The 54280-nt window shown below is 63.1% G+C and carries 54 protein-coding genes, 4 tRNA genes, 2 pseudogenes and 1 riboswitch (2 of these 61 running past the window's edge); of the genes and pseudogenes, 40 read left to right on the top strand and 20 right to left on the bottom strand.

The features are described from left to right. The 3 genes from relA to ACZ5KU_RS24365 form a co-directional block, all read left to right on the top strand. Positions 1–394: the 3' end of a GTP diphosphokinase gene (gene relA, locus ACZ5KU_RS24375; RefSeq protein ID WP_054059802.1), read on the top strand. 1847 nt of this gene lie to the left of the window's left edge; 394 of the gene's 2241 nt are visible here — the last part of the coding sequence; the start codon falls outside the window, past its left edge; it ends in the stop codon at positions 392–394. A 139-nt stretch (positions 395–533) separates the two neighbouring features. Further along, complete coding sequence (mazG, locus tag ACZ5KU_RS24370; protein WP_054063104.1) at positions 534–1367, top strand: nucleoside triphosphate pyrophosphohydrolase; 834 nt, start codon at positions 534–536, stop codon at positions 1365–1367. A gap of 27 nt (positions 1368–1394) precedes the next feature. Continuing rightward, positions 1395–1940 (top strand): DUF2058 domain-containing protein, encoded by a 546-nt coding sequence (locus ACZ5KU_RS24365; protein ID WP_054059800.1) that lies wholly within the window; start codon positions 1395–1397, stop codon positions 1938–1940. Between the two features lie 87 nt (positions 1941–2027). On the opposite strand, the gene ACZ5KU_RS24360 is transcribed toward ACZ5KU_RS24365, so the two are convergent. Beyond that, positions 2028–2216: a hypothetical protein gene (locus ACZ5KU_RS24360; RefSeq protein ID WP_017902154.1), complete on the bottom strand. Its 189-nt coding sequence runs from the start codon at positions 2214–2216 to the stop codon at positions 2028–2030. 644 nt (positions 2217–2860) lie between these two features. Here ACZ5KU_RS24360 and ACZ5KU_RS24355 point away from each other — a divergent pair. After that, on the top strand, positions 2861–3307 hold the full coding sequence (locus ACZ5KU_RS24355; protein WP_054059799.1) for a hypothetical protein: 447 nt from the start codon (positions 2861–2863) through the stop codon (positions 3305–3307). Positions 3308–3437: 130 nt separating this feature from the next. Beyond that, entirely contained in the window at positions 3438–4205 is a 768-nt protein-coding gene (locus ACZ5KU_RS24350) for a hypothetical protein (protein WP_464736394.1), read from the top strand. Between the two features lie 55 nt (positions 4206–4260). Here the strand turns inward: ACZ5KU_RS24350 and ACZ5KU_RS24345 are convergent, their stop codons facing one another. Genes ACZ5KU_RS24345 through purM form a run of 3 tightly spaced genes read right to left on the bottom strand, consistent with a single transcriptional unit; the run spans position 4261 to position 6703 of the window. Beyond that, on the bottom strand, positions 4261–4974 hold the full coding sequence (locus tag ACZ5KU_RS24345; protein ID WP_054059797.1) for a DUF3108 domain-containing protein: 714 nt from the start codon (positions 4972–4974) through the stop codon (positions 4261–4263). An 8-nt stretch (positions 4975–4982) separates the two neighbouring features. Further along, entirely contained in the window at positions 4983–5645 is a 663-nt protein-coding gene (purN, locus tag ACZ5KU_RS24340) for a phosphoribosylglycinamide formyltransferase (RefSeq protein WP_054059796.1), read from the bottom strand. Next, entirely contained in the window at positions 5645–6703 is a 1059-nt protein-coding gene (gene purM / locus ACZ5KU_RS24335; RefSeq protein ID WP_054059795.1) for a phosphoribosylformylglycinamidine cyclo-ligase, read from the bottom strand. The genes purN and purM overlap by 1 nt, the downstream gene beginning before the upstream one ends. A gap of 376 nt (positions 6704–7079) precedes the next feature. On the opposite strand from purM, the gene ACZ5KU_RS24330 reads away from it, so the two are divergent. From ACZ5KU_RS24330 to ACZ5KU_RS24305, 6 genes are all read left to right on the top strand, one after another. Beyond that, the gene (locus ACZ5KU_RS24330) at positions 7080–8123 is read left to right on the top strand and encodes a DUF2066 domain-containing protein (RefSeq protein WP_054063100.1); all 1044 of its coding nucleotides are present in this window, start codon (positions 7080–7082) and stop codon (positions 8121–8123) included. Between the two features lie 36 nt (positions 8124–8159). Next, positions 8160–9233: an AI-2E family transporter gene (locus ACZ5KU_RS24325; RefSeq protein ID WP_054060432.1), complete on the top strand. Its 1074-nt coding sequence runs from the start codon at positions 8160–8162 to the stop codon at positions 9231–9233. Between the two features lie 227 nt (positions 9234–9460). Next, complete coding sequence (hda, locus tag ACZ5KU_RS24320; RefSeq protein WP_054060433.1) at positions 9461–10165, top strand: DnaA regulatory inactivator Hda; 705 nt, start codon at positions 9461–9463, stop codon at positions 10163–10165. 231 nt (positions 10166–10396) lie between these two features. Further along, on the top strand, positions 10397–11032 hold the full coding sequence (locus ACZ5KU_RS24315) for a C40 family peptidase (protein ID WP_054060434.1): 636 nt from the start codon (positions 10397–10399) through the stop codon (positions 11030–11032). A 233-nt stretch (positions 11033–11265) separates the two neighbouring features. Continuing rightward, positions 11266–11802: a C40 family peptidase gene (locus ACZ5KU_RS24310; protein WP_054060435.1), complete on the top strand. Its 537-nt coding sequence runs from the start codon at positions 11266–11268 to the stop codon at positions 11800–11802. A 27-nt stretch (positions 11803–11829) separates the two neighbouring features. Then, entirely contained in the window at positions 11830–12492 is a 663-nt protein-coding gene (locus ACZ5KU_RS24305) for a class I SAM-dependent methyltransferase (protein ID WP_054060436.1), read from the top strand. Between the two features lie 9 nt (positions 12493–12501). On the opposite strand, the gene ACZ5KU_RS24300 is transcribed toward ACZ5KU_RS24305, so the two are convergent. Beyond that, on the bottom strand, positions 12502–13818 hold the full coding sequence (locus ACZ5KU_RS24300) for a PQQ-dependent sugar dehydrogenase (protein ID WP_054060437.1): 1317 nt from the start codon (positions 13816–13818) through the stop codon (positions 12502–12504). Between the two features lie 198 nt (positions 13819–14016). On the opposite strand from ACZ5KU_RS24300, the gene ACZ5KU_RS24295 reads away from it, so the two are divergent. Further along, positions 14017–15150: an acyl-CoA dehydrogenase family protein gene (locus tag ACZ5KU_RS24295; RefSeq protein WP_081006070.1), complete on the top strand. Its 1134-nt coding sequence runs from the start codon at positions 14017–14019 to the stop codon at positions 15148–15150. Here ACZ5KU_RS24295 and ACZ5KU_RS24290 read toward each other — a convergent pair. The 4 genes from ACZ5KU_RS24290 to ACZ5KU_RS24275 all read right to left on the bottom strand — a co-directional run bounded on the left by ACZ5KU_RS24290 (position 15119) and on the right by ACZ5KU_RS24275 (position 18723). After that, the gene (locus tag ACZ5KU_RS24290; protein WP_416770198.1) at positions 15119–15988 is read right to left on the bottom strand and encodes a LysR family transcriptional regulator; all 870 of its coding nucleotides are present in this window, start codon (positions 15986–15988) and stop codon (positions 15119–15121) included. The two genes, ACZ5KU_RS24295 and ACZ5KU_RS24290, sit on opposite strands and share 32 nt — an antisense overlap. Before the next feature lie 116 nt (positions 15989–16104). Continuing rightward, entirely contained in the window at positions 16105–17001 is an 897-nt protein-coding gene (locus ACZ5KU_RS24285) for a DMT family transporter (protein WP_081006071.1), read from the bottom strand. Continuing rightward, a complete protein-coding gene (locus tag ACZ5KU_RS24280; protein WP_054060441.1) occupies positions 16998–17396 on the bottom strand; it encodes a thioesterase family protein in 399 nt (132 codons plus the stop codon). Before ACZ5KU_RS24280 ends, ACZ5KU_RS24285 begins: the two co-directional genes overlap by 4 nt. Next, the gene (locus tag ACZ5KU_RS24275; protein ID WP_464736393.1) at positions 17389–18723 is read right to left on the bottom strand and encodes an aminotransferase class III-fold pyridoxal phosphate-dependent enzyme; all 1335 of its coding nucleotides are present in this window, start codon (positions 18721–18723) and stop codon (positions 17389–17391) included. Before ACZ5KU_RS24275 ends, ACZ5KU_RS24280 begins: the two co-directional genes overlap by 8 nt. Before the next feature lie 159 nt (positions 18724–18882). After that, positions 18883–19101: riboswitch (cobalamin riboswitch) on the top strand. A gap of 82 nt (positions 19102–19183) precedes the next feature. Here ACZ5KU_RS24275 and cobO point away from each other — a divergent pair. The 14 genes from cobO to ACZ5KU_RS24205 all read left to right on the top strand — a co-directional run bounded on the left by cobO (position 19184) and on the right by ACZ5KU_RS24205 (position 30536). Then, entirely contained in the window at positions 19184–19795 is a 612-nt protein-coding gene (cobO, locus tag ACZ5KU_RS24270; protein WP_017902171.1) for a cob(I)yrinic acid a,c-diamide adenosyltransferase, read from the top strand. Further along, on the top strand, positions 19792–21162 hold the full coding sequence (locus ACZ5KU_RS24265) for a cobyrinate a,c-diamide synthase (protein WP_464736392.1): 1371 nt from the start codon (positions 19792–19794) through the stop codon (positions 21160–21162). The genes cobO and ACZ5KU_RS24265 overlap by 4 nt, the downstream gene beginning before the upstream one ends. Further along, the gene (gene bluB, locus ACZ5KU_RS24260; RefSeq protein WP_464736391.1) at positions 21159–21809 is read left to right on the top strand and encodes a 5,6-dimethylbenzimidazole synthase; all 651 of its coding nucleotides are present in this window, start codon (positions 21159–21161) and stop codon (positions 21807–21809) included. The genes ACZ5KU_RS24265 and bluB overlap by 4 nt, the downstream gene beginning before the upstream one ends. Then, complete coding sequence (gene cbiB / locus ACZ5KU_RS24255) at positions 21806–22714, top strand: adenosylcobinamide-phosphate synthase CbiB (protein ID WP_054060599.1); 909 nt, start codon at positions 21806–21808, stop codon at positions 22712–22714. Before bluB ends, cbiB begins: the two co-directional genes overlap by 4 nt. Then, a complete protein-coding gene (gene cobD, locus ACZ5KU_RS24250) occupies positions 22707–23699 on the top strand; it encodes a threonine-phosphate decarboxylase CobD (protein ID WP_464736390.1) in 993 nt (330 codons plus the stop codon). Before cbiB ends, cobD begins: the two co-directional genes overlap by 8 nt. After that, positions 23696–25150, top strand: coding sequence for a cobyric acid synthase (locus tag ACZ5KU_RS24245; protein WP_464736389.1), 1455 nt, complete (start codon positions 23696–23698; stop codon positions 25148–25150). Before cobD ends, ACZ5KU_RS24245 begins: the two co-directional genes overlap by 4 nt. A 15-nt stretch (positions 25151–25165) precedes the next feature. Continuing rightward, a complete protein-coding gene (gene cobU / locus ACZ5KU_RS24240) occupies positions 25166–25687 on the top strand; it encodes a bifunctional adenosylcobinamide kinase/adenosylcobinamide-phosphate guanylyltransferase (RefSeq protein WP_464736388.1) in 522 nt (173 codons plus the stop codon). After that, positions 25684–26739 carry a nicotinate-nucleotide--dimethylbenzimidazole phosphoribosyltransferase gene (gene cobT / locus ACZ5KU_RS24235; protein WP_464736387.1) on the top strand — a complete coding sequence of 352 codons (1056 nt, stop codon included), beginning with the start codon at positions 25684–25686 and terminating at the stop codon, positions 26737–26739. The genes cobU and cobT overlap by 4 nt, the downstream gene beginning before the upstream one ends. Further along, entirely contained in the window at positions 26736–27314 is a 579-nt protein-coding gene (cobC, locus tag ACZ5KU_RS24230; protein ID WP_054058201.1) for an alpha-ribazole phosphatase family protein, read from the top strand. The genes cobT and cobC overlap by 4 nt, the downstream gene beginning before the upstream one ends. Then, on the top strand, positions 27311–28048 hold the full coding sequence (locus ACZ5KU_RS24225) for an adenosylcobinamide-GDP ribazoletransferase (RefSeq protein ID WP_464736386.1): 738 nt from the start codon (positions 27311–27313) through the stop codon (positions 28046–28048). Before cobC ends, ACZ5KU_RS24225 begins: the two co-directional genes overlap by 4 nt. 71 nt (positions 28049–28119) lie before the next feature. Next, complete coding sequence (locus ACZ5KU_RS24220; protein WP_054058199.1) at positions 28120–28533, top strand: MarR family winged helix-turn-helix transcriptional regulator; 414 nt, start codon at positions 28120–28122, stop codon at positions 28531–28533. Between the two features lie 53 nt (positions 28534–28586). Continuing rightward, the gene (locus tag ACZ5KU_RS24215) at positions 28587–29795 is read left to right on the top strand and encodes an MFS transporter (protein WP_416770188.1); all 1209 of its coding nucleotides are present in this window, start codon (positions 28587–28589) and stop codon (positions 29793–29795) included. Further along, on the top strand, positions 29792–29914 hold the full coding sequence (locus tag ACZ5KU_RS24210; protein WP_273825956.1) for a hypothetical protein: 123 nt from the start codon (positions 29792–29794) through the stop codon (positions 29912–29914). The genes ACZ5KU_RS24215 and ACZ5KU_RS24210 overlap by 4 nt, the downstream gene beginning before the upstream one ends. Positions 29915–29984: 70 nt before the next feature. Continuing rightward, on the top strand, positions 29985–30536 hold the full coding sequence (locus tag ACZ5KU_RS24205; RefSeq protein WP_416770186.1) for a glutathione peroxidase: 552 nt from the start codon (positions 29985–29987) through the stop codon (positions 30534–30536). Between the two features lie 77 nt (positions 30537–30613). On the opposite strand, the gene ACZ5KU_RS24200 is transcribed toward ACZ5KU_RS24205, so the two are convergent. From ACZ5KU_RS24200 to ACZ5KU_RS24190, 3 genes are all read right to left on the bottom strand, one after another. Then, positions 30614–31891, bottom strand: a complete 1278-nt coding sequence (locus ACZ5KU_RS24200) for an OmpP1/FadL family transporter (protein ID WP_273825958.1) — start codon at positions 31889–31891, stop codon at positions 30614–30616. A gap of 143 nt (positions 31892–32034) precedes the next feature. Then, positions 32035–32517 (bottom strand): hypothetical protein, encoded by a 483-nt coding sequence (locus ACZ5KU_RS24195; RefSeq protein WP_054058195.1) that lies wholly within the window; start codon positions 32515–32517, stop codon positions 32035–32037. Between the two features lie 280 nt (positions 32518–32797). Further along, positions 32798–33022 carry a hypothetical protein gene (locus ACZ5KU_RS24190; protein ID WP_054058194.1) on the bottom strand — a complete coding sequence of 75 codons (225 nt, stop codon included), beginning with the start codon at positions 33020–33022 and terminating at the stop codon, positions 32798–32800. A 210-nt stretch (positions 33023–33232) separates the two neighbouring features. On the opposite strand from ACZ5KU_RS24190, the gene ACZ5KU_RS24185 reads away from it, so the two are divergent. From ACZ5KU_RS24185 to ACZ5KU_RS24175, 3 genes are all read left to right on the top strand, one after another. Beyond that, positions 33233–33622, top strand: coding sequence for a hypothetical protein (locus tag ACZ5KU_RS24185; protein ID WP_464736385.1), 390 nt, complete (start codon positions 33233–33235; stop codon positions 33620–33622). A 330-nt stretch (positions 33623–33952) separates the two neighbouring features. Continuing rightward, complete coding sequence (locus tag ACZ5KU_RS24180; RefSeq protein WP_054063084.1) at positions 33953–34276, top strand: SEL1-like repeat protein; 324 nt, start codon at positions 33953–33955, stop codon at positions 34274–34276. Between the two features lie 179 nt (positions 34277–34455). Continuing rightward, positions 34456–35820 (top strand): DNA recombination protein RmuC, encoded by a 1365-nt coding sequence (locus tag ACZ5KU_RS24175; RefSeq protein WP_192842698.1) that lies wholly within the window; start codon positions 34456–34458, stop codon positions 35818–35820. Between the two features lie 171 nt (positions 35821–35991). Here ACZ5KU_RS24175 and ACZ5KU_RS24170 read toward each other — a convergent pair whose 3' ends face one another. Together ACZ5KU_RS24170 and ACZ5KU_RS24165 are read right to left on the bottom strand one after the other, a co-directional pair. After that, positions 35992–39462 (bottom strand): hybrid sensor histidine kinase/response regulator, encoded by a 3471-nt coding sequence (locus ACZ5KU_RS24170; RefSeq protein WP_054061182.1) that lies wholly within the window; start codon positions 39460–39462, stop codon positions 35992–35994. A 122-nt stretch (positions 39463–39584) separates the two neighbouring features. Next, positions 39585–40130 (bottom strand): TetR/AcrR family transcriptional regulator, encoded by a 546-nt coding sequence (locus ACZ5KU_RS24165; protein WP_054061183.1) that lies wholly within the window; start codon positions 40128–40130, stop codon positions 39585–39587. Positions 40131–40221: 91 nt separating this feature from the next. Here ACZ5KU_RS24165 and ACZ5KU_RS24160 point away from each other — a divergent pair, with 91 nt between their 5' ends. Both ACZ5KU_RS24160 and ACZ5KU_RS24155 read left to right on the top strand, forming a co-directional pair. Then, positions 40222–41418 (top strand): MFS transporter, encoded by a 1197-nt coding sequence (locus tag ACZ5KU_RS24160; RefSeq protein WP_054063082.1) that lies wholly within the window; start codon positions 40222–40224, stop codon positions 41416–41418. A 110-nt stretch (positions 41419–41528) separates the two neighbouring features. Continuing rightward, a complete protein-coding gene (locus ACZ5KU_RS24155; protein WP_054063081.1) occupies positions 41529–42284 on the top strand; it encodes a hypothetical protein in 756 nt (251 codons plus the stop codon). On the opposite strand, the gene ACZ5KU_RS24150 is transcribed toward ACZ5KU_RS24155, so the two are convergent. Continuing rightward, positions 42271–43227 carry a helix-turn-helix domain-containing protein gene (locus ACZ5KU_RS24150; RefSeq protein WP_464736384.1) on the bottom strand — a complete coding sequence of 319 codons (957 nt, stop codon included), beginning with the start codon at positions 43225–43227 and terminating at the stop codon, positions 42271–42273. The genes ACZ5KU_RS24155 and ACZ5KU_RS24150 overlap by 14 nt on opposite strands. A 122-nt stretch (positions 43228–43349) precedes the next feature. On the opposite strand from ACZ5KU_RS24150, the gene ACZ5KU_RS24145 reads away from it, so the two are divergent. The 4 genes and pseudogenes from ACZ5KU_RS24145 (at position 43350) to ACZ5KU_RS24130 (ending at position 47510) form a co-directional block, all read left to right on the top strand. Further along, positions 43350–43976 carry a cysteine hydrolase family protein gene (locus ACZ5KU_RS24145; protein ID WP_464736383.1) on the top strand — a complete coding sequence of 209 codons (627 nt, stop codon included), beginning with the start codon at positions 43350–43352 and terminating at the stop codon, positions 43974–43976. Next, on the top strand, positions 43973–44284 hold the full coding sequence (locus tag ACZ5KU_RS24140; protein ID WP_054057206.1) for a cupin domain-containing protein: 312 nt from the start codon (positions 43973–43975) through the stop codon (positions 44282–44284). Before ACZ5KU_RS24145 ends, ACZ5KU_RS24140 begins: the two co-directional genes overlap by 4 nt. A gap of 104 nt (positions 44285–44388) precedes the next feature. Further along, positions 44389–45542 (top strand): annotated as a pseudogene (locus ACZ5KU_RS24135) (TDT family transporter). A 90-nt stretch (positions 45543–45632) separates the two neighbouring features. Next, positions 45633–47510, top strand: a complete 1878-nt coding sequence (locus tag ACZ5KU_RS24130) for an MFS transporter (RefSeq protein WP_054057204.1) — start codon at positions 45633–45635, stop codon at positions 47508–47510. Positions 47511–47656: 146 nt separating this feature from the next. Here the strand turns inward: ACZ5KU_RS24130 and sugE are convergent, their stop codons facing one another. The 3 genes from sugE to rdgC form a co-directional block, all read right to left on the bottom strand. Beyond that, positions 47657–47974: a quaternary ammonium compound efflux SMR transporter SugE gene (sugE, locus tag ACZ5KU_RS24125; RefSeq protein WP_273826092.1), complete on the bottom strand. Its 318-nt coding sequence runs from the start codon at positions 47972–47974 to the stop codon at positions 47657–47659. A 116-nt stretch (positions 47975–48090) separates the two neighbouring features. Continuing rightward, positions 48091–49041 carry a bile acid:sodium symporter family protein gene (locus ACZ5KU_RS24120; protein ID WP_054063076.1) on the bottom strand — a complete coding sequence of 317 codons (951 nt, stop codon included), beginning with the start codon at positions 49039–49041 and terminating at the stop codon, positions 48091–48093. 149 nt (positions 49042–49190) lie between these two features. Continuing rightward, the gene (rdgC, locus tag ACZ5KU_RS24115) at positions 49191–50111 is read right to left on the bottom strand and encodes a recombination-associated protein RdgC (protein ID WP_054057201.1); all 921 of its coding nucleotides are present in this window, start codon (positions 50109–50111) and stop codon (positions 49191–49193) included. A 160-nt stretch (positions 50112–50271) separates the two neighbouring features. On the opposite strand from rdgC, the gene ACZ5KU_RS24110 reads away from it, so the two are divergent. From ACZ5KU_RS24110 to ACZ5KU_RS24095, 4 genes are all read left to right on the top strand, one after another. Beyond that, positions 50272–50347: transfer RNA gene (locus tag ACZ5KU_RS24110), tRNA-Val, on the top strand. A gap of 18 nt (positions 50348–50365) precedes the next feature. Next, positions 50366–50442 (top strand) — tRNA-Asp (locus ACZ5KU_RS24105). 165 nt (positions 50443–50607) lie between these two features. Beyond that, positions 50608–50683, top strand: a tRNA-Val gene (locus ACZ5KU_RS24100). Between the two features lie 19 nt (positions 50684–50702). Beyond that, positions 50703–50779, top strand: a tRNA-Asp gene (locus tag ACZ5KU_RS24095). A 178-nt stretch (positions 50780–50957) separates the two neighbouring features. On the opposite strand, the pseudogene ACZ5KU_RS24090 reads toward ACZ5KU_RS24095, so the two are convergent. Together ACZ5KU_RS24090 and ACZ5KU_RS24085 are read right to left on the bottom strand one after the other, a co-directional pair. Further along, positions 50958–52093: pseudogene (locus ACZ5KU_RS24090) on the bottom strand (catalase family protein). Positions 52094–52130: 37 nt separating this feature from the next. Then, positions 52131–53939: a di-heme-cytochrome C peroxidase gene (locus ACZ5KU_RS24085; protein WP_054057199.1), complete on the bottom strand. Its 1809-nt coding sequence runs from the start codon at positions 53937–53939 to the stop codon at positions 52131–52133. 268 nt (positions 53940–54207) lie between these two features. On the opposite strand from ACZ5KU_RS24085, the gene ACZ5KU_RS24080 reads away from it, so the two are divergent. Then, positions 54208–54280: the start of an FKBP-type peptidyl-prolyl cis-trans isomerase gene (locus tag ACZ5KU_RS24080; protein ID WP_054057198.1), read on the top strand. 689 nt of this gene lie beyond the right edge of the window; 73 of the gene's 762 nt are visible here — the first part of the coding sequence; its start codon is at positions 54208–54210; its stop codon lies off the right edge, out of view.

Here is a 54280-nt window from a genome sequence, read left to right as displayed (position 1 = left end):
GCCGCTGCCGGGCGATGCCATCGTCGGCTACATCACCCAGGGCCGCGGGGTGAGCATTCACCGCCAGGACTGCGCCTCGGTGCTGCAACTGAGCTCGCGCGAGCCGGAGCGGATCATCCAGGTCAGCTGGGGGCCGGTGCCGGTATCGACCTATCCGGTGGATATCATGATCCGCGCCTACGACCGTTCCGGTCTGCTGCGTGACGTGTCCCAGGTGTTGCTCAACGAGCGGATCAACGTGCTGGCGGTCAACACCCGCTCGAACAAGGAGGACAACACCGCGTTGATGTCCCTGACCATCGAGATCCCGGGGCTGGACGCGTTGGGGCGGTTGCTGGGGCGGATTTCCCAACTACCCAACATCATCGAAACCCGGCGCAACCGCACGACTTGAGCTGCTGCGCTCGGTCCGGCTTCGTTGGAACCTGGACGAAAATGCTTATTGACTACAGTCAACTCCGCTTTTTCGTCCAGGCTCCGCCTCGCCATACCCTCGCTCGCGACGCTCAATTCAATCGTACAGAGAACGACTGATGTACAGCCTCCAAGACCTGCTGCACCTGATGGCCCGGCTGCGCGACCCGCAATACGGTTGCCCCTGGGACATCCAGCAAAGCTATGCCACCATCGTTCCCCACACGCTTGAGGAAGCCTACGAGGTGGCCGACGCCATCGAGCGCGGGGATTTCGAGCATCTGCTGGGGGAACTGGGCGACCTGCTGTTCCAGGTGGTCTACTACAGCCAACTGGCCCGTGAAGAAGGGCGTTTCGAGTTCGACGGCGTGGTCGATGGCATCGTCCGCAAGTTGATCCGTCGCCACCCCCATGTATTCCCCACCGGCGACCTGTATGCCCCGGTGGACTTGCCGCGTCTGAGCGAAGAGCAGGTCAAGCGGCGCTGGGAAGAGATCAAGGCCGAGGAGCGCGCCGAGAACCACCGCGCTCCCGAGCAGTTGTCGCTGCTTGATGACGTGCCTGCCGCCTTGCCGGCACTGTCCCGGGCGGCAAAACTGCAGAAGCGTGCCGCCCAGGTCGGTTTCGACTGGCCGGCGGCGCTACCGGTGGTGGACAAGATCCGTGAAGAACTCGACGAAGTGCTTGAAGCGATGGCGGACAACGACTCGGCGGCCATGGCCGACGAGGTCGGCGACCTGCTGTTCAGCGTGGTCAACCTGGCCCGGCACCTCAAGGTCGACCCGGAAAACGCCCTGCGTGGTGCCAATGGCAAGTTCGACCGACGTTTCCGATTTGTCGAACAGGCATTGCGCGATACCCATCGTCCCATGGAAGATTGCACCCTCGAAGAATTGGACGCCTTGTGGGGCGAAGCCAAGCGTCAGGAAAAGAATGCACCCAGCTGCGGCTGAGTCGTTGACCCCAAGTGAGTAAGCATCATGAGCCTTTCCCTTCGCGACCAGCTGCTCAAGGCAGGCCTGGTCAATCAAAAGCAGGCCAAGCAGGTCAGCAAGGATAAACAGAAACACCAGCGGCTGGTCCACAAGGGCCAGGCCGAGGCTGACGATACCCAGGCGCGCCTGGCCCAGCAAGCGCAGGCCGAGAAGGTCAAGCGCGATCAGGAGCTGAACCGCCAGCAGCAGGAAAAGGCTGAAGCCAAGGCCCGTGCGGCCCAGGTCAAGCAGTTGATCGAAACCTCGCGCCTGCCCAAGCTGACCACCGAGGACTACTACAACTTCGTTGATGACAAGAAGGTCAAGCGCCTGTCGGTCAACAACCTGATGCGCAACAAGCTCAGCAACGGCTCGCTGGCGATCGTCCATCACGGTGGTGGTTACGAAGTGATCCCGCGCGAGGCGGCACTGAAGATCCAGGAGCGTGCTCCGGAGCGCATCGTCCAGCTCAACGCCCTGAGCGAGACCCAGGTGCCGGACGAGGATGATCCGTACGCCGCCTACCAGATCCCTGACGATCTGATGTGGTAACCCAAACAAACCCCGCTCCAAAGGCGGGGTTTGTTTTGGCCGGCGCCACCGGCTGCGTGGGCCGGCGATGCCATTGGAGCCAGGGCTTCAGGAGTTTTGTGCCTGACGCTTCAGTTCGAGGCTTTCCAGTTCGCTCTTGTATTGTTGAGCATCGGCCTCGTTGTGAAACATGCCTACCAGCAGGTCCTGTTGATGGACGTCCCAGATCCGGATACCGGCGGCCAGGCCTTCATGGGACATGTGTGCATCATCGCGTTCGGTCACTTTTACGGTCATCTGCAAGCTCCTGTTACTGTTGAGCTGCGGCAATGCGTCGCAGGACTTCGTTATATGATTCATTAGCTTCCTACGTAAATCGTTGGGAAATGAAATTCACTTTTGCAGAATCTGTATCAATCCGCTGAGGCCCGGATTTACTGGGTTTCACGGTTTCACTCGGTGCTTTGCTGACAAAAGTTTCATGTTTTCGCAGTGGAAAGTCGCGTGCCAGAGCGTTGCAATCGCTGGCGCCGGAGGGGCTGTTCCAGCCGGTGGCGATATGTTCCGGCAGTTATCAGAGCTTTCCTGCTTGGAACTTTCTGTGCTAAATACATTCGCCCCAGGAATAATGGGGCACCCTGAAGTTTCGCGGTATCTCCGGCCAGGCGGCCGGATCGAGGGAGAGAAAACGTTTGGCATGGAAGCCACAGTCAACGCCTGCATCTATCTGGCAGCCTCATGCTGCCGCCTGCATCGTCCACCCCTGGCGCTCGGCGAGACGGTCGCTTCTAACTGAAGCTTCTGTCCGGACCGTAAGCGGGGTTCTGTGTTTTCCATGATTTTCGACGTTCTGCCATCGACCTGGCTGTACCCGGGACGGATGTCTCCGGGGAGTCGGAAAGACCGTGGATAGGGAATCCAACCAACACAGGAGTAGAAGCATGAAGCTGTTCAAGTCGGTGTTTTCGGTAGCGGCCCTGGCCACCCTGGCGGCCGGATCGGCGTTCGCCGGGCCGCCGGTGTCCGTGACCTTCAAGAACCTCGGTACCGCCGATGCCACCTATAAGATCATCACCAGCAACGAAGCCACCACCAGCGTCAATGCGGTGCCCAAGCCGGTGACCACGGTCAAGGCTGGCGGGGCTGACACCTACGTCGTCCAGAGCAACATCTCTCCGCTCGCCAACTATGCCAACCTGCGCTACACCATCGGCAACAAGACCTGCACCTTCCTGGCCACCTATGTCGCAATGGCCGGCCCGCTGGGGTCGACCACGCCGAAATGGAACAACACCGCGACTCCAAGCGGTGGTGCGGTGTGCACGGCGAAAGTGACTTCGACCAACATCTCCACCTATGCCTGGTCCGTCGAATTCACCATGAAGTAAGTCGGTGGCGGAGCCTGCGGGCTCCGCTTTCCTGCCGTCCATCGTGTCCGGTCAAGTTTCCTGAAACAACGCCGATACAATCTGACAGGTCAGGGTTTGAGGAGTGGCCATCAACAGGGAGGGTCCCATCTTGGTAGGTTCAATCAATTCCAGTTCGCTGTCCGGCGCCCAGGTCACCACGGTTTCGTCCGCCCAGGGCGACTCCGCCAAGGCTGCAACGGCGGTTCCCGCAACCACCGGGCAGAAGGACACCAGTCGTCTTTCCCCGCTTTCTCGACAACTGAGCGAGAGCGCCGCCCGTGCCGCCGCCAGGGATGCAAGCCTGAGTCGAAAGGAGTTGGGGGCCAAGGCCAGCGAACTGCTGGGCCAGATCAGCGGCGATGGCTACTTCGCCAACAAGGCGGCCAACGATGCCGAGGTACCGGCGACCGATGATCCCGAGTTGCTGGCGCGGGCACGCAATGCCACCGACTTCGTCAATGGCAATGGCCGCAACCCCTTTGCCGGCATGTCGCAGGACCAGCTCTCGCTGATCATCTACGACGACAGTGGCAACTTTACCGCCAACGAGCGACGCGCGGCCTGGAGCGAGTCCTCCGATCAGGAATATGCCTGGCGGCAGAAGGCCGTGGCCAGTGCGATGGCCGAATACAATGAGACCGGCAAGCTGACCAAGTTCTTCACCTCGGCACTGGAGCATTACAAGGAGCTGCCGGCGATCGAACAGGCCCAGTATCCGAACAGTTATGAGGCCAAGCTGCAGGCCTGGATCGCCCTCGACTTCAACTACAAGACCCACACCGTCGAAGGTCAGGGCAGTCCGCAGGCAATATTGGACAAGGTGCTCGCGCTGGACAGCGAGACCTTCGACGAGAGCCGTTCAGGCCCCGCGGTCTGAAGCGCCATGAAAAAGCCCCGCATCCGGCGGGGCTTTTTCATGGCGTTGTGGTGGCTCAGTTGCCCTTGACGGGCTTGCCGTCGACGGTACCGTCCTGGAGCATGATGTTGTACTCCTTGCCGTCGGTCTCGACCTGGCGCAGGGCGACCAGGATGTAGCCCCAGTCCTTGGCGAACCACATCTGGGTGATGCGCTTGCTCTGCGTTGGATCACGTACCCGCTCGACCTTGATCGCATCGATCGTGCCGGCCTTGGTCTGGACCTTTTCCGGGCCGATCACGCGGAAGTCGTAGGTGTCGGTATCGGTGCCTTCGGCAACCCGGTAGCTCATGCTCTTCTTGCCGGCGGCCACGTCACGCTGCAGGGCCAACTGGTAGGTGGACTTGTCCAGCATGCCGCTTTCCAGGGGCAGGTTGACCGAGTCCTTGCCTTCGAAACCGGTGACCTTGTTGCTCGCCCAGTCGAAGTCCAGGTTGATCTTCTTGGCCTTGCCCAGGCCGCCGCGCTCGAAGGTGTAGGTCTGTGGCAGCAGCTTGTCCTTCTCGAGGCGCAGGGTGCTTTCCTCGGTCAGGCTGGCGATCATCATGGAAGCCTTGAAGTTCAGGGTCCAGGTGCCGTTGTCGTTTTTCTTCAGGCTGCGTTCGGCCGAACCGCTCATGGGCAGTTGTTTCCAGTCTGCGGTGTAGCTGGCGGAGAACGGCTGAAGATCCGCCGCCTGCACCACGGGCAGGGCGAGCAGGGTAAGAGCGAAGAGCAAAGCGCGACGCATAAAATCTCCTAGGTTCGAATCGAATGACCGCTGGCCGCGAGTAGCTGGCCGTCCAGCAGGGCACCCTGTTCGCCAAGGCGCAAGCGCCCTTCGGCGAACCAGCGTACCGCCAGGGGGTAAATCCTGTGTTCCTGGGTATGCACCCGTTGCGCCAGACTCTGCGCCGAATCACCAGACTCTACCGTAACCACAGCCTGTACGACCAGAGGCCCGCCATCGAGTTCCTCGGTGACGAAGTGTACGCTGCAGCCATGCTCGGCATCGCCGGCGTCCAGGGCGCGCTGGTGCGTGTGCAGGCCCTTGTACTTGGGCAACAGCGAAGGATGGATATTGAGCAGGCGCCCCTGATAGTGACGGACGAAATCGGCGCTGAGGATGCGCATGAAGCCGGCCAGGACCACCAGTTGCGGATTGAAGGCGTCGATCAGTTCGATCAGGGCGGCATCGAAGGCTTCGCGGCCTTCGAAGGCCTTGTGATCCAGGGCGCGGGTTTCGATACCCGCGTCCCTGGCGCGTTGCAGGCCGTAGGCGTCGGCACGGTTGGAGATCACCGCGGCGATATGGGCCGGGTTGCCTCCGGTCCGCACGTCGTCGATCAGGGCCTGCAAGTTGCTGCCGGAGCCCGACAGCAACACCACGACGCTGCAGGTCGGGCTTATCGGCTCGGACATCAGTGAGCCTTGAGGTTCTTCAGCTCGACCTGGGCGGCGCCTTCGGCGGCCACGGCGATCTGGCCGATGACCCAAGGCTGTTCGCCGGCTTCGCGCAGCACGTTCAGGGCGCTTTCAACGTGTTCCTGGGCCACGCAGATGACCATGCCGACGCCGCAGTTCAGCACGCGGTGCATCTCGGTTTCGTTGACGTTGCCTTTTTCCTGCAGCCAGTCGAACACCGCCGGACGCTGCCAGCTGGCCACGTCGATCACGGCCTGGGCGCCTGCCGGCAGGACGCGCGGGATGTTGTCCAGCAGGCCGCCCCCGGTGATGTGGGCCATGGCCTTGACTGCGCCGGTTTCCTTGATCAGCTTGAGCAGCGGCTTGACGTAGATGCGGGTTGGCGCCATCAGCAGGTCGGTCAGTGGCTTGCCGTCGAGCTGGGTGTTCTCGATGTCGGCGCCGGAGACTTCGATGATCTTGCGGATCAGCGAGTAGCCGTTGGAGTGCGGGCCGGAAGAAGGCAGGGCAATCAGGGCGTCGCCGGTGGCCACTTTCGAGCCATCGATGATTTCCGATTTTTCCACCACGCCGACGCAGAAGCCGGCCAGGTCGTAGTCCTCGCCTTCGTACATGCCCGGCATTTCAGCGGTTTCGCCGCCGACCAGGGAGCAGCCGGACAGCTCGCAGCCGGCGCCGATGCCGGTGACCACCTGGGCGGCGGTGTCGACGTTGAGCTTGCCGGTGGCGTAGTAGTCGAGGAAGAACAGCGGCTCGGCGCCGCAGACCACCAGGTCGTTCACGCACATGGCCACCAGGTCGATGCCGATGCTGTCGTGCTTGTTCAGGTTCAGCGCCAGGCGCAGCTTGGTGCCGACGCCGTCGGTGCCGGAGACCAGAACCGGCTGCTTGTAACCGGCCGGGATCTCGCAGAGGGCGCCGAAACCGCCCAGGCCGCCCATGACTTCCGGACGCGCAGTACGCTTGGCCACGCCTTTGATGCGTTCGACCAATGCTTCACCGGCGTCGATGTCTACACCGGCGTCCTTGTAGCTCAGGGAGGGTTGCTTGCTCATGATCCAGGCCTATAGGGGGGATTCTTGGGGTATCGACCGGGAACGACGGGACCACCGCAAGGCCGACTGCAAGTCGGCTTTTCAGTTGTCCGGCCATTGCCGGTCTGCGAAGGCGCGCGATTTTATCAGGCTTGAGCAGCAGCGGCCATCCTCGGGCCGACGGGCAGGGCGATATCGGCGAAAAAATCCGTGGCTGTCGGCGCTGGCTGCATCGGGCGCTGCTGTATAAGGTATAGCCTCATCAACCGCTGTCTTTGATGACAGCGGAAAAACTTTCGTGATGGTATGAATGATGGCACTGCGCTGTGGTCACACGCCTGTCCCTTTGTATTCATGCGGTCGTTCCAAGCCGTTTTCTGCCTGTCGGGAATTGTCCATGCGTCTGTTCAAGTTACTGAGTGCCGGTTGCCTGTCGTTGTTGAGCCTGGCGATCCATGCCGAAACCTTCAATGGGCTGTACCAGGTGCGCGAGCCGGTCAGCAGCCAGTCCCCCGATGAGCGCAACCAGGCCACCCAGCGGGCGCTGGAAACCCTGGTGCTGCGCCTCACCGGTGACCCCAAGGCGCTGCAGAGCGCGGGGTTGGCCGAGGTGCGCAAGGACCCGCAGCAGATCATCAGCCAGTATGGCTACGACGCCGGGCCACCGGAGAGCCTGCAGGTGGATTTCGACCCGGTGAGCACCGACCGCGCCTTGCGCGGCGCCGGGTTGTCGTTGTGGGGCAGCAATCGCCCCGCGATTCTCGGCTGGTGGCTGAACGATTCCACCGAGGGTTCGAGCCTGGTGGGTGATGGCCAGTCGGCGGCGGAGCCATTGCGTCGCGCGGCGCAGCATCGCGGCCTGCCACTGCGCCTGCCGCTGGCTGACCTGGAAGAGCAGATCGTCGCCACCGCGAAGAATCTCGAGGGGGCGGATGCCACGCCGTTGCAGGCGGCGTCCGAGCGATATGGCGCCGATGCCCTGCTGGCGGTACATGCCCGCCAGAACGGCGCGCAGTGGGAGGCCAAGTGGCGCCTGTGGCTGGGCGGCCAGAAGGAGCAGGGTACGGTGCAGGGCGCGGACACCGCGGCGCTGGCCGATGCCGTGCTGCTGGCGGTGAGCGAGCGCCTGGCGCCACGTTTCGCCGTCAAGCCGGGAGTGGCCACGGAGCAGTTGCTGGAGGTGCAGGGCATGACCCTGGAGCATTATGGCGCGCTGGAGCGCCTGCTCGAGCCGTTCGGTGGTCGGCCGGTGAGCGTGGACGGCGACCGCATCGTCTATCAGGTCAGTGGCAGCGCGGAGCAGTTGCGCGCGCAACTGGGGTTGGCGAAGTTGCAGGAAGTGCCTGCGGGCGAGGCGCCTGCGCCGGCCCCGGCGGCGAGCGATCCGGCGGCGGCCAATGCGGCTCCGGTTGCAACGCCGCAACTGCGCTTTCGTTGGTAATTCATTTTTCTTCTATATATAGGGCTGGAATCGTCCATGACTGACATTCGCCGATGGATCTGGCTGGGCGCGGCATTTGGGCTGTGTTTGCTGGTGTATCTGCTGCACCCGATCCTGTCGCCGTTCCTGGTGGGTATCCTGCTGGCCTACCTGTTCGACCCGGTGGTCGACCGGCTGGAGAAGTTCGGCCTGTCGCGGACCTGGGGCGTGGTCACGGTGTTTGCCCTGTTCACCCTGATCCTGATGACCTTGCTGCTGGTGCTGGTGCCGATGCTGGCCAAGCAGTTGGTGCGGCTCTATGAGCTGGCGCCGCAGGTGCTCGACTGGCTGCAGCACACCGCGATGCCCTGGGCGCAGCAAAAGTTCGGCCTGGCGGACGGCTTCTGGAAGTTCGACAAGGTCAAGGCCGCCATCAGCGAGCACATGGGGCAGACCACCGATATCGTCGGTGTGGTGCTGTCCCAGGCCACCGCGTCGGGCCTGGCACTGATGGGCTGGCTGGCCAACCTGGTGTTGATCCCGGTGGTGAGCTTCTACCTGCTGCGGGACTGGGACCTGATGATGGCGAAGATCCGCAGCCTGCTGCCGCGCCAGCAGGAAGGTCGCATCGTCGCCCTGGCCGGTGAATGCCACGACGTGCTCGGCGCCTTCGTGCGCGGGCAGTTGCTGGTGATGCTGGCGCTCGGCGGCATCTATGCCGGTGGCCTGATGCTGGTCGGCCTGGAGCTGGGGTTGTTGATCGGCCTGTTGGCGGGGCTGGCGGCCATCGTGCCCTATATGGGCTTCGTCATCGGGATTGGCGCGGCGATCACCGCCGGGTTGTTTCAGTTCGGCGGCGAGTTGTACCCGATGATCGGCATCGTCGCGGTGTTCATGGTCGGCCAGGCCCTTGAGGGTATGGTGCTGACGCCGCTGCTGGTGGGGGATCGCATCGGCCTGCATCCGGTGGCGGTGATCTTTGCGATTCTCGCCGGCGGCGAACTGTTCGGTTTCACCGGGGTGCTGCTGGCGTTGCCGGTGGCGGCGGTGATCATGGTGCTGGTGCGGCATGTCCATGATCTGTACAAGGAATCGGACATGTATGGCGGTCAGGAGGATCCTGATCTCTGATGCCGCCTTCTGTAGGAATGGTCGGCCGGCGGGCGGCGTTTTGAGTGTGCTGTCCGCAAGTCGGTTCCTGCAGGGGCTGTGCAAGTTTTGACGATGCTTTCCTTTGGTTAACGCAAACCTTTGATTTTGCTTGTGGTCTGTTGCATTGTGCGCCCGGCGTCACGGGTATAAACTTTGCAGACTTTACACAGAGGCCACTAACGGTTCCCGGGAACTGTTCAGTCAGCATGAAACCGATTCAGCTGCCCCTAGGTGTGCGTCTACGGGATGACGCTACCTTCATCAACTACTACCCAGGCGCCAATGCCGCTGCACTCGGCTATGTCGAGCGGCTATGCGAAGCCGACGCCGGGTGGACGGAAAGCCTGATCTATCTGTGGGGCAAGCACGGCGTGGGGCGTACCCACCTGTTACAGGCCGCGTGCCTGCGTTTCGAGCAGTTGGGTGAGCCGGCGGTGTACCTGCCGCTGGCCGAGTTGATGGACCGTGGGGTCGAGCTGCTGGATAACCTCGAACAGTACGAGCTGGTCTGCCTGGATGACCTGCAGGTGATCGCCGGCCGGGCCGACTGGGAAGAGGCGCTGTTTCATCTGTTCAACCGTTTGCGTGACAGTGGTCGGCGCCTGCTGATCGCTGCATCGACCTCGCCCCGTGAGCTGCCGGTGAAGCTGGCCGACCTCAAGTCGCGGCTGACCCTGGCGCTGATTTTCCAGATGCGCCCGCTTTCCGACGAAGACAAACTGCGTGCTTTGCAACTGCGTGCTTCAAGGCGTGGGCTGCACCTGACCGATGAAGTAGGACATTTCATCCTGACTCGTGGTACTCGCAGCATGAGTGCGTTGTTCGAGTTGCTCGAGCGTCTCGATCAGGCTTCCCTGCAGGCCCAGCGCAAGCTGACCATCCCGTTCCTGAAGGAAACCCTGGGCTGGTAACGCACCGGCAAAGTCCCCGGTTATCGGGGGTTTCAGGGCTTTTCGTCAAATTACAGACACGAAAAAAACCGCGCTGAAGTCAATTTTCAGGCGTTTGAAAGACGTTCGGGTATTAAGCCCTTAGATGTTTTCAAGATACAACCGAGTCACATTTTGCCTGATAAAATTTGCAAATGAGGGTGATAGAAGGCATAGTCACACCTTCTAACAAACTCAGCCACGGTCGTGCCCATGCTAAATCGCTTCGCACCCCTCGTGCCTCTCGCACTCGTTACCTTGCTTTTTGGTTGCGCGGCGCATACGCCAGTTTCGCAACAGCAGGTAGATAATTCGGCCAGGGCCGCTTCGGTTTCTGGCGTCAAATCCTCCACAGTGCTGGATGATGAACTGGCTACTGAAAAGGAACTCGCCGAGTTCTCCGACAGCAAGCCTTACCAGTTGCCTGTACTGGCCGACAGCATTCTCGAGCGCGGCATGTCGCTGATCGGTACCCGCTATCGTTTCGGCGGTACCAGCGAGACTTCCGGCTTTGATTGCAGCGGCTTCATCGGTTATCTGTTCCGTGAGGAAGCAGGCCTGGACCTGCCGCGCTCCACGCGTGAGATGATCAACGTGAAGGCGCCGCTGGTTGCCCGCAACAAGCTCAAGCCGGGTGACCTGCTGTTCTTCGCCACCAACGGTCGCCGCGGTCGTGTCAGCCACGCCGGCATTTACCTGGGCGATGACCAGTTCATCCACTCCAGCAGCCGTCGCAGTGGTGGCGTGCGGGTGGACAGCCTGGGCGACAGCTACTGGAGCAAGACCTTCATTGAAGCCAAGCGCGCCCTGGCGATGGCTCCAACCACGGTCACAGCCAGCAACAAGTAAAGCGTCGGACGTTTCAGTGCCGCCAGCCACGGCTGGCGTGCAAGCTGCTAAGCTTCACTGGCAGCTGCGCTGTACAAAAAACGTCCGAAGTTAAAGTGATACTTGAAGTTTGGCGCGTAACCGCTAGAATCCTGACTTATTGTTGAGTACCTGACCGCGCAAGCTATGCCTGCGCGGTTTTGATTTCTCTACGCCACGGCAGAGCAAGCCACATTCAGTCAGGATTTCTGCATATGTCGATCTCGGCCCGCATCGCCCTCGTTGCCCTCACCGCATTGCTCGGTGCCTGTGCCAGTCATCCGCCACCCCCTCCGGCCCCGGTGGCCCGTCCCGTGGTGTTCGCCTCGCCCCAGCCTACCTCGCCGGAAGCCGAAGACGTGCTGTTCCGGGCGCTGGGTCTGGTCGGGACGCCCTATCGCTGGGGCGGCAATACCCCGGACTCCGGTTTTGATTGCAGCGGGCTGATCAGCTATGTCTACCGCGATATGGCAGGTATCAACCTGCCGCGTTCGACCCGCGAAATGATCGTGATGCGTGCGCCGAACGTGCCACAGGATGCCTTGCAGACCGGCGACCTGATCTTTTTCGCCACCAACGGCGGCTCCCAGGTCAGCCATGCGGGGATCTACGTGGGTGAGGGGCGTTTCGTCCACGCCCCGGCCACCGGCGGAACGGTCAAGCTGGACAGCCTGTCCAAGGCCTATTGGCAGCGTGCCTACCTCAATGCCAAGCGGGTCCTGCCGGCCGAGCATCTGGCGCGGATTCCGTAACCATCCACCGGCTGGCGTGAGGTTGTCATGACCGCCCGCACCCTGCAGCTCGACGATGCGCTCTACCGCTACCTGCTGGAGGTCTCCCTGCGCGAGACGCCGCTGCTGCGCCGTCTGCGCGAGGAAACCCAGGCGCTGCCCATGGCGCGCTGGCAGGTGGCGCCCGAGCAGGGCCAGTTCCTCGCCTTGCTGGTCAGCCTGACCGGCGCCCGACGCCTGCTCGAAGTCGGTACCTTCACCGGCTACAGCGCCTTGTGTATGGCCTCGGCGTTGCCGCAAGACGGTTCGCTGCTGTGTTGCGACATTCCCGGCGACTACAACGCCACGGCACGGCGTTACTGGCGCGAGGCCGGCTTGGCCTCGCGCATCGAACTGCGTCTGGCGCCGGCCCTCGACACCCTGGCCGAACTGGAGCGCCAGGGGCAGGGCGAATCCTTCGACCTGATCTTCATCGACGCCGACAAGGCCAATTATCCGCATTACCTGGAGAGCGCCCTGCGTCTGCTGCGGGTCGGTGGTCTGGCGATTTTCGACAACACCCTGTGGAGCGGACGGGTCCTGGAGGCGCAGGCCCAGAGCGAGGACACCCGGGCCATCCAGGCCCTTAACCGGGCCTTGAAGGATGACGCGCGGGTCGACCTGTCACTGCTGCCCCTGGGCGATGGCCTGACGCTCTGTCGCAAGCGTTAGCGCGGGCTGTTACTGCCTGGCCGGTGAAACACGCCAGACCTTGTTGCCGACGTCGTCTGCCACCAGCAGGTCGCCCTGGCGATCGATCGCCACGCCCACGGGCCGGCCCATGGCGTTTTCCTCCTTGTCGAGAAAACCGCTCAGCACGTCCACCGGCTGACCATTCGGCTTGCCGTCGGCGAAGGGGACGAAGATCACCTTGTAGCCGCTGTGGGGTTTGCGGTTCCACGAACCATGCTGGCCGATGAACGCACCCTGGGTGAAAGGCGCTGGCAGCCTGCTGCCCTGGGCAAATGTCAGCCCGAGGGCGGCGGTGTGGGGGCCGACGGCATAGTCGGGGGCGATGGCCTTGGCAACCATGGCCGGATCCGAAGGCGACACCCGGACATCCACGTGCTGCCCGTAATAGCTGTAGGGCCAGCCGTAGAAGGCGCCATCCTTCACCGAAGTGATGTAGTCCGGCACCAGGTCGCTGCCAATCGCGTCCCGTTCGTTGACCGCCGTCCACAGCGCGCCACTCTGGGGTTCCCAGGCCAGGCCATTGGGGTTGCGCAGGCCGGAGGCGAAGATCCGGTGGTTGCCGTTCGCCGGGTCGACCTCCCAGATCGCCGCACGGCCCTGTTCCTTGTCCAGGCCGTTTTCGCCGACGTTGCTGTTGGAACCGACCGTGACGTAGAGCTTGCTGCCATCCCGGCTGGCGATGACGTTCTTGGTCCAGTGGTGATTGAGTGTGCCGCCGGGCAGGTCGACGACCTTCTGAGGCTTGGCCTTGAGCGTGATGTCACCTTCCTCGTAGTGGAAGCGCAACAGGGCGTCGGTGTCGGCCACGTACAGGTCCTTGCCCACCAGCGTCATGCCGAACGGCGAGTTGAGGCCTTCGATGAAGGTCGTGCGCGTTTCCGCGACCCCATCGTGATTGGCGTCGCGCAACAGCGTGATGCGATTGGCGCTGGGCACGCCGGCTCCGGCGCGGTCCATGACCTTGCCGGCCACCCAGCCGCGGATGCCCTGGTTGTCATCGGGCCTGTCGGGGGCATTGGTCTCGGCGACCAGTACATCGCCGTTGGGCAGTACATACAGCCAGCGTGGATGGTCGAGGTTTTCGGCAAATGCATTGACCTGGGTGCCCGCCGCCGTCAGGGGCCGCGCGCCTTCGGGCCAGCCGATGGCCGGAGCGATGTTGACGGTGGGAATCAGGGTCTTGTTCGGTTCCGGAAGCTTGGGCGAAGGGCCGGTGCCGTCGGCTACCGACAGGCTGGAACTTTCGCCACAAGCAGCCAATCCGCTGGCGAGCAGAATGATCAGCGCGTGTTTCTGCTGGAACATGTTGAATCTCCATTGATGCTTGTGTTTGCCCAGCAATAGAGAGGTCGGATCGATACAGGTTCAATCCTTCCTCCTGCAGCCTGCGCTGGATGGTTCGGGGCATTGACCGCCGTTATCGGGGGTATTGCTGGAACTCGTTGGGCAGGGCTGGGCATTGCGTCCATAAAAAGCACTCCAGTGCAGGCAAGGGAGTATTCCATGAAAACGACAGTCATTGACCCAACGCTATTCCGGGTGGTGGGTTGCAGGGTTGCAGAAGCAAGTTTGTGCCATGACGCTGAAGCGACGCTGGATCGGCGCAGTTGGCGGATGATGGCCGAACTGGGAATGTGGAAAGTACCGGTCGGGGTCGGACAGGGTGGGTTGGGGGGGAGCTGGATCGAATGTGCCGAGTGCCTGGACCAGGTTGCCAGGGAGTGTGAGGACCTGGGGTTCCTCATCACTGTGCTCGGGCACATGGGGTCGTTGCGCCTGCTGTGCCGCTACGGTAGCCCGCAGCAGGTGCAGCGTTGGGTCCCCAGGCTACTGAAAGGCGAGATATCGGTGACAGCGATGACTGAGTCCTCGGGTGGCTCGGACCTGTCGAAAATGCAGTTGTCGGCTGTCGAGCAGAGCGGCGGTTATCGTCTGACAGGACAGAAGAAACACATTACCAACGCACCTGTTGCCACCATGGGCATGCTGGCGGGGCGTGTGCCAGCGCTGGGTAACAGGCGCGACATCACCCTGTTCTTCATGGATCTGGATATACCCGGCATCACGCAGGGGGAGGAGGAGCGCAATCTTGGGATTCGTACCAGTCCGACCGCCGACCTGAATTTTGATGATGTGCTCCTGCAGCCTGACAACATTGTCGGTGTGCCCGGTGGTGGTTTGAGCGTGCTCTACGACATCATTGCCTTCGAGCGGGCGTTGTACGGGATCATCGCCGCCGGACTGATCGACAGTATGATCCGCCTGGCAATGAGCCGAAGCCAGCAGCGCCAGGCATTCGGCCAGATGATTGGTTCATTCCAGTACATTCAGGGGCGCCTTACGGATATGAAAATGTCGTCCATCATTTGTCGCGGGTTGGCCTACGAGGCGTTGGGGCTGTTGGAGCGTAATCATGCCGAGGCTTCCATAGCCTGTTCCACGGCGAAGTACCAGGCGGCCGAGAGTCTGATGAGAACTGCCGAAAGCCTGATGCAGATCCATGGTCACCAAGGCTACTGCGATCCCAGGATCGGCAAGTACCTGCGTGATGCTGCAGGTTTGAAGATCGCAGGTGGCACCAACGACATACAGAGGGTCAATATCTTCAATCAGATGTTGAAACTGTCGCTGCGCTGATGGTGTTGAGGACCTCCATCATCTGGATGGCCAGACTATTGACTGCCGGGCTGGCCTGGGAGGAGATCTTGGCGGACAGGTGCAATTGGGGAAGGGGTGGCAGTTCGTCGGTGTCGATGATGTGCAGGCCGACGGGAACTCCACGTGTCGGCAGTACGCCGATGGCTTTGTCGGCGGCAATCGCTGCTTCAAGGGGGATGAGGTCGCTGGCGCTACAAAGAATACTGAAACTTCTACCGTGATCTTCCAGGGCCTTCTGTGCTATCTGGCGAATGGTACTGCCCGGCGCCGGTAGTGCCAGGGCAATGGGTGTGTCCTGGTGCAGTCGGGAGCCGTGGGCTGATACCCAGCTCAAGGAAATATTGCTGAGAGTTGGTCCATCAGTTGGGGCGGCTTGCAACAGGAAGGCAATATCCAGGAGGTGGCAGTCGACCATTTTCGAAAGGTTTGCGCTGCGGTCGCTCAGGAATGAACAGTGGACATCGAAGGGTCCAGTGCTGTCGAGTATTTTCCCGATGACCTGCGGGTCGTGCAGTTCGGGCAGGCCGATCCTGATGCATGACGGCATGTGCTCGTTGACCACCGAACTGATCAGTTCGTCATTGAGCCGCAGTATCTTCAAGGCATACTCATGGACTTTCAGCCCGGCGGGTGTCAGGCGTACTTCCTTTCCTCGCTCCAGCAGTTGCCTGTCAGTAAGCTGTTCCAGTTTCTTTATCTGCAGGCTGATGGCCGATTGCGTGCGGAAAAGCTTTTCGGCTGCCCGGGTGAACCCTCTGGTGTCGTTGACATAAACAAGAGCCCTGAGTAGATCCATATCGATGTTGATGAGTTTCATCGCGACAGGCTTTCAGTTGATAAGAGACTATCCTTCTCCTCCCTTTTTCGGCTGTCAGCGGAAGTTTGCTGGCATTCGTGTAGGGAGACTCCTGTTTAGGTTTGTGTAAATACTTGCTACTGCGTTTGTCCAGGCAACAGCGAACTGGCAGTAATAGCCAGCAGTATGATTGTCATGCCTGATAGCTGGATTGCTGTCAGCACTTCGCCGAGCAACGACCAGGACAGGATTGTCGCAATGACCGGCTGCAGGAGCAGCACTAATGAGCTGAATGAGGCCGAGAGCTTTTTCAGGGCAAGGGTCACCAGCAGTTGCCCGACCACCTGGCCACATAACACCAATGCCAGGAGCAGTAACCAGGTGGAACTGTCATGGGGGATTGGGGCGCCAGACAGAATAAACGTCGGAAACAGCAATAGGCTGCAACTTGCCGTGATGAGCAGCATGAGCAGGGCAGGTGTGCAGTCATACTCCCTGAGCTTCTTGATACTCACGATATAGCCCGCATAAAAGAACGCAGCGAGTAGGGCGATACCCTCTCCTGCGTAGTCGCGGGTAACCGGCTTACCCATGATACACAGCACGTACATGCCGCCGATCGCCAGCAACAGGAAAAGAATTTCGATCTTCCTGGGCTTGTCGATGATCCCGAGCAGTCCCATCAGTACCACGAAGAAAGGTGCGCAATTGGTCAGGAGAGTGGCGACCGCGACATCGGTGCGTCTGATCGCCAGATGCATCACCGCCAGGTCGGCGGTAAAGAACAATGTTGCCAGCAATGCCAGTCCGTAGAAGTTCCAGTTCCTGGGTAGGCGCAGTAGTTGCACGGGTTGGAGTGCACAGATCAGCAGCATGAACGGGATCGCCAACAGGACCCTGTAGAAGGCCGAGACTTCGGCATCGAAAGGCAGGGCCTTGACAATGACCGGCGCAACTCCTAACAGTGCGGAGCCGGTTACCAGTAACAGAATCCGGGAGTGACTGCGCTCGGCCCGCATGACTGGTCGATTCATGGTTGCAAGCCGGGATGCTTATTGGCGACCCGTGCCTTGAAGGCCTTGCGATCGACAACCGCTCGCGTGTGGAGGCCCGATAAAATGCGTTCCGAGCCATCGCTCGCCTCGACTGCGAACTCGATGCTTTTATCGGTTGCCTGGATGACAGTGGCACGCACGCTAAGGGTAAAGCCTGCCGGTGTCGGGGCCAGGTGCTGGCTGTCATGGGCGATGCCGACGGTCATGAGGGTATCGGGTAGCAAACCCTCGATGGCCATCATTGCCGCCAGCTCTGACAGCCAAAGCAGTATCGGTGTAGCGAGGGCGGGGATGTCATTGTTCCAGTGTGTGGCCAGGTCGATCGGTTGGACGGTATGTCTCAGCAGTCCGATTCGACCGATGAGGTCAGGCATGATCAGCTTCCTTGTGCAGGTGGCCGGGAGCGCTCTGGAGGATTTGCTCAAGGAGTAAAAGCATTTCCTCAAGCATGGGCATAGGGGTGTTGAGGGGCGGGGCAAAAATCACTGCGTCACCATGCCGATGTGCAGCAAAACCGCTGGCGGGATAGAGATTCAGGCCTTTGGCCCAGGCGAGCCGTACCAGGCTTTCGGCGGCTTGGGCACCCGGTACGAAGGGTGTTTTGCGAGGTTTGTCCTGGACTATTTCCACTCCCCATAACATGCCTGCCCCGCGAATCTGGCCAATGATGGGTGAGCTGTCCGTGCACCGCTGCAGATATGATTCGATGATTGGCCCGCGGCTGGCGGATAGAGGTACCAGGCCCTCGGTTTCGAGCACGTCCAGGACGGCATGGCCAACTGCGGCCCCTATGGGATGATTGGAATGGGTGTGGCCGTAGGAAAACACCCCGCTACCCAGTTCGATTGCCTCTTTGATCGCCTCTGTCACCAGGATGCCGGACAACGGGAAATATCCCGCATTGAGACCCTTGCCCAGCACACTGATGTCGGCCTTGACTTGACCGTGGTCCATGGCCAGCCAGGTGCCGGTGCGACCGAGGCCAGTCAGTACCTCATCGGCGATCAGCAGTACATCGTTGCGTTTACAGATGTCGCTGATCGTTTCCAGGTAGCCTGCCGGTGGGAGGATGGCCGCTCCTGAAGCTCCGGTGATGGGCTCTATGAGCAGGGCCGCCACTGCGTCGGCCCCGATCTGGCCCAGCTCGATTTCCAGTGCCTGGGCACAGGCGAGTTGGCAGGTCTTGCGGCTCTTGCCGTAAGGGCAGCGGTAGCAGTAGGGGGTGGGAATTGTTGGCCGTTGGTCGGGACTGCAGACATTGCGACGCCTGGGCCAATGACCGGATAGGGACAGGCTGGCCTGGGTCGAGCCGTGATAGCTGATGGTCCTGCTCAAGATATGTCTCTTTTTTGACCGGCCGACCTCGTCCCAGTATTGAATTGCAGTGCGGCAGGCTGCCTCCACGGCTTCTGAACCGCTATTGACGAAAAATGCTCCGGCCTGCCCGAGCTTGCTGCAGAGTCTTTGTGCCAATCGCTCGGCCGGGAGGTTCAGCGATTGTGTGCGATAGGCGGCGCTGAGCCTGTGGGCTTGCATCCGCATCCGATCGATGATGTATGGGTGGCCGTGACCCAGGGAGCAGGCTATGGCGCCGGAGCAGCCATCGAGAATCGTCCTGTTGTCATCGGTCATGATCGTGCTGCCCTGGGCCGAGAAGGCCATCGGGTAGTACTGACGCAGGTTTGGCTTGATCAGGTGCACGCCGTTGCCTCACTGAGGTGTTATGTGGAGAAACGTTATTCCCACCTTTACCCTCAGGAGAAATGAGTTTTCCTCGTGAGGCTCATTTCTCCTGTTCATGCCACCGTTCGCCGGGGCTGGCGGTCGACTTCAATTGACGCTCCACCCCCAACCCTCTAACCTTCCCGGCTTGTTTCAGGTGCTCTGTGGCCCGGTGTCAACAGAGTGAAACAGGGAAGCCGGTGAGCCCTTCGAGAGGCGCGATCCCGGCGCTGCCCCCGCAACGGTAAATGAGTCAAGACTGCGCTTTTCGCCACTGTGCCGACGGCATGGGAAGGCGCGCGGTCCCGCGTTCGCGCGCTCATGAGCCCGGAGACCGGCCTGATCCATTCCACAGCATCACGGCGGGCGATGCTGGACGGCTTTGGCCGTGCCTGCGTCTGCCCGCCGTTTGCGTTATCCAGCCCAACGGAGAGCTGTCATGAACGAGTCCCCCGAGCGCGACGAACGCCACCTGGCGCGCATGCAGCGCAAGAAGGCGGTGATCGACGAGCGTATCGCCAATGCCCCCAACGAGTGTGGCCTGCTGCTGGTGCTGACCGGCAACGGCAAGGGCAAGAGCAGCTCGGCCTTCGGCATGCTCGCCCGGGCCATGGGCCACGGCATGCAGTGCGGCGTGGTGCAGTTCATCAAGGGCCGCAACAGCACCGGCGAGGAGCTGTTTTTCCGCCGCTTCCCCGAGCAGGTGCGCTTCCATGTGATGGGTGAGGGCTTTACCTGGGAAACCCAGGACCGCCAGCGTGACATCGCCGCGGCCGAGGCGGCCTGGGCGGTGTCGCGGGAAATGCTCGCCAACCCGGAGATCGGCCTGGTGGTGCTCGATGAGCTGAATATCGCCCTCAAGCATGGCTATCTGGATCTGGACCAGGTGCTGAGCGACCTGCAGGCCCGTCCACCGATGCAGCACGTGGTGGTGACCGGGCGCGGCGCCAAGCCGGAACTGATCGACCTGGCCGACACCGTCACCGAGATGGGCCTGCTCAAGCACGCGTTCCAGGCCGGGATCAAGGCGCAGAAAGGCATCGAACTATGACTCAGGCGCGTCATTGCCCGGCGGTGCTGATTGCCGCGCCGGCCTCCGGCCAGGGCAAGACCACGGTGACAGCGGCCCTGGCGCGTCTGCATCGCAACCAGGGGCGCAAGGTCCGGGTGTTCAAGTGTGGCCCGGACTTCCTCGACCCGATGATTCACGAGCGTGCCAGTGGCGCACCGGTGTACCAGCTCGACCTGTGGATGGTCGGTGCCGAGGAAAGCCGCCGGCTGCTCTGGGAGGCGGCGGGCGAGGCCGACCTGATCCTGATCGAGGGGGTCATGGGGCTGTTCGACGGCACGCCATCGAGCGCCGACCTGGCGCGGCACTTCGGTGTGCCGGTGCTGGCGGTGATCGACGGTACGGCCATGGCCCAGACCTTCGGCGCGCTGGCCCTGGGGTTGGCGCGCTACCAGCCGGACCTGCCGTTCGCCGGGGTGCTGGCCAACCGGGTCGGTACCCCGCGTCATGCGCAATTGCTCGAAGGCAGCCTGACCGAAGGCCTGCGTTGGTACGGTGCGCTCTCCCGCGAGACCGGGATCGAGCTGCCGAGCCGGCACCTCGGGCTGGTCCAGGCCAGCGAGCTGAACGACCTGGATCGTCGCCTGGAGGTCGCCGCCGAGGCCCTGGGCGCCAGTTGCGAAGTCGCCTTGCCGCCGGCGGTCGAGTTCGCCGCACCGCCAGCAGCGGCCGTCGAGCCGCTATTGGCCGGTGTTCGAATCGCGGTGGCCCACGACGAAGCGTTTGCCTTCATCTATGGCGCCAACCTGGATCTGTTGCGCGCGCTGGGGGCCGAGCTGTGCTTCTTCTCGCCCATACATGATGCCGAACTGCCGCCGGCCGACAGTCTGTACCTGCCGGGCGGCTACCCGGAATTGCACCACCGGATGCTGGCGCAGAACCATTCGATGCTGGCGGCGATCCGTGGGCACCACGCGGCGGGCAAGCCGCTGCTCGCCGAGTGCGGTGGCATGCTTTACCTGCTCGAGGCGCTGACCGATGTCGACGGCCAGCGGGCCGAACTGCTCGGCTTGCTGGCGGGAGAGGCGGTGATGCAGAAACGCCTGGCCGCTCTGGCCCTGCAGGCCGTGGAACTGCCGGAAGGCTTGCTGCGCGGGCATACGTACCACCACTCGTTGACCACCACCGAGCTGGCGCCGATTGCCCGTGGGCAGAGCCCCAATGGTGGGCGCGGCGCAGAGGCGGTCTATCGTGAGGGGCGCACGACCGCCTCCTATGTGCATTTCTATTTTCCATCCAATCCCCGGGCGGTTGCCGCGCTGTTGGCGCCGCAGCCGCAGGATTGCATTTCTGAGCATGCCAGGGCCGGCGCAGTCGATGTGGGCGCAGGCACTGCGCAGAGGCCATGACAGACAAGGTTTTTTCCATAGAGGAACGCGAGGCCATCTACCGGGCCATCGCCGAGCGGCGCGACATGCGTCACTTCAGTGGCGGCACGGTGGCGCCGCAACTGCTGGTGCGGCTGCTGGAGGCGGCGCATCAGGCGCCGAGTGTCGGCCTGATGCAGCCCTGGCGGTTCATCCGCATCAGCGATCGCGCGTTGCGCGGGCGGATCCGGCAGTTGGTGGAAGACGAACGGGTGCGTACCGCCGAGGCCCTGGGCGAGCGCTCCGACGAGTTCATGAAGTTGAAGGTCGAGGGCATCAACGACTGCGCCGAGGTGTTGGTGGCCGCGCTGATGGATGGGCGTGAGCGACACATTTTCGGTCGCCGGACGTTGCCGGAGATGGACATGGCGTCGTTGTCCTGCGCGATCCAGAACCTCTGGCTGGCCTCGCGGGCCGAGGGGCTGGGCATGGGCTGGGTGTCGTTGTTCGAACCGCAGGCGCTGGCCGACCTGCTGGGCTTGCCTGAGGGCGCCAAACCGCTGGCGGTGCTGTGCCTGGGGCCGGTCGAGGCGTTCTACCCGGCGCCGATGCTGGCACTGGAAGGCTGGGCGCAACCGCGTCCGTTGAATGAGCTGTTGTATGAAAACTACTGGGGAGTGAGTCAATGAGTGTGGCGTTGTTGAGTGTCGCCGGGGTTGCGCTGGATGCGCTGCTGGGCGAACCCAGGCGCTGGCATCCGCTGGTGGCGTTCGGTCGTCTGGCCGATCGCATCGAACAACGCTTCAACTCCGGCGGCCGTGGCTGGCGCAGCCATGGCGTGACGGCCTGGGTGCTGGCGGTGGTGCCGCTGACGCTGCTGGCCACGGCCCTGTCGTGGGCGCCCTGTATCGGCTGGCTCATCGAGATCCTGTTTCTCTACTGTGCCCTCGGCATGCGCAGCCTGGGCGAGCATGTGGCGCCGGTGGCCCAGGCGCTGCGCAGTGGCGACCTGGAACTGGCGCGCCAGCGCGTGGGTTACCTGGTCAGCCGGCAGACCTCGGAACTGGACGAGGCCGCGGTGGCCCGCGCCGCGACCGAGTCGGTGCTGGAGAACGGCAGCGATGCGATCTTCGCCGCGCTGTTCTGGTTTGCCGTCGCCGGCGTGCCCGGGGTGGTGCTGTACCGACTGAGCAATACCCTTGACGCCATGTGGGGCTATCGTAACGAGCGCTTCGAGCGTTTCGGCTGGGCGGCGGCACGGATCGACGACCTGCTCAACTATATTCCTGCCCGGCTGGTGGCCTTGACCTACGCTCTGCTGGGCAAGACCCGCCTGGCGCTGAAGTGCTGGCGCACCCAGGGACCGACCTGGGACAGTCCGAACGCCGGGCCGGTGATGGCGGCCGGTGCCGGTGCCCTGGGGGTCGAACTGGGTGGCGCGGCGATCTACCACGGCGAGTTGCACCAGCGTCCGCAATTGGGGGAGGGCCCGGCTGCCGATGCCGACGCGATCGATCGCGGCTGGCAATTGGTGCAGCGCGGGGTATGGCTATGGTTGCTGGTTCTCTGTCTGGGAGCTGAGTTTTATGCTTGAGCACGGCGGGCGGTTGCGCAAGGCGGTGGAACAATACGGGATTGCCGAGGCGGATTGGCTCGACCTGTCCAGCGGCCTGGCGCCCTGGTCCTGGCCGATTCCGGCGATTCCCGAGCGCGCCTGGGCGCGTCTGCCGGAAACCGACGATGGCCTGGAACTGGCCGCCTGCGCCTACTACGGTGCGCCGCTGGCCCTGCCGGTACCCGGCTCCCAGGCCGCGATCCAGGCGTTGCCGCAATTGCGCCGCAGCGGCAAGGTCGGCGTGCTTTCACCGTGTTATGCCGAGCATGCCGAGGCCTGGCGTCGCAACGGTTACATCGTGCGCGAAGTACTGGAGCACGAGATCGACTTCTTTCTCGACAGCCTCGATGTGCTGGTGGTGGTCAACCCGAATAACCCCACCGGCCTGAAGCTGTCGGCCGAGCAGTTGCTGGACTGGCATGGCCGCCTGGCCCAGCGCGGCGGCTGGCTTGTGGTCGACGAGGCCTTCATGGACAACACCCCGCAGCATAGCCTGGCGGCGCATACCCATAAGGTCGGGCTGATCGTGCTGCGCTCGTTCGGCAAGTTCTTTGGCCTTGCCGGCGTGCGGCTGGGCTTCGTCCTCGCCGAGTGCAAGCTGCTCAAGCTGCTGGCCGAGCAGATCGGTCCCTGGGCCGTGGCGGGGCCGACGCGGGTATTGGGACAGGTGTGCCTGGCCGATAGCGATGGCCACACCCGGCAGCGGCAGCGGACCGAACAGGCCAGCCAGCGCCTGGTGGCCTTGCTGACAGACCATGGCTTCGCCCCCCAAGGCGGCTGTGCGCTGTTCCAGTGGCTGATCACCAGTCGCGCCGAGCACCTGCACGAATTCATGGCACGACGCGCAATCCTGCTGCGTCTGTTTGTCCAGAACAGCAGCCTGCGTTTTGGCCTGCCACCCGACGAGGCCGGCTGGTCGCGTCTGGAGCAGGCGCTCAAGGCCTACAACGAGGAACATCCATGAGCACCCTGATGGTCCAGGGCACCACCTCGGATGCCGGCAAGAGCACGCTGGTGACAGCCCTGTGCCGCTGGCTGACCCGCCAGGGCGTCCGTGTGGCGCCGTTCAAGCCACAGAACATGGCGCTCAACAGTGCCGTGACCGCCGACGGCGGCGAGATCGGCCGGGCCCAGGCGGTCCAGGCCCAGGCCGCCGGTCTGCCGCCGCACACCGACATGAACCCGGTGCTGCTCAAGCCCAACAGTGACACCGGGGCCCAGGTGATCGTCCATGGTCGCGCCGTGACCACCATGAACGCGGTCGCCTATCACGACTACAAGGCCATCGCCATGCAGGCGGTGCTGGCGTCCCACCAGCGCCTGAGCCATGACTACCCGGTGGTGATGGTCGAGGGGGCCGGCTCCCCGGCGGAGATCAACCTGCGGGCCGGCGATATCGCCAACATGGGCTTTGCCGAAGCGGTGGACTGCCCGGTGCTGCTGATCGCCGACATCAACCGCGGCGGGGTGTTCGCCCACCTGGTCGGCACCCTGGAGCTGCTGTCGCCGAGCGAGCAGGCGCGGGTCAAGGGCTTCGTCATCAACCGTTTTCGCGGCGACATCGCCCTGCTGCAGCCTGGGCTGGACTGGCTGGAAGCGCGCACCGGCAAGCCGGTGATCGGCGTATTGCCCTATGTCATGGACCTGCACCTGGAGGCCGAGGATGGCCTGGATCGGCGCCAGATCGACAAGCTCGACCAGGTGTTGAAAGTGGTGGTACCGGTGCTGCCGCGCATCAGCAACCACACCGATTTCGATCCATTGCGCCTGCATCCCCAGGTCGACCTGCGGTTCGTCGGCCCCGGCGAGACGATCCCGGCAGCGGACCTGATCATCCTGCCCGGCTCGAAAAGCGTGCGCAGCGACCTGGCCTATCTGCGCCAGAACGGCTGGGACATCGCGATCAACCGGCACCTGCGCTATGGCGGCAAGCTGCTCGGCATCTGCGGCGGCCTGCAGATGCTCGGCGAACAGGTGCACGATCCGTTGGGGTTGGAGGGAGCGCCGGGCTCCAGTACGGGTCTTGGCCTGTTGGCGTTCAGCACCGAACTCGAGCGGGAGAAGCAGTTGCGCAATGTGCGCGGGCACCTGACGCTGGAGAACGCCGAAATCAGTGGCTACGAGATTCATGCCGGGGTGACCACCGGGGTGGCGTTGGAGCGGCCGGCGGTACAGCTCGATGATGGACGCTGCGACGGTGCCTGCAGCGCCGACGGACAGATTCTCGGTACCTACCTGCACGGCCTGTTCGAGTCGCCCCGCTCCTGCGCCGCGCTGTTGCGCTGGGCAGGGCTGGAAGCGGTGCAGGAGGTGGACTATCACGCCCTGCGCGAGCGGGATATCGAACGCCTGGCCGATCTGGTCGAGCGACACCTGGACACGGCTCGCCTGCGCGAGCTGTGCGGACTTGATTAAGCGGGTCGATCGAATATGCAGCAACTGATTCTGGGCGGTGCCCGTTCCGGCAAGAGTCGCCTGGCCGAGCGGCTGGCGGCGCAGAGCGGGCTATCGGTGATCTATGTCGCCACCAGCCAACCGCTGGATGGCGAATTGAACGAGCGGGTTGCCTTGCATCGCCAGCGACGGCCTGGCCATTGGGGGTTGATCGAAGAGCCGCTGCAACTGGCGCAGATCCTGCGTGATAACGCGGCGGCCGATACCTGCCTGCTGGTGGACTGCCTGACCCTGTGGCTGACCAACCTGCTGATGCTCGACGATGCCGAGCGCCTGCGCGCCGAGCGCGATGCCCTGCTGGACTGCCTGGCGTCACTGCCGGGCGAAATCATTTTTGTCAGCAACGAGACCGGTCTCGGTGTCGTCCCGCTGGGCGAATTGACTCGCCGTTATGTCGATGAAGCCGGTTGGCTGCATCAAGCCCTGGCCGAGCGCTGTCAGCGTGTGGTACTGACCGTTGCCGGCCTGCCCCTGACTCTGAAAGGAGCTGCGTTATGACTCAATCGTGGTGGCTGGACCCCTGCAAGGCAATCGACGGGCAAGCCCGGGAGGCGGCGTTCGAGCGCCAGCAGCAGTTGACCAAACCGACCGGCTCCCTGGGCCTGCTGGAGCTGGTGGCGGTACAACTGGCCGGTCTGCAGGGGCGGCTCAAGCCGCGGGTCGATCACCTGTGGATCGCGATTTTCGCCGGTGACCATGGCGTGGTCGCCGAGGGCGTGTCGGCCTATCCCCAGGAGGTCACCGGGCAGATGCTGGCCAACTTTGTCGGTGGCGGAGCGGCGATCAGCGTGCTGGCCCGGCAGTTGGGCGCGCAACTGGATGTGAATGACCTCGGCACCGTCACGCCGATGCTCAACCTGCCGGGCGTGCGTCACCTGCAGATCGGTGCCGGTACGGCGAATTTCACCCAGGGCCCGGCGATGACCGAGGCCCAGGGGCTGCAGGCGCTGGAAGCCGGGCGCGACAGTGTGCGCCGGGCGGTGGCGGCCGGCAGCGAGCTGTTCATTGGTGGCGAGATGGGCATCGGCAATACCGCCGCGGCGAGTGCCGTGGCCTGTGCCTTGCTGGGCTGCCCGGCGAGCCTGCTCGCCGGCCCGGGTACCGGCCTGGACCCGGCCGGGGTCAGCCGCAAGGCGCAGGTGATCGAACGGGCGCTGGCGTTGCACGCCGAACAGACCCGTGACCCGTTGCAGGCGCTGTTTCGCCTCGGCGGCTTTGAGATCGCGGCGTTGACCGGAGCCTACCTGGCCTGTGCCCAGGAAGGGGTAGCGGTGCTGGTCGATGGCTTCATCTGCAGCGTGGCGGCGATGGTTGCGGTGCGGCTGAACCCCGCTTGTCGCGACTGGCTGATCTTTGGCCATCGCGGCGCGGAGCTGGGTCATCGGCATGTCCTCGAAAGCCTGTTGGCCGAGCCGTTGCTGGAACTGGGCCTGCGCCTGGGTGAAGGCAGCGGTGCGGCCCTGGCGGTGCCCCTGGTGCGCCTGGCCTGTGACCTGCACGGCCAGATGGCGACCTTTGCCGAAGCGGCGGTGGCGGATCGTCCGGCATGACCACGTTGTACCTGGACCTGCTGCGCCATGGCGAGACCGAGCTGGGTGGCGGCTTGCGCGGCAGCCTGGATGACGCGCTGACCGACAAGGGCTGGGCGCAGATGCGCCAGGCGGTGCTGGAGGGGGGGCCCTGGAACCGGCTGGTGAGTTCGCCGTTGCGGCGCTGTGCGCGGTTCGCCGCGGAACTGGGCGAACGGCTGGGACTGCCCGTCGAGCTGGAAAAGGACCTGCAGGAACTGCATTTCGGCGCCTGGGAGGGGCAGAGCGCGGCGGCGTTGATGGAGACCGATGCCGAAGCGCTGGGGCGCTTCTGGGCTGACCCTTATGGCTTCACACCGCCCGACGGTGAACCGGTATCGCGATTTGCCGAGCGGGTGCTGGCGGCGGTCGAGGGCTTGCAGCGACGCTACGCCGGGGAGCGGGTGTTGCTGGTCAGCCATGGCGGGGTGATGAAGTTGCTGCTGGCACGGGCACGGGGATTGCCCCGCGAACAACTGCTGCAGGTCGAGGTGGCCCATGGTGCCCTGTTCACCTTGCAGGTGTCGGCCGATGGCCGCTTGGGAGAGGTGTCTTGAGCCCGCTGCCGTTCTGGATTGCCCTGCAGTTCCTCAGCAGCCTGCCGATCCGCCTGCCGGGCATGCCGCAGCCGCAGGAGCTGGGGCGTTCGCTGCTCTGGTACCCGCTGGTCGGGTTGCTGCTGGGGGCTGGGCTGTATGGCGTCGACTGTCTGTTGAGCGCGACGCCGGCGTTATTGCACGCCGCCTTGCTGCTGACGGCCTGGGTGCTGTTCAGTGGCGGTCTGCACCTGGACGGCCTGGCGGACAGTGCCGACGCCTGGCTGGGTGGTTTCGGCGATCGCGAGCGTACCCTGTCGATCATGAAGGACCCGCGCAGTGGGCCGGTTGCGGTGGTGACGCTGGTCCTGGTGCTGCTGTTGAAGTTCTGCGCCTTGCTGGCGCTGATCGAGCAGCGCCAGACCGTCGCGCTGGTCCTGGCACCCTTGATCGGCCGCAGTGCGTTGCTGGGCCTGTTTCTGGTGACGCCCTACGTGCGGGCGGGCGGATTGGGCCAGGCATTGGCCGACCATCTGCCACGGCGGGCCGGTTGGCAGGTGTTGCTGCTCAGCGCGGCGGCCTGCCTGGGGCTGGCGGGTTGGCACGGGGCATTGGCGCTGCTGCTGGCGGTGGTGTGTTTCGGCTGGTTGCGGCACTTGATGCTGCGGCGGCTGGGTGGGACGACCGGGGATACTGCCGGTGCCTTGCTGGAGTTGCTGGAGATGGCGGTGCTGGTGGGGCTGGCGCTGGCCTGAGGGGGCTGTTCACCAACCCCTGAACATTGATTAAACTTGTATTTGGAACGTTACGGGTATATACACGCATCATGTTATCCACCGACTGCTTGTGCATCAGCCTGCGTCGCGCCGCTCGTGGCGTCAGCAGGCATTACGACGGCGCTCTCGACGGCTTCGGGATCAACGTTGCGCAGTATTCTCTGCTGTGCAATCTGCGACGCCTGGATAAGCCGAGCATTTCCGGCCTGGCCGAGGCGATGGGCCTGGATCGCAGCACCCTGGGGCGAAATCTTCGGGTACTGGAAGGCGAGGGCCTGGTGAAGATGAGTGAGGGCGCCGATCAGCGCAATCGTCTGGTGTGTCTGACCGAAACCGGAGCCCAGCGGCTGGAGGAAGCCTTTCCGGCCTGGGAGGCGGCGCAGCAGCGCCTGGCCGAGCGTCTGGGTGAGGAAAAGCGCGCTGCCTTGCTGGCATTGCTGGATGAACTGGCGGATGGCGAGTAATCGCCTTTTTATTCGAATTAAAGCGGGTATATACCCGTTAACGGAGAACAATAATGACATCGCTCTGGCGCAGCAGCGGCTGGATTCTTCTCGGGAGTGCGCTGATCCTGGCGCTGTCGTTGGGGGTGCGGCATGGTTTCGGCCTGTTCCTGCCGCCGATGAGTGCGCAGTTCGGCTGGGGACGTGAAGTCTTCGCCTTCGCCATTGCCCTGCAGAACCTGATCTGGGGGCTGGCACAGCCCTTCACCGGGGCCCTGGCCGATCGTTTTGGCGCTGCCCGGGTGGTGCTGATCGGCGGTGTGCTGTATGCCCTTGGCCTGGTCTTCATGGGGCTCTCCGAGTCGGCCGTGAGCCTGTCGCTGAGCGCCGGTCTGCTGATCGGTATTGGCCTGTCGGGGACTTCGTTCTCGGTGATTCTCGGCGTGGTCGGGCGGGCGGTGGCACCGGAAAAACGTAGCATGGCCATGGGCATTGCCAGTGCCGCCGGTTCGTTCGGCCAGTTCGCGATGTTGCCGGGGACCCTGGGGCTGATCGGCTGGCTGGGCTGGTCGAGTGCCTTGTTGGTGCTCGGTGTGCTGGTGGCGATGATCGTGCCGCTGGTGGCGATGCTCAAGGACAGGCCACTGCCGGTACTGGCCGGCGAGCAGACCCTGGGCGAGGCGTTGCGCGAAGCCTGTGCCCACCCGGGTTTCTGGCTGCTGGCGTTCGGCTTTTTCGTCTGCGGCTTCCAAGTGGTGTTCATCGGCGTCCATCTGCCGGCCTACCTGGTGGACCAGCATCTGCCGGCCAGCGTCGGCACCACGGTGCTGGCGTTGATCGGCCTGTTCAATATCTTCGGCACCTACACCGCCGGCTGGCTCGGCGGGCGGATGTCCAAGCCGCGTCTGCTGACGGCCCTGTACCTGGCCCGGGCGGTGGTGATCGGACTGTTCCTGTGGCTGCCCGTGACTGAAATCGGTGCCTATCTGTTCGGTATGGCCATGGGCTTTCTCTGGTTGTCGACGGTACCGCTGACCAACGGTACCGTGGCGACCCTCTTTGGGGTTCGAAACCTCTCCATGCTGGGTGGGATCGTTTTCCTGTTCCATCAGTTGGGTTCCTTCCTCGGTGGCTGGCTGGGTGGTGTGGTCTATGACCGCATGGGCAGTTACGACCTGATCTGGCAGGTGGCGATCCTCCTGAGCCTGCTGGCCGCGGCCTTGAACTGGCCGGTCCGTGAGCGGCCCGTGGCGCGCCTGCAGACGCAAATGGGGGCGGCATGAGTTCCCGCTGGTCCAGGCCGCTGGCGCTGGTGATTCTGGTGTTGCTGCTGGTGTTGGCCTGGTGGGGGTGGCATCGAGGTGGCCTGGCGCTGATGCAACTGGGCATGGGCGTTTGCTAGTGGCCGCTTGCTGGGGAGTGTACAGGCGCGTAACTTCCTCCTGAGAACTCTTTACCTGAGGAGACAGGATATGGCGATGCGCTGGTTGCTGGTGCCGATGGCTTTGCTGGCTTTTTCGGGGGCTGCGGCGGCGGCCGGCTGTCCCGAGTTGCTGCAGGGGCAACTGCCCAAGTTGCGGGCCAAGGAGTCCATCGACCTGTGCCAGAAGTTTGCCGGCAAGCCACTGGTGATCGTCAATACCGCCAGCTTCTGTGGCTTCGCGCCGCAGTTCAAGGGGCTGGAGGCGCTGTACCAGCGCTACAAGGGGCAGGGGCTGGAACTGATCGGCGTGCCGTCCGACGACTTCAGGCAGGAGTCCAAGGATGGCGCCGAGACGGCCAAGGTCTGTTACGTGAACTATGGCGTCACCTTCACCATGACCGAGCCGCAAGTGGTCAGGGGTGGGAATGCCGTGCACCTGTTCAAGGTATTGGGCGAGCAGGCTGGGGCGCCGAAGTGGAATTTCTACAAGTATGTGGTGGATCGCCAGGGCAAGGTGGTCGCCCATTTTTCCAGCCTGACCAAGCCGGATAGCCCGGAGTTGATCGAGGCGGTGGAGAAGGCGATTGCATCGAAACCCTGATGATAGTGCCCATTAAAAAACCCGCCGAGGCGGGTTTTTTTCTGTTCAGCCGTTGAGCCGTTCAGGCTCGCTGCGGATCAGAACTTGTACGTTGCGCCCAGGCCATAGCCCCATGCGCTGTTTTCGTACTTGGCGCTGTAGTTGCCCAGAGCGTTGGTTCTGTTGACGGTGACATCTTCTTCCTTCAGGTAGGAAACCGCTGCATCGATGGTCAGGTTATCGTTGATGGCATAACCCAGGCCAGCACTGATGATGGTGCGGTCACCAGTAGGAATACGTGGCGAACGATCGGTATTGTTGGCAGGCGACTGGTCGAAGGTCAGGCCGGTACGCACGACCCACTGCTTGTTCAACTGGTAGGAAGTACCCACGGCGTAGGCCCAGGTATCGTGCCAGTTCTGGTCTTCCTTGATGGTGCCGACCAGTGCAGGGGAAAGGGGGCCGCCAGAGGCTGCAGTCACACCTTCGTTATTGATGGTGATGTCTTTCAGGCGACTCCAGCGGGTCCAGGTAGTGCCAGCATACAGTTTCCAGGCGTCTGTCAGGTCCTGGGTAACGGACAGGTCATAGGATTCAGGTGTTTCAATCTTCAGGGACGCGTCGTAACGGTTGCTGCGGATCAGCGGTACAGGGCTATTACCTGCGGTTACGTCAGTGTGGCCTTCCAGTTTGTAGTTGACTTTCGAGTGGTAGGTCAGACCGACACGAGTGGTATCGGTTGCCTGGACCAGGACGCCAACGTTGAAGCCCAGGGCAGTATCGTCACCCTTGATTCGCACGTTGGTGTCGCTGGTGGCGAAGGGAGCCCGCACATCGGATTGCAGCTCACCGGAAATACGGTTGATGGTCGGACCGAAACCGATCGACACCCGGTCGTTGAAGGCGTAGCTGACAGTCGGTTGCAGAGTCACGACCTTGACTTCGCTCTTGCTGCCGAATCCGCGGCCCTGGAAGCCGTTTTCATAGTTGGTAACCAGGCCGAAAGGAGCGTAGGCACCAAAACCAACGGACCACTGGTCGTTGATCTGGTTGGTGTAGAACGCCATCGGCACTGTCGTGAAGGGCACCATGTCGCCCTTGTTGGTGCCGCTCGCGCTACCGCGAGCATCCTTGATGTCGGTGGTTGCGTCGATGGACGCGGCACCCACAGTGATTTGCTGCCCTTTCAGGCGGGACATGCCGGCAGGGTTGCCATAGACAGTGCTTGCATCATCGGCAGCGGAGGATCGACCCGCAAAACCAGTACCCATCCCGCTGATACTCTGTTCGTTGAGCGCGAAGCCGCTGGCGAACAGCTGGGTGGATGCGAGGGTAACGGCGAGGCTGAGTGTGGTCTTGAGCATTACTTTTTTCATTATTAGAACTCCGTGGTGATCACCGAGGCGAAAACTACCAACATTTTTGCTTGGGCGCTATAGGCTGTATCGCAGGAGATAGAGCGGTTTTGTAGGACAATCCAACCAAATTCGTAAGATTTTTCTGAATTCGAATCCTGTGACTAACAGGCGACAAAACTGACCGATGAGTCACAATTTTTCCAGGCGCGGGTGAAGTCCCGTAAACGCCCTTGTGGCTGGAAAGTCTGTCGCCAGATCCGTGCCATTCCGAGCAGGTCGTCCAGGGCTGGCAGTCGCAGTTGCTGTTGTTCGATCAGCAGCCAGGCAATGGCTGTGGCGTAGCGCAGGTTGACGGTCAGTTCGAGGTGCGGGCTGCTCAGGAAGGCATGTTGGCTGGCCAGGCCGCGAACCAGGCTGGCCAGGTCCGGGTCCTGGGCCAGGTAGTGGTCCCACAGTTCGGCGTGGCGCCGTTCGCCGATGCGATACAGGCCGTGGCCGCCACGGTTGTGCAGGGCCGAGCCGAGGTCCGACTGGCTGGCGGCGATACCCAGCAGCAGTGCTTCCGCAGATGGGCTGTGCCGGCCCAGATACCGTAATGTCGGGCGGATCACATAAAGGCGCAGTTCCCTCGCAGCAATACCCATGACACCCTCAAGACTGCTCGTAATGTCGTAATCGGCCGGCGAGACCTGGCGCTTGGCAGCAATGGATCGAGCAGGTCTGCCGGAAGCGACCCGAGTCGCTTGAGTTGAAGTGTAGTGTCATATCTTTGCTGTAAAGGACTGTTTTTAAAATATTTAAAACATGCACTTCGCGCTTGATATATTGATTGGCAATTAGGCTGGTCGGCAAAATTGCGAAACTTCAGGCAATAAAAAGCCCCGCTTGCAGGGCGGGGCTGGTGTATTGCCGTTCGTCCGAACTTCAGGCAATCAATGCCTGGCGGGTGCGGTCGATCACCGCTTGCAAGGGTTCGGCACTGGCGTATTGCTCGGGGTACAGGCGCTCGCTGTGGCGGGCGATCCCGTGCTCGTTGACCAGTGTGAAGCTGAAGCTGCCCTTGCGCGCAGCCATGATCAGGCAGTTCATGGGAGCAAAGGCGTTGGTCAGCGTACGAATGGCTTCCTGGGTGTGGATTTGAGTCGACATATTATTGGTGTTCCTACAAATGACACGGTATCTGAACCGTGCAGCGTTAAAACGTTCCAGTAATGCCGTGCCACCATTGGCCGGAAAAAGAACCTGACTGGAACAAGGCAGCCAGTTTGCAGCGCTTGAAATATGAGTGGCGCTCGGGCTGGCAGGTAGGTACTCAGGAGGGCAGGCAATCACGACAGGGGCAAAGGTTCTGTGCCCGGGGTGAAGATCCTGATCAATTTGCAGGTTGGTTCGGTCAGAGAAAAAATCTTGGCAACACCCTTTTCAAGGGTGTCGTGGCGCAATTTTTACCTGGAAACCATCGAGGGGTCGCTCCCTGTTTTCAGTGGCCGGCTTCTTCGAAGCGTGGCTACCAAGGGATGTTTTCGACCAGAATTGACTTTCAGCTTGGTACTAACGGCGTGGATACTAGCGTATTGGAAAGCGCAAGGGAAGGGTTTTTTGCAAAAAACTCGTGATGTCGATGGCGGTGAACCGCTGGTTTTCGAGCTGCCCGATAGCGAGGCACTCGAGGGCGGCACCGGCGAGGTCAGCGGGCCTGTCGCCAGGCCTTGTCTCATCTGCTTGTGCAAAAAAGGTGCGCCGATATAACCGCGCACGTATCACTTGTGCACATTATTGGCCCGGCTTGTCACCTCTTTGTCATCTACCTCTCCGGGCCCGCGAATGCCTGTATTGGAAATACAAGTCAATGAAAAATATCGTCTTTTTTTATTGGTGAAAAAATCGACAGTTTGACTGCGAGCCCCGTTCCATGGGGCTTTGCGGGGGTTAAAGGGGGGTTGTCCACTGAGTTATCCACAGCTTCTGTGGATTGTCCCAAGCGCTTGCTCTAGCTCGGGCATGTGGCGTTTTTTCGACTTTACCTTCGTGAAAAAAAGAGTAGAGTGGCGCGCCCTGCGATTTGCCCTACTGTCTGATATGAAGTTTCGTTCGACCTCATCATCTCCATCTTCGTCCAATACGATTTCAACCGAGCCGAAGCGTTTTTCGCTGCGCGTCGCGCTCTGGTTGCTGGACAGCCCGAGCCTGGGCCACAACCCCAACGTCAAGCACTTCGCCGGCCGCCTGTTGAAGCAGCCGGCGCGCCAGGGTGTGGTGCTTGCCCAGCGTCGCCTGGGGCAGTTGATGTGCCGCGATTGCGGCAGTTCCCGTGAGCGGCGTATCGGTCACGAGTTGCTGCGCCAGGCGGCCCGCGCTGGCGACCAGGTGGCCCGGCGCGAACTGGGACTGCTCGAAGACTGAGCTGTCCCTGGCGTGGCGTGTTCGCTACCCTTGACCCTTTGAGTCCGGTGTTGCGTGGGAGTGCTTATGGCGTTGGATCTGACCAGTCTGTTGCTGGGTTTGGCGGGGCGGCGCTGCCATTGCTGGCGTTCGCCTGGCAACTGCAGCGTCGCGCCGGCGCGGCGCAGGCCGAGCTGGCCCTGCAGGATGAACGCCTGGCCAACGCGCAACTGGCCCAGGACGGGCTCAATGCCCAACTGGATGCCTGTCGAGACGAGGTCAGCGACCTCGGCCAGGCCAATGCCGCCAAGCAGGCGGAGTTGGCGGCATTGCGGCGCGAAGTCGACCTGTTGCAGATCGAGCGTGACAACGCCCGGGATGCGGCCCATGCCTGGAACCTCGAACGCAACGGCAAGGAAACCGAGTTGCGCCGCCTCGATGCGCAGGTGGCCTCGTTGAATGCGGCCCTGCGTGAACAGCAGGAGGGGCACCAGCAACGGCTCCAGGACCTGCAAGGCTCGCGGGACGAACTGCGGGCGCAGTTTGCCGAAATGGCCGGGAAGATCTTCGATGAGCGCGAAGCGCGTTTCGCGCAAAGCAGCCAGGAACGCCTCGGACAATTGCTCGACCCGTTGAAGGAGCGTATCCAGTCCTTTGAAAAACGTGTCGAGGAAAGTTACCAGGCCGAGGCCCGCGAGCGTTTTTCCCTGGGCAAGGAACTGGAGCGCCTGCAACAGCTGAACCTGCGCCTGAGCGATGAGGCGACCAACCTGACCCAGGCGCTCAAGGGCCAGAAGACCCAGGGCAACTGGGGCGAACTGATTCTTGAGCGGGTGCTCGAGCATGCCGGCCTGGAAAAGGGCCGCGAGTACCAGACCCAGGTCAGCCTCAAGGGCCCCGATGGCGAGCGTTTCCAGCCGGACGTGCTGATCCTGCTGCCGGGAGACAAGCAGGTGGTGGTGGACTCCAAGGTCAGCCTGACGGCCTATCAGCAGTATGTCGGCGCGGCTGACGAGGTGATCGGCCAGGCGGCACTCAAGCAGCATGTGCTGTCGTTGCGCAATCACGTCAAGGGCCTGTCCGGCAAGGACTACAAGCGTCTGGAAGGCTTGCACAGCCTGGATTTCGTCCTGCTGTTCGTGCCGATCGAGGCGGCGTTCTCGGCGGCCTTGCAGGCGGAACCGAACCTGTTCCAGGAGGCGTTCGACCGGCAGATCGTGATTGTCAGCCCGACCACGCTGCTGGCGACCCTGAGGGTGATCGACAGCCTCTGGAAACAGGAGCGCCAGAGCCAGAACGCTCGGGAAATCGCCGAGCGCGCCGGTTGGCTGTACGACAAGTTCGTGCTGTTCATCCAGGACCTGGACGAAGTAGGCAGCCGCCTGCAGCAGTTGGACAAGGCCTACGCGGCGGCGCGCAACAAGCTGACGGAAGGCCGGGGCAACCTCATCAGCCGCAGCGAGCAGCTCAAGCTGCTGGGGGCTCGCGCGAGCAAGAGCCTGCCTGCCGACCTGCTGGAGCGGGCGATGACCGATGCCGATGGCGTGGTCGAATTGCCGGAGTGATTCATCCGGTGGGGCTGGAGTCGTGGGTCTGGCTTGAGGGCCTGTTCGCGGGCAAGCCCGGCTCCAACCGTATTGCGGCGTTCATGCCTCTTGAACTCGACTCAAACCTGTAGGAGCCGGGCTTGCCCGCGAACAGGCCCCAAAGCCAGGCCCAGGTCATGAAAGCGCAGCTCAACGCGCCAGGTGTCGACTCAGCAGGGCCCGCAACGCTGCCGGCTTCACCGGCTTGGCCAAGTAGTCCAGCCCGCTGCCATGCACCTGCGCAACGGTTTCCTGCCTGCCATCGGCGCTGATCACCACGCCGGGCAGCGGTTCGTTCAGGCGTGTACGCAGCCAGGCCATCAGGTCGGTGCCGGTTTCGCCGTCGTCCAGGTGATAGTCCACCAGTGCCAGTTGCGGACGAATGCCCCTTGCCAGCAGTCCCTCGCATTCCTCGCGGTTGCGTGCGGTCCATACCTGGCAACCCCAGCGGCTGAGCAGGCTGTGCATGCCGATCAGGATGCTGTCCTCGTTATCGATGCATAACACTTGCGCACCGCTCATGGGCTGCCCATTGACTGCCACGCTGGCATGGGTCACGGCCTGCGACGCGCGGGCCAGGGGCACGCTGACGCTGAACACGCTGCCACGCCCCGGCCAGGAGCGGACCTGCAGTTGATGCCCCAGCACCCGGCACAGGCCGTCGGCGATCGCCAGGCCCAGCCCCAGGCCCTTTTCCGCGCGGGTCTGGTGGCTGTCCAGGCGCTTGAACTCCTCGAAGATCACCTGGCGCTTGTCCTCGGGAATTCCCGGGCCGCGATCCCACACCTCCAGCAGCAACAGCTCGCCGCGCCGACGTACGCCGAGCAGCACCGGGCCCTTGGCGTAGCGAAAGGCATTGGTCAGGAAGTTCTGCAGGATCCGCCGCAGCAGCTTGATATCGCTGTCGATGCGCAACTGGCTGCCACGTACCCGGAACTTCAGACCCTGTTCCTGGGCCAGGAGCTTGAACTCGGCGCCCAGGGTGTCGAACAGTTCGTTGACGGCGAACGGCTTCGAGTCCGGAGTGATCTTGCCGTTTTCCAGGCGCGAGATATCCAGCAGGTCGCTGATCAGGTCCTCGGCCGAACGCAACGAACTGTCCAGGTGCTGTACCAGTTGTTGCGCCTCCGCCGACAGCCCTTCCTCCTGGTGTGACAGCGCGGCGGAGAACAGTCGGGCGGCGTTCAGCGGTTGCATCAGGTCGTGGCTGACCGCGGCGAGAAAACGGGTCTTGGACTGGTTCGCCGCCTCGGCGTTACCCTTGGCCTCGGTCAGCGCCAGGTTGAGTTGCGACAGTTCGTGGGTACGCTCGGCCACCCGTTGTTCCAGGCCCTCGTTGGCTTCGGTCAGGGCCTGCTCGGCCTCGCGGAACGCGGTGATGTCGGTAAAGCTCATGACGAAGCCACCACCGGGCATCGGGTTGCCGATCAGTTCGATCACCCGACCGTTGGGAAACAGCCGTTCGGAGGTGTGCGCGCGGCCCTGGCGCATCCAGTGCAGGCGCCGGGCCACGTGGACTTCGGCCTCACCCGGGCCGCAGAGACCACGCTCGGCGTTGTAGCGGATGATGTCGGCGATCGGCCGGCCGACGCTGATCAGCCCATCCGGGTAGTTGAACAGTTCCAGGTAGCGGCGGTTCCAGGCCACCAGTTTCAGCGACTGGTCGACCACGCTGATGCCCTGGGTGATGTTCTCGATGGCGCCTTGCAGCAGGGCACGGTTGAACTGCAGCACCTCGGAGGCTTCGTCGGCGATACGCACCACGTCCTCAAGCTGCATGTCGCGACCCTCGATGGCCGCCTTGACCACCGCTCGGGTCGAGGAGGCGCCGAGTACACCGGCCAGCAGGCGTTCGGTGTGGGCGATCCAGTCGCTGTCGGCGTTCTGGTTCGGGTTGAAGCCCTTGCCCTGGCGGTAGGCGAAGCGAATGAAGCTCTGGCGCGCCCGCTCTTCACCGACGAAACGCGCGGCGAGGGTCAGCAGGTCCTCGATCTGTACCGCCAGCATCGAGCGGGCACCGGGACGGGCGCTGATTTCCTGGCCGATGAAGCGCCCGGCCTGCCAGTGTTCGGAGACGCGGCTGCGCGACAGCACCGAGACCCAGGCGAACAGCGTGAAGTTGCCGGCCAGCGACAGCACCACCCCCTGGGTCAGCGGGGAAATGGGCAGGCCCAACGGGTTGCCATGCAGCCAGGCAAGGCCGGGGAAGCTATTCAGCGACCAGCCCAGGCTGTGGGCGGCAATCGGCAGGACCAGGGTGTAGAACCAGAGGAAGGTACCGCCGGCGATCCCGGCGAACACCCCGCGACGGTTGGCCTGTTTCCAGTACAGCGCACCGAGCATCGCCGGGGCCAGTTGGGTGACGGCGGCAAAGGCGATCTGGCCGATGGTCGCCAGGCTGGCGGTGGAACCCAGCAGGCGGTAGCTGACGTAGGCCAGCAGAAGGATGGCGACGATGCTGACCCGGCGCACCGACAGCATCCAGTGACGGAACACTTCGAACGGCCGCTCGGAATTGGTCCGGCGCAGCAGCCAGGGCAGCAGCATGTCGTTGGACACCATGGTCGACAGGGCGACGCTGGCGACGATCACCATGCCGGTGGCCGCCGAGGCACCGCCGATGAAGGCCAGCAGCGCCAGGGACGGGTGGGCCTGGGCCAGTGGCAGGCTGATCACGTAGGAGTCGCGCAGGACCTCGGCCGGCAGCATCATCCGCCCGGCCAGGGCGATCGGCACCACGAACAGCGCGGCGAGAATCAGGTAGGTGGGGAATACCCACTTGGCCAGCCGCAGGTCCTGGGGCTCGATGTTCTCCACCACGGTGACATGGAACTGCCGCGGCAGACAGATGATCGCCATCATCGCCACGCCGGTCTGCACCACCATCGAGGGCCAGTTGACCGTTTCCTTCCAGTACTCGGCCAGCAGCGCCGAGTTCCTCGCCTGGTCGAACAGGTCGTCGAAACCGTCGTAGACGCCATAGGTGATGTAGGCGCCGACCGCGAGAAAGGCCAGCAGCTTGACCAGCGATTCGAAGGCGATCGCCAGCACCATGCCGCGGTGGTGTTCGGTGGCGTCGAGGTTGCGGGTACCGAACAGGATGGTGAACAGCGCCAGCACCAGCGAGACGATCAGGGCCGTGTCCTGGGCACGCACGCCCATGGCGTCGGCCCCGGCACCGATCAGCAGGTTCACCCCGAGGACGATGGCCTTGAGTTGCAGGGCGATGTAGGGCAATACCCCGACCAGACAGATCAGCGCCACCACCACCGCCAGCGACTGTGACTTGCCGTAGCGGGCGGCGATGAAGTCGGCGATCGAGGTGATGTTTTCCTGCTTGCTGATCAGCACCATCTTCTGCAGGACCCAGGGCGCGAACACCAGCAGCAGTACCGGCCCGAGGTAGATCGGCAGGAACGCCCAGAGCTGGTCGGCAGCCTGGCCGACCGCGCCGAAGAAGGTCCAGCTGGTGCAGTAGACCGCCAGCGACAGGCTGTACACCCAGGCGCGTAGCCGCGGCGGCAAGGGCGCGCGGCGACGGTCGCCATAGAAGGCGATGGCGAACATGATGGCCATATAGGCCAGGGCGACGACGGCGATCAGCCCGCTGGACAGCGACATGGAAACTCCCGGCAAAAGACATCCCGAGGGCCGTCCGGCCCCGGGACCACAGTCTCGCACGATGGCCGGGCGGCGTCAGTGTCGACCAAGGTCGCAGCGTGGCCTGGTGTCGCAGCCGATGCTCAGGTGCGCAGGGCGATATCGATCAGGCGGTGCAATTCCTCGACGGTCAACGGGGCGCTGGAAAACAGCACGCGAAACACGATCGGGGCGACGATCAGGTTGAGCAGGTGATCGACGCTGGGCAATTGACCGGCCTGCGGATAGCGATCGAGGATGATCCGCAACTGGCCGCCGAGAATTTCCACGCAGTGGCCGGGAATGGAGGTGCTGTTCTGCACATCGCGCATCATGTTGCGCCCCGGCTCCGAACTGATTTCGTCCAGGTACTGTTCGGCCCAGGCACGCAGGTCGCCGGGCAGGCTGCCGGTGTCCAGCGGTGGGCGGTCCGGCTGCATGCGCGCCAGGGCGACATCGGCCAGCAGTTCAGAGAGGTCGCCCCAGCGCCGGTAGATGGTCGATGGGGTGACACCGGCGCGGCTGGCAATCTGCGGCACGGTGATGCTGGAGCGCTCCTGTTCTTCAAGGAGCGTACGGACGGCCGCGTGAATCGATTCCTGCACCCGGGCGCTGCGGCCACCGGGGCGGATACTTTCTTTTATCGCCATGGGTAAAACCTTAACACAAAGAATTTGCTTTAAGCGAAAAGCGGTAGCACACTGCGCAAAAGCAAAATTTTAGCTTTTGTGGAGTCCGTTCATGTCCAACCGTGCTGAAGTGACTGTTTCAAACCGTTCCGGCCTGGTCTTCCTGTCGATCACCCTGCTGACGTTTCTGGCCGCATCCAGTGCACCGACACCCTTGTACCACCTGTATCAGGAGGCGCTGGAATTTTCCGCCGCAACCCTGACGCTGATTTTCGGGGTGTATGCCCTGAGCCTGCTGGCGGCCTTGCTGACGGTGGGTTCGTTGTCCGACCACCTGGGCCGTCGACCGGTGCTTTTCAGCGCGTTGCTGCTGGAAATCATTGCCATGGGCCTGTTCATCGCTGCCGACAGCATACCGCTGTTGATCGCCGCCCGGGTGCTGCAGGGGTTTGCCACCGGCATGGCCACCAGTGCGCTCGGTGCGGCGCTGCTGGACCGCGACAACCGCAAGGGCCCGCTGGTCAACAGCCTGGCACCGCTGCTGGGCATGGCCTGCGGGGCCCTGGGGGCGAGCCTGCTGGCGGAGTACTGCCCGCGGCCGACGCAGTTGGTTTACGAACTGCTGCTGGCCCTGCTGGTGTTCCAGGCTCTGTATGTCTGGCGCCTGGCGGAGAGTGTCAGCGCGCAGCCGGGAGCGTTGGCTTCCCTGCGGCCGGCCCTGCACGTGCCGCCACAGGCAAGGCGGGCCTTGTGGCTGTCGTTGCCGGTCAACGTCGCGGTGTGGATGGTGGGCGGCTTCTACTCGTCGCTGGCACCCTCACTGGTCCGGGCGGTCACGGGGTCGACCTCGAACCTGATCGGCGGCGGCCTGGTGGCGATCCTGACCCTGAGTGGGGCTGCGGCGATTTTCAGCCTGCGCGAGCGGGCCGCCGGCAAGGTGTTGCAACTGGGCGCGGGCCTGCTGGCGATTGGCGTGGCGCTGGTGCTGGTCGCCGTGCACGAGGCGAGCCTGTGGTTGTTCTTCGTCGGCACACTGCTCACCGGCAGTGGTTTCGGTGCCGGTTTTCTCGGCGCGCTGCGCAGTGTCGTGCCACTGGCTCTGCCCCATGAGCGGGCGGGGCTGATGTCGACGTTCTATGTGCTCAGCTATCTGGGCTTCTGCATGCCGGCCTTCCTGGCCGGAAGTCTCAGCCGTAGCCTGGGCTTGATCGTCACCACCCAGGGCTACGGCGGCGTGCTGATCCTGCTGTCGCTGGGAGCCCTGCTGGCGCTGCGTCTGCAGCGGCCGGCCAGGACCTGTGCCGCCTGACAACGGGATGGGCTCGCCGCCACGGCGGGCGGCGAGCGTAAATTGAAAGCCGTGAAAGCGACGGGCGCTCAGTCTTTGGCCGGTCGCTGAGCCGCCTTTCAAGGACGATCATGCCTGCCCCCGTTCCTCGGACGTTCACCCTCAACGCCGATCACCTTGCGCGCCAGCTCGCTGGCGCGGATCTGTCGCAAACCTTCACCCTCGTTCTCGAGGTCGCCGCACAACCCTTGCCCCGTCAGGCCGTGTTGCTGTTGCGCGCGGGTGTGTTGCCGGCCATTGGGCGGCAGTTGCGGCATGTCCTGCCAGGAACGGCGATGCGCCCGCGCGGGGCTGTGCCGTTGGCCTATGCCTTTCATACCCTGCGCGAGGCGATGCTGCTGGAGCCGGACCCCAGGCGCCGGGTGTTGCTGGCCCATGAGTGCATCGACTGCCTGCTGGCGGGCCGGGGCGCCCGCTCGATCGGCAGGCGCATCGCCGTGCTCCATGGCCTGGAGTCGATGGACCTGGTGGTGCAGGGTTTCATCGCGCTGGTGGAAGTCTGCGCGTCGATCCTCAGGGATCACGCTTTCATCATGGCCCGCCTGGGAGTCGCCGCCGGCTGGTTCGGTGGCGACATTGGCGTCGCGGCCAGGCTGGGGCGGCCGGCCTTTTATGGTTCGGGCGGGCATATCAGCCGGGCACGCTTCGCGATCATGCGCAACCTGTTGCTGCGCAACGATGAAATCAGGCGACCGGCGCCGGGGATGGAACCGGTGCTGGACGTCTCCTGGCTGCGCCGGGAATACCGGCTGGATCTTCATCGAAGCCTGCCCGGCTCGCTGGAATCTGCGCCGCAAACGCCCGGTCCCTGGGTCAGCGCGCAATGAACTGTGCCCGGTAGGCCGACGGAGAAATATGCAGCGAGGCGTTGAAGTGCTGCCGCAACGACAGGGCGCTGCCGAACCCGGACTCCACGGCGATGGCCTCGATGCTCCGGGAGCTGCTTTCCAGCAGGCGCTGGGCATGGCTCAGGCGTTGGCCCAGCAGCCATTGGCCAATGGTGGTTCCGGTCATCTGCCGGAAGTGCCGGGTCAGTGAGCGGCGGCTCATGGCCGCGCGTTCCGCCAGGTCGTCCAGGGAGTGGTTGCGGGTGAAATGCTGCCCCAGCCACTGCAGCAACTGGCCCATGCGGTCCTGCTCGCCGGTGGTGGCGATCGGCCGTTCGATGAACTGCGCCTGTCCCCCCGAGCGATGGGGCGCGATCACCAGGCGGCGGGCCACCTTGTGGGTGGCTTCGGCGCCGCACAGTTGCTGCATCAGGTACAGGCAGCAATCGAGACCGGCGGCGGTGCCGGCGGAGGTCAGCAGGTGATCGGACTCGGCATACAGCACATCGGCATCGAGTTTTACCTGCGGATAGCGCCGGGCAAAGGCCGTGGCCCAATTCCAGTGGGTGGTGGCCGTGCGCCTGTCCAGCAGGCCGGCCTCGGCCAGGACGAAGGCCCCCAGGCACAGGCCGACAATCCGCGTGCGCCTGGCGTGCGCCTGGCGCAAGGCTTCGAGCAGGCGCTCGGGTGGCCGCTCCTCGGTGTCGCGCCACGACGGCATGATGATCACGTCGGCCTGTTCCAGCGCTTCCAGCCCGTGGTGCACCTGGATATCGAAACCGGCCGAGGTGCCGAGCCGTCCCGACTCGAACCCGCAGACCTTGAGGCAAAAGCGCGGCATATCGATGCCTTCACGCTGCTCGGCGAACACCAGGGCCGGTACGGACAGGTGGAACGGGCTGATGCCGTTGAAGGCGATCACGGCGATCTGGAGGGTGGTCATCGAGCGGGCCTTGGGCAAACGGATTTGGCCTGATCTTATCGAATATTGTCTTTCAGGCCACTTATGCGTTTTGCGCCGACCGGCAATCATGGTCTTCCGAACCCGCTACCAGGTACCGAACCATGTCCCAAGCCCCTCGTCGTGCGCTGATCGTGATCGATGTGCAGAATGAATACGTCAGCGGCAACCTGCTGATCGAATACCCACCCGTCAGCGAGTCGCTGGCCAACATCGGCAGGGCCATCGACGCGGCGAATGCCGCGGGTATCCCGTTGGTGCTGGTGCAGAACGATGCTCCGGCGACGTCGCCGCTGTTCGCCATCGGCTCGCCGGGTTGGGAACTGCATCCGGTGGTTGCCGCGCGCCGCCATGATCATCGGGTGAACAAGACCCTGCCCAGCGCCTTTGCCGGCACTGACCTGGCCCAATGGCTGGCGCAGCGCGAGGTCGACACCCTCAGCGTGGTCGGCTACATGACCCACAACTGCAACGCCTCGACCATTTTCGAAGCCACCCACCGTGGCCTGGCAGTCGAGTTTCTGGCCGATGCCACCGGCTCGTTGCCGTATGCCAACGAAGCGGGGCGGGCCAGTGCCGAGGAAATCCACCGGGTGTTCAGCGTGGTGTTCCATAGCCGTTTCGCCGCCGTGGCCAGCACCGCGCAATGGTTGTCGGCGGTGGAGCAGGGGGTGGCCTTGTCCCGATCTTCGATCCCGGCCTCCAACCAGCTGGCGCTGCAACAGCCATGACCGTCATTCGCAGCCGCGACTTCACCGGTGCCCGTCCCTGGGCGGCGCTGGACATTGCCAGCATGAACGGCATCAGCACCCGCCTGCACTGGACCGACCAGCCCTACATTTGGCATGTCAACGACGGACAGGAAGTGTTCGTGGTGCTCGATGGTCAGGTGCGCATGCGCTATCGCCTGGATGGCATCGAGCAGGCCGTGATGCTGGAAAGCGGCGATATCTTCTACGCGGGTGTCGGTTGCGAGCACCTGGCCGAGCCGCAGGGGCCGGCGCGGGTACTGGTGATCGAGAGTGAGGGCAGCCTCTGACGTATATCTTTAAAATAGATAAGATATAGAGAAAATACACGTTATATAGATATTCGATACGGTTCTATGATGGCTGCAACCTCACCAGGGGACAGGAGACAGCCATGCAAACCTGCACCAACAGCATCAAACCCGGACTGCGGCCTCTGAGCCACTTGCCGCACCCCCTCGAAGCCATTCGCCAGTTCACCCCCAACTGGTTCGCCGCGACCATGGGTACCGGTGTGCTGGCCCTGGCCCTGGCGCACCTGCCGGTCGCCATGCCGGGCCTGCGCACCGTGGCCGAAGGCCTGTGGCTGTTCAACATCCTGCTGTTCAGCGTGTTCAGCCTGCTCTACGGTGCACGCTGGGTGCTGTTCTTCCATGAGGCACGGCGGATCTTCGGGCACTCCACCGTCTCGATGTTCTTCGGCACCATTCCCATGGGGCTGGCGACCATCATCAACGGTTTCCTGCTGTTCGGTGTGCCGCACTGGGGCGAAACGGCCGTCGGCATCGCCGAGGCGCTGTGGTGGCTCGATGTGGTGTTGTCCCTGGCCTGCGGGGTGCTGATTCCGTTCATGATGTTCACCCGGCAGGAACACCGCATCGACCAGATGACCGCGGTCTGGCTGCTGCCGGTGGTCGCGGCGGAGGTGGCGGCGGCCAGTGGTGCGCTGCTGGTCCCGCACCTGGGGACAGCGCGCAGCAGTTCAAGGTACTGGTCACCAGCTACGTGCTCTGGGCTTTCTCGGTCCCCGTGGCTTTCAGCATCCTTGCCATCCTGCTGTTGCGCATGGCACTGCATAAGTTGCCCCATGAGAACATGGCCGCGTCGAGTTGGCTGGCCCTTGGGCCCATCGGTACCGGCGCGCTGGGCATGCTGTTGCTGGGCGCGGACTCGCCGGCAGTGTTCGCCGCCAACGGGCTGGCGGGCATCGGCGAGATCGCCAGCGGCCTGGGAGTGGTCGCCGGGATGATTCTCTGGGGCTTCGGCCTGTGGTGGATGCTGATGGCGCTGCTGATCACCCTGCGTTACCTGCGCAGCGGCATTCCGTTCAATCTCGGCTGGTGGGGGTTCACCTTCCCCCTGGGGGTCTACTCCCTGGCCACGCTGAAACTGGGCAGTGTCCTGCATCTGGGCTTTTTCAACGGTTTTGGCCTGTTGCTGGTCGGGCTGTTGAGCGTGTTGTGGCTGATCATCGGTACCCGCACGCTGCGGGGTGCCTACAGGGGCGAGCTGTTCGTTTCGCCCTGTCTTGCAGGAATCGCGAAATAAATCTTCAGGATTAGGTAATGTTGTGGCCTGGAGCGGTGATCCGCACTCCAACAAGAAAGCCGCTCTCGGCGCCACTCAGGACCATGGAAGATGAGTCACCCCTCGCAGTTCAGTCTGTTGCGTACACGGCGTTTCCTGCCGTTCTTCGTAACCCAGTCGCTCGGCGCGTTCAACGACAACGTTTTCAAGCAGTCGCTGATCCTCGCCATCCTCTACAAACTGAGCATCGACGGTGACCGTGGCATCTGGGTCAACCTCTGCGCCCTGCTGTTCATCCTGCCGTTCTTCCTGTTCTCGGCCCTGGCCGGGCAGTTCGGCGAGAAGTTCGCCAAGGATGCGCTGATCCGGGTGATCAAGCTTGCAGAGATCGCGATCATGGCGATCGGTGCGGTGGGCTTCGTGTTCGATCACCTGTCGCTGATGTTGCTGACCTTGTTCGCCATGGGTACCCACTCGGCGCTGTTCGGGCCGGTGAAATACTCGATCCTGCCCCAGGCGTTGCGTGAGGAGGAACTGGTTGGCGGCAACGGCCTGGTGGAAATGGGCACGTTCCTGGCGATCCTAGCCGGGACCATCAGTGCCGGGGTCATGATGTCCTCGGCGCACTACGCGACCATTGTGTCCGCGGCGATCGTGCTGGTGGCGGTATTCGGCTACCTGGCCAGTCGCGGCATACCACGGGCGGCGGCATCCAGCCCGCAGCTTCGGCTGGACTGGAACATCTTCAGCCAGTCCTGGGCCACCCTGCGCCTGGGGTTGGGACAGACCCCGGCGGTCTCGCGTTCGATCGTCGGCAACTCCTGGTTCTGGTTCGTCGGAGCGATCTACCTGACGCAGATTCCCGCCTATGCCAAGGAGTGGATGTACGGCGACGAAAGCGTGGTGACGCTGATTCTCACCGTGTTCTCGGTCGGCATCGCCGCCGGCTCCATGCTCTGCGAGCGCCTGTCCGGGCGCAAGGTGGAGATCGGCCTGGTGCCCTTCGGTTCGTTCGGCCTGAGCCTGTTCGGTCTGTTGCTGTGGTGGCATTCGGGCAACCTGCCGCAGAACGTCCAGGCCAATGACTGGCTGGCCCTGCTGCACCACAGCCAGGCCTGGTGGGTGCTGCTGGATATCCTCGGGCTGGGTGTCTTCGGCGGTTTCTACATCGTGCCGCTGTATGCGCTGATCCAGTCGCGCACCGCGGAAAACGAGCGGGCCCGGGTGATTGCCGCGAACAACATTCTCAACGCGCTGTTCATGGTGGTGTCGGCGATCGTGTCGATCCTGCTGCTGAGCGTGGCGAAGCTGTCGATTCCGGAGCTGTTTCTGGTGGTGTCGCTGATGAACATCGCGGTCAACACCTACATCTTCAAGATCGTCCCCGAGTTCAGCATGCGTTTCATGATCTGGCTGCTCAGCCATTCCATGTACCGGGTCGAACACCGCAATCTTGAGCTGATACCCGACGAGGGGGCGGCGCTGCTGGTGTGCAACCACGTGTCGTTCGTCGATGCGCTGCTGATCGGTGGGGCGGTGCGGCGCCCGATCCGTTTCGTCATGTACTACAAGATCTACCGGTTGCCGGTGCTCAACTTCATCTTCCGTACGGCCGGCGCGATTCCGATTGCCGGGCGTGGCGAGGACCTGGAGATCTACGAGCAGGCGTTCAGGAAAATCGCCGAGTACCTCAAGGAGGGCGAGCTGGTGTGCATCTTCCCCGAGGGCAAGCTGACCAGTGATGGCGAGATCAACGAGTTCAAGGGCGGCATGACCCGCGTGCTGGAGGAAACCCCGGTGCCGGTGATCCCGCTGGCGCTGCAGGGGTTGTGGGGCAGTTTCTTCAGCCGTGATCCGCAGAAGGGCTTCTTCCGGCGTCTGTGGTCACGGGTGACGCTGGTGGCCGGGCCGGCGGTGGCCGCCGAGTCCGCAGTACCGTCACGGATGCGCGAGCAGGTGCTGCAGTTGCGCGGGATGGCCCGTCGCTAAGGGACGATGCAAGACGGCTGGGGAGGGACGTCGTACGGATATCCCGCGTACGACGCTTGCCCTGCAGGAGCCCGGCTTGCCGGCGAAGAGGCCTGTCAGGCCACTGGAAGCTTCGCGGGCAAGCTCTGCTCCTACAGGCCGGCGTGTCAGGAAGCCGAGACCTTCAGGCCGATCAGGCCGGTGATGATCAGGGCCACGCTCGCCAGCCGTATCAGCGCCATGGACTCGCCGAACAGGATGATCCCGGCGATGACGGTTCCCACCGCGCCGACACCGGTCCACACCGCATAGGCGGTGCCCAGTGGCAAGTCCTTCACGGCAAGGCCGAGCAGGCCAAGGCTGATGGCCATGGCGCCAACGGTCAGTACGGTAGGGAGTGGACGGCTGAAGCCATCGGTGTATTTGAGGCCAACGGCCCAGCCGACTTCAAACAGGCCGGCGAAAAACAGAATGATCCAGGACATGCGAACCTCCATCGAGTGATGGGGCCGTCCCCGGATTGATAGCTCGAGCGAGCCGCAGGGTCGTCCCTGCCTTGCGCACTATCGTGCACATTATCGATCCGGGGAGCAAGTTTTCCCTAGTCGGTCGCTTGCCGTTCCTGCCCGTCAGTCATTCGGCGGAACCAGGTCGAAAGCAGGGCGCCGGAAATGTTGTGCCACACACTGAACAACGCGCTCGGCACTGCCGCCAGCGGCGAGAAGTGTGCACTGGCCAGCGCCGCGCCCAACCCGGAGTTCTGCATGCCGACCTCCAGGGCCAGCGACTTGCGCTGGGCCAGCGGCAGCTTGAACAGACGGCCGGTGAAGTAGCCCAGCAGGTAGCCGAAGCTGTTGTGCAGCATCACCACCGCCATGATCAGCAGCCCGGATTCGGCGATCTTCGCCTGGCTGGCGGCGACCACTGCCGCGACGATGATCACGATGCTGATCACCGACACCAGCGGCAGCACCTCGACCGCATGGCGCACCCGTTCGCCCAGCAGGCGCTGGGCGACCACGCCGAGCACGATCGGCAGCAGGACCACCTGCAGGATCGACCAGAACAGTTCCGCGAACGAGACCGGCAACCAGGCCGAAGCCAGCAGCCAGATCAGCGCCGGGGTCAGTAGCGGGGCGAGCAGGGTAGTGACGGCGGCGATGGCCACCGACAGTGCCAGGTCGCCGCGGGCCAGCCAGGTCATCACGTTGGAGGCGGTGCCGCTCGGGCAGCAGCCCACCAGGATCACCCCGACGGCGATTTCCGCCGGCAGGTGAAAGGCCTGGCAGAGCAGCCAGGCGACGCCGGGCATGATGACGAAATGCGCCACCACGCCGAGGGCCACGCGCCAGGGATGGCGGGCGACTTCGGCGAAGTCTTCGAGCTTGAGGGTCAGGCCCATGCCGAACATCACCAGGCCGAGCAGCGGCACGATGGCGACTTTCAGGCTGAGGAACCAGCCGGGCTGGAGAAACGCCAGTACGGCGAAGATCAGTACCCAGTAGGCGAAGGTGTTACCGACAAAACGACTCAGTGCCGCCAGTGCACGCATGGTGTTTTCCTTGTCATGTGCGGGGCGGGGCAGGCAAGCGTCGACCCATAGGGGCCCGGCTTGCCGGCGAAGGGATCTCTGGATCGCCAAAGCCTTCGCTGGCAAGCCAGGCGCCTGCAGAACGGTGCCTGGCCCCTACGTACGGCCCATCAGATGCCCTGCGGGATTTCCTCGCCGCCCAGCGCCTCGAACAGCTCCGGCAGGAACTCGCCGAAGGTCAGCATCATCAGGGTGAAGCTGGCATCCAGCTGGCCCAGGGCTTCGTCGCCGCCGTCCTGTTCGGCCTGATCCTGCAGCAGGTCTTCGAACTTCAGGCGCTTGACCACCATCTTGTCGTCGAGGACGAAGGACAGCTTGTCCTGCCAGGCCAGGGCCAGTTGGGTGACCATCTTGCCGGTGCTCAGGTGCAGCTGGATTTCGTCACCGGTCAGATCCTGGCGCTTGCAGCGGATGATGCCGCCGTCTTCCTGGACATCACGCAGTTCGCACTCGTCGAGGACGAAGAAGTTGTCGGCGGCCTTGAGGGTCTTGACCCAATCGGTCATCACCGCGGTCGGGGCGATCTTCACGGTCAGTGGCCGCACCGGCAGGGTGCCGAGCACTTCGCGCAGGGTCGACAGCAGGTCTTCGGCGCGTTTCGGGCTGGCCGAGTTGACCAGGATCAGGCCCTGTTTCGGCGCAATGGCGGCGAAGGTCGCCGAGCGACGGATAAAGGCGCGCGGCAGGAAGGCCTGGATGATTTCATCCTTGAGCTGGTCGCGCTCCTTCTTGTAGACCTTGCGCATCTGTTCGGCTTCGATCTCTTCGACCTTTTCCTTCAGTGCGTCACGTACCACGCTGCCTGGCAGGATGCGTTCTTCCTTGCGGGCCGAGACCAGCAGGAAATCGCCGCTGACATGCACCAGCGGTGCGTCTTCGCCCTTGCCGAATGGAGCGATGAAGCCATAGGTGGTCAGCTCCTGGCTTGCGCAGGGGCGGGCCGGCTTGGTCGCCAGCGCGGCCTCCAGGGCCTCGGCGTCAAAAGGCAGATCCTGGGTCAGGCGGTAGATCAGCAGGTTCTTGAACCACATGGGGCGAATCTCTCCTTTATACAAAGGTGGGCATTATTCTCTTCGTGGCCCGATAGGCCAACCCTCTGCTAAGTCTTTGGAAGGCCTGAAAAAAATATTGAAGAAAGTGCTTGCCAGAGTGGGGAGCGCTCCGTAGAATGCGCGCCACACCGAAAGCGAAGGGTGATTAGCTCAGCCGGGAGAGCATCTGCCTTACAAGCAGAGGGTCGGCGGTTCGATCCCGTCATCACCCACCATTCGTTCAAGTGTTTAGCGCAGCGGTAGTTCAGTCGGTTAGAATACCGGCCTGTCACGCCGGGGGTCGCGGGTTCGAGTCCCGTCCGCTGCGCCATATTCGATGATCTGGACCACTGAACGCCAGGTCATCACGCAAAGCCCGCCTAACCGCGGGCTTTTTGCTGTCTGGTGTGTGGAAAAGTCCACGATTTAAATTTTTTTATTTAAATCAGTGCTTTATGGATTTTTTGTGGCATAATGCGCTCACACCGGAAGCGAAGGGTGATTAGCTCAGCCGGGAGAGCATCTGCCTTACAAGCAGAGGGTCGGCGGTTCGATCCCGTCATCACCCACCATTCGTTTCAAGTGTTTCGCGCAGCGGTAGTTCAGTCGGTTAGAATACCGGCCTGTCACGCCGGGGGTCGCGGGTTCGAGTCCCGTCCGCTGCGCCATATATCGATGTTCTGGACCACTGAACGCCAGAGCATCACGGAAAGCCCGCCCAGTGCGGGCTTTTTTTCGTCCGGGATTTTTGTGGTGCCTGTTCGCGGATGAATCCGCGAGCAGGCTCGTAAGGCCGCCAAAAGCCTTGCGGGCATGACAGGGGCTTAGCCGCCCTGAGGTTCTCTCCTATCGTTCGGCGTTCCGGCTGTGCCGGTAATCGCTGACCGCGTCATACACCGCCTTGCGCAGGCGGTTGATCCCCCGATCGGCCGGTGCGCCTCAAGCCCGTGCCACGGACTGAACGACTGGTTGTCACAGGCGATGTTCTGCTCCAGCGTGTCGAAATCCTGCGCCGGAATGCGGATGTGCGCCACCGTCTCGAAGGGGGCATCGCTTTCCTTCCATTCGATGCTGGTGTCTTCGATCGGCATGTACCGGTTGGCGTTCTGGCGCTGGATCTGCAGCACGAAGCAGGCCGGAACCCGGTCCGTGGACAACTGCTGGACCAGGGCGCTGCGCAGGAAGTTCGGCAGGTCCTCGTTCTGCTTCGGCAACTCGTATTCCGGGCAGCTTTGCGGATCGGGGGCAACACGGAACTTGGCGTTGGCACTGCCGAACTTGTAGGGCGATACGGAAAAGTAGGTCGTCTGCAGCGGTGTTTTCGGCGCCGGTGCCAGGGTTGCCAAGGCAATGAACAGGTGGCGGATCTGCCAGCCGGTGGGGTTCCAACTGGGGAAGAAGGCCAGAACCTTCTTGCCGTCGGCCTGGGCGGCGATGTTCTGCTGGTATTCGGCGACATCGCTGACGAAGAAGTTCGGATGGTTGAACATCACGAAATCCTGCTCATGGCGCCCCTGCTGACCGGCCAGCAACTGCCTGCCGGGAACATCCAGCAGCTTGATCGCCATGCCGCGGGCATCGCGGATGCTGTCGAACTGCGGATAGGCATTGCCGTTGGACAGGCGGATCAGCGCCTGCCAGGTCTTGCCCGGCTCGGCGAACACGCCCTGGCGCAGTTCGCTGCCCAGGCCTTCGAGCACCTGCACTTCGGCATTCACACAGCCATGGGCCTTGGCGTGGGCATCGCGCAGGTAGCGGGTGCCCTCGCGGTGCTGGTCGACGATGCGCACGGCGGTCTGAATGATGTCCTGGGTCCTCGCGGTCTCATCGCTCGGCACCTGTTCCACCGTCGGCACCGGGCCGCTGTGGCGCCAGGCGTACCAACCGGTGGCCAGGGCCCAGCCGAGCAGGCCGAGGCCTACCAGGAGCAGCAGGCTCTTGCCGAGAAATGCGCCGAGGCGCAGCCACAGTCGCTTCAGCATGTGAACGTCCTTTCAGGCTTGTCGGGAGGGCATGGGTTCATGGCAACTGCTGCTCCAGCGGGCCACCCAGCACCTTCAGGTATTCGAGCAGGGCCCAGCGCTCCTCCGGTTGCAGCAGCCGGCCGATCACGCCGTTGCCGCGCTTGCCGGCACGGAATTCATGACCGCTGTTGTGGTTGCCGCTGATCCGGGTGTCGAACAGGAAGCCGTTCTCGAAGGCTTTCTGGCGATAGCCCAGGTGACGCGGATCGTATTCGAAAGTGCCCCGATAAAAAGTGGTGGAGCGCTCGTCCTGCGGCGACAGCAACTGATAGAGGCTCGGCACCGAGCCGTTGTGCAGGTAGGGCGGTGTGGCCCATACCCCCGCCAGCGGCCGCGCCTTGTAGGCCCGTTGTTCGAGTACGCCGATCGGCAGGCCGAAGCCGTCCAGTTGCGGGCGCTCGGCAGGTGTCACGCCGGCATCGCGATAGGCGCGCTCCTCGACGAACGCCGTGACATAGGCCAGGCCCTTGGCTACCGACAGCTGGCTCAGGTCCAGCGGCTGGTCGCTCCTGGGATGAAGTTGCACCGGCAGTTTGGCCAGTTCCGCCGGGTCCCATTGCAGCGCGCTCAGGTCATAGCGTTGGTCGGCGATGTTGTTCGCGGTGTTCGGGTCGGTACCGATCGCGGCCAGGGGAATGCTGGTGAGGTGTTGCACCGCACGACCGTTTTCCTCGGTCACCGAGGGCACGTGGCAGCCGGCACAGTTCTCGGCAAACAGCTTGCGGCCCTGGGCGGCCCGGGCCAGGTCGACCTTGCCGAACAGCTCCTCGGGCCAGGTCGGTGGCTTGAGGCGTTGCAGGGTTTCCTCGATCTTGTGCAGGTCACGCACCCGCACGCTGGACGGATAGCGGTCGTCGCCACGCAGTGGCTGGCCGTTGGCGTCGAAAAAGTTCAGCGTGGCACCGACGCCCAGGGCCTCACCGATATTGCGGGCCATCGGTTGCTGGGCCGAGGCGGTCCACTGGACCCAATCGAAGGTCCAGATATCCCACAGTTGCGGGTAGTCCACCGGCGCGTTGGCGACCCGGTAGTTCTTGTCGGAGATGGCATCGCCGAAGCTGGCGTTGGCGATCCGGCCGAAGGCGTCCGTGCGTCCCGGACCCTCCAGCGTCGGATAGAGTCCGCGGTGGGTATCGTTCCAGGCGACGTGGAGGAAGGTATCGAGGGACTGTTTCAGCGCCACCCGCAGTTCGGCACGCTTGGCCTCGTAGTCGTTGCCGAGGACCTTGCGGGCGAAGCGCTCGAACTTCCAGGGGTTGTAGTAGGTGGCCGCGAGGCTGGCGACCAGTGCCTGGCCGAAGCTGCCGCCACGCACCGTCGGTACGCTGGAGGGCAGCACATGCTGGGCCGAACCACCGTCGATCCTCAGCGCCTGGCCTTTGTAGCGCAGTTCGCCGGTGTGGCAGGCCGAGCAGGTGATGTCCAGGTACTGCTCGCTGCTTGCGGGGTTCTGGTGGCGGGTGAAGCCCACCGGCAGGTTGCCGGGATTATCCGCCGTGGCCTGTTGCCGAGGATCGACCAGGAAGCCGAAGCGTGCCAGGTATTCCGGCGCGGCGAAGCGTTGTTCGGAGAAGGGCAGTTCCAGGGCGGTGAACCATTCGTAGCGCAGGCCCTTTACCTGGGTACCCTGGGGCGTGTAGTAGAAGGTCTGGCGATCGGCCGGGCTCCACTGTTCCAGGTAATGCACCTGCTCGGCCGGTATGTATGCCGGCAATTTCGGATTGGCGATGTAGTACAAGATCACCGCGAGGCCTAGGCCAATCAGCAGTATCAGAGCCAGTAACACACGGTAAAAAATGCGCAAGATAACGATCCTTGTCGAGGTGTGATGCTCTTATGCCTCAGCTGCTGCCTGGCATCAAGTGGCCGTGATGGCCGCCCGTACTGGCTCCCGCTGGCGGAGCGGCTGTTTCGTTGGACGTAAGCAGAATGTCAGCACTGTGTAAAATGCTTTGCGGACCTGAACTTATCGACTGTTTTCGGCTCTGATCCCGGTAGCCATTGGTCGCGGCCGCCTGATAAGCTCGCGACTTTATTCGAATGCCCCCTAGGCGCATGAACAAGGAAATAGCATGAAACAGCATCGGTTGGCGGCGGCGGTGGCCCTGGTTAGCCTGGTACTCGCGGGCTGCGATTCGCACTCCA

It is taken from the genome of Pseudomonas sp. Tof1 (assembly GCF_055390395.1).
This window is presented reverse-complemented; position numbering and strand designations above follow the sequence as displayed.

What these genes read in the sequence shown, in the direction of transcription:
- mazG (WP_054063104.1), top strand. Translation starts at nt 534, where the DNA reads ATGTACAGCCTCCAAGACCTGCTGCACCTGATGGCCCGGCTGCGCGAC.
- ACZ5KU_RS24365 (WP_054059800.1), top strand. Translation starts at nt 1,395, where the DNA reads ATGAGCCTTTCCCTTCGCGACCAGCTGCTCAAGGCAGGCCTGGTCAAT.
- ACZ5KU_RS24360 (WP_017902154.1), bottom strand. Translation starts at nt 2,216, where the DNA reads ATGACCGTAAAAGTGACCGAACGCGATGATGCACACATGTCCCATGAA.
- ACZ5KU_RS24355 (WP_054059799.1), top strand. Translation starts at nt 2,861, where the DNA reads ATGAAGCTGTTCAAGTCGGTGTTTTCGGTAGCGGCCCTGGCCACCCTG.
- ACZ5KU_RS24345 (WP_054059797.1), bottom strand. Translation starts at nt 4,974, where the DNA reads ATGCGTCGCGCTTTGCTCTTCGCTCTTACCCTGCTCGCCCTGCCCGTG.
- purN (WP_054059796.1), bottom strand. Translation starts at nt 5,645, where the DNA reads ATGTCCGAGCCGATAAGCCCGACCTGCAGCGTCGTGGTGTTGCTGTCG.
- purM (WP_054059795.1), bottom strand. Translation starts at nt 6,703, where the DNA reads ATGAGCAAGCAACCCTCCCTGAGCTACAAGGACGCCGGTGTAGACATC.
- ACZ5KU_RS24330 (WP_054063100.1), top strand. Translation starts at nt 7,080, where the DNA reads ATGCGTCTGTTCAAGTTACTGAGTGCCGGTTGCCTGTCGTTGTTGAGC.
- ACZ5KU_RS24325 (WP_054060432.1), top strand. Translation starts at nt 8,160, where the DNA reads ATGACTGACATTCGCCGATGGATCTGGCTGGGCGCGGCATTTGGGCTG.
- hda (WP_054060433.1), top strand. Translation starts at nt 9,461, where the DNA reads ATGAAACCGATTCAGCTGCCCCTAGGTGTGCGTCTACGGGATGACGCT.
- ACZ5KU_RS24315 (WP_054060434.1), top strand. Translation starts at nt 10,397, where the DNA reads ATGCTAAATCGCTTCGCACCCCTCGTGCCTCTCGCACTCGTTACCTTG.
- ACZ5KU_RS24310 (WP_054060435.1), top strand. Translation starts at nt 11,266, where the DNA reads ATGTCGATCTCGGCCCGCATCGCCCTCGTTGCCCTCACCGCATTGCTC.
- ACZ5KU_RS24305 (WP_054060436.1), top strand. Translation starts at nt 11,830, where the DNA reads ATGACCGCCCGCACCCTGCAGCTCGACGATGCGCTCTACCGCTACCTG.
- ACZ5KU_RS24300 (WP_054060437.1), bottom strand. Translation starts at nt 13,818, where the DNA reads ATGTTCCAGCAGAAACACGCGCTGATCATTCTGCTCGCCAGCGGATTG.
- ACZ5KU_RS24295 (WP_081006070.1), top strand. Translation starts at nt 14,017, where the DNA reads ATGAAAACGACAGTCATTGACCCAACGCTATTCCGGGTGGTGGGTTGC.
- ACZ5KU_RS24290 (WP_416770198.1), bottom strand. Translation starts at nt 15,988, where the DNA reads ATGAAACTCATCAACATCGATATGGATCTACTCAGGGCTCTTGTTTAT.
- ACZ5KU_RS24285 (WP_081006071.1), bottom strand. Translation starts at nt 17,001, where the DNA reads ATGAATCGACCAGTCATGCGGGCCGAGCGCAGTCACTCCCGGATTCTG.
- ACZ5KU_RS24280 (WP_054060441.1), bottom strand. Translation starts at nt 17,396, where the DNA reads ATGCCTGACCTCATCGGTCGAATCGGACTGCTGAGACATACCGTCCAA.
- cobO (WP_017902171.1), top strand. Translation starts at nt 19,184, where the DNA reads ATGAACGAGTCCCCCGAGCGCGACGAACGCCACCTGGCGCGCATGCAG.
- ACZ5KU_RS24265 (WP_464736392.1), top strand. Translation starts at nt 19,792, where the DNA reads ATGACTCAGGCGCGTCATTGCCCGGCGGTGCTGATTGCCGCGCCGGCC.
- bluB (WP_464736391.1), top strand. Translation starts at nt 21,159, where the DNA reads ATGACAGACAAGGTTTTTTCCATAGAGGAACGCGAGGCCATCTACCGG.
- cbiB (WP_054060599.1), top strand. Translation starts at nt 21,806, where the DNA reads ATGAGTGTGGCGTTGTTGAGTGTCGCCGGGGTTGCGCTGGATGCGCTG.
- cobD (WP_464736390.1), top strand. Translation starts at nt 22,707, where the DNA reads ATGCTTGAGCACGGCGGGCGGTTGCGCAAGGCGGTGGAACAATACGGG.
- ACZ5KU_RS24245 (WP_464736389.1), top strand. Translation starts at nt 23,696, where the DNA reads ATGAGCACCCTGATGGTCCAGGGCACCACCTCGGATGCCGGCAAGAGC.
- cobU (WP_464736388.1), top strand. Translation starts at nt 25,166, where the DNA reads ATGCAGCAACTGATTCTGGGCGGTGCCCGTTCCGGCAAGAGTCGCCTG.
- cobT (WP_464736387.1), top strand. Translation starts at nt 25,684, where the DNA reads ATGACTCAATCGTGGTGGCTGGACCCCTGCAAGGCAATCGACGGGCAA.
- cobC (WP_054058201.1), top strand. Translation starts at nt 26,736, where the DNA reads ATGACCACGTTGTACCTGGACCTGCTGCGCCATGGCGAGACCGAGCTG.
- ACZ5KU_RS24220 (WP_054058199.1), top strand. Translation starts at nt 28,120, where the DNA reads ATGTTATCCACCGACTGCTTGTGCATCAGCCTGCGTCGCGCCGCTCGT.
- ACZ5KU_RS24215 (WP_416770188.1), top strand. Translation starts at nt 28,587, where the DNA reads ATGACATCGCTCTGGCGCAGCAGCGGCTGGATTCTTCTCGGGAGTGCG.
- ACZ5KU_RS24210 (WP_273825956.1), top strand. Translation starts at nt 29,792, where the DNA reads ATGAGTTCCCGCTGGTCCAGGCCGCTGGCGCTGGTGATTCTGGTGTTG.
- ACZ5KU_RS24205 (WP_416770186.1), top strand. Translation starts at nt 29,985, where the DNA reads ATGGCGATGCGCTGGTTGCTGGTGCCGATGGCTTTGCTGGCTTTTTCG.
- ACZ5KU_RS24200 (WP_273825958.1), bottom strand. Translation starts at nt 31,891, where the DNA reads ATGAAAAAAGTAATGCTCAAGACCACACTCAGCCTCGCCGTTACCCTC.
- ACZ5KU_RS24195 (WP_054058195.1), bottom strand. Translation starts at nt 32,517, where the DNA reads ATGGGTATTGCTGCGAGGGAACTGCGCCTTTATGTGATCCGCCCGACA.
- ACZ5KU_RS24190 (WP_054058194.1), bottom strand. Translation starts at nt 33,022, where the DNA reads ATGTCGACTCAAATCCACACCCAGGAAGCCATTCGTACGCTGACCAAC.
- ACZ5KU_RS24180 (WP_054063084.1), top strand. Translation starts at nt 33,953, where the DNA reads ATGAAGTTTCGTTCGACCTCATCATCTCCATCTTCGTCCAATACGATT.
- ACZ5KU_RS24170 (WP_054061182.1), bottom strand. Translation starts at nt 39,462, where the DNA reads ATGTCGCTGTCCAGCGGGCTGATCGCCGTCGTCGCCCTGGCCTATATG.
- ACZ5KU_RS24165 (WP_054061183.1), bottom strand. Translation starts at nt 40,130, where the DNA reads ATGGCGATAAAAGAAAGTATCCGCCCCGGTGGCCGCAGCGCCCGGGTG.
- ACZ5KU_RS24160 (WP_054063082.1), top strand. Translation starts at nt 40,222, where the DNA reads ATGTCCAACCGTGCTGAAGTGACTGTTTCAAACCGTTCCGGCCTGGTC.
- ACZ5KU_RS24155 (WP_054063081.1), top strand. Translation starts at nt 41,529, where the DNA reads ATGCCTGCCCCCGTTCCTCGGACGTTCACCCTCAACGCCGATCACCTT.
- ACZ5KU_RS24150 (WP_464736384.1), bottom strand. Translation starts at nt 43,227, where the DNA reads ATGACCACCCTCCAGATCGCCGTGATCGCCTTCAACGGCATCAGCCCG.
- ACZ5KU_RS24145 (WP_464736383.1), top strand. Translation starts at nt 43,350, where the DNA reads ATGTCCCAAGCCCCTCGTCGTGCGCTGATCGTGATCGATGTGCAGAAT.
- ACZ5KU_RS24140 (WP_054057206.1), top strand. Translation starts at nt 43,973, where the DNA reads ATGACCGTCATTCGCAGCCGCGACTTCACCGGTGCCCGTCCCTGGGCG.
- ACZ5KU_RS24130 (WP_054057204.1), top strand. Translation starts at nt 45,633, where the DNA reads ATGAGTCACCCCTCGCAGTTCAGTCTGTTGCGTACACGGCGTTTCCTG.
- sugE (WP_273826092.1), bottom strand. Translation starts at nt 47,974, where the DNA reads ATGTCCTGGATCATTCTGTTTTTCGCCGGCCTGTTTGAAGTCGGCTGG.
- ACZ5KU_RS24120 (WP_054063076.1), bottom strand. Translation starts at nt 49,041, where the DNA reads ATGCGTGCACTGGCGGCACTGAGTCGTTTTGTCGGTAACACCTTCGCC.
- rdgC (WP_054057201.1), bottom strand. Translation starts at nt 50,111, where the DNA reads ATGTGGTTCAAGAACCTGCTGATCTACCGCCTGACCCAGGATCTGCCT.